Genomic DNA, 57,031 nt, shown 5'->3' with positions numbered 1-57,031 from the left:
CGGCGACAACGACGTCCGCACGATCAAGCTGCAGGTCCCGATCGAGGACTGCGCCGTGCTCGAATCCACCGCCTACGTCCGCCCGCTGCTCACCGCCATGGCCACCAGCGCGCCCGCCGGTCTGGTGCTCGTCTCACGGGACGGCGTACGCCTCATCGACCTCCGGTATGGCGTCGCCGAGGAGATCGAGCACGAGACCTACGAGATCGACACCGAGGACTGGCGCCCCATGCGCGGCCCAGGTCCGGGCGGAACCGCGCAGGCCAGCTCCACCCAGACCGACCGGTTCCAACGCCGCGTCGAAGACCACCTGCGCCGCAACCTCCACGGCAGCGCCCCGGAGATCGCCCGCCAGGCCAGGTCCCGCGGCTGGACGGACGTCCTGCTGATCGGCGACGTGGAGCTGACCGAGGTGCTGGCCGGGGCGGTACACCCGCTGGACGTCGTCCAGGTGGACACCATCGTCGACACGCTCCCGCCCGCCGAGGCGGCCAAGCACGTGGCACCGGAACTGGCCGCCACCCGCGAACGCCGCGACGCCGCCCTGGCGGCCAGGGCCGTGGACGCGGCCAAGTCCGGCGGCCGTGGCTCCCTGGGCCTCAACCAAACCCTCGCCCTGCTCAACGAGGGCCGGGTCGACCACCTGCTGCTGGAGGAATCGGCGAAGTGGTCGGGCTTCAAGGGCCTTGACGGCTACCTGTACGACCACGCACCGGCGGGCGTCCCCTCCGACCCAGAGCCCGACCTGGGTGAACGCATGATCGAGGCCGCCCTGAACACGGGCGTGACCCTGACCATCCTCACAACAACCGGCGCTGAAGCCTTGGCCGACTACAACGGAGTAGCCGCCCTCCTCCGCTGGTGACACCCAACCAGACCAAACAAGCATGCCGGGGGCAACCGGCGGGCCTTCCGTGGGCGGGGGCTCGCGAAAGGCCGTTGCGGTGGGGCGTTTGTCCGACGTGAGAAGCGATCCCCCCGACCTGCGCCCGCCCACGTCGGCGGGTGGCGGGGGCGGGGGCGGGGGCCGGCCGTAACGGAAAAAGCGAAAGGCCCGCACGAGAAGGGCCGCGGAGAAGCGAAAGGCCCGCACGGAGAGGCGGGCGTGGCACTGAACGAAATTGAGGAGAAAAGGTCAGTGGCGGGCGCGTTCCAGGGCGTCCCAGAAGCCGCGGCGGAGTGCGTGGCGGACTTCGTCGTGGAGGAGGAAGTCGATCGGGAGGGAGGAGCCCTGCAGCAGCCGGGCCTCCAGGTCGGACGGCATGCGGGGCTTGCGGGCCAGCACGGCCTCCAGCCACAACGCGGGCGCGTCCCTGGCCACCGACTCGCCGAAGTCGTGTCCCTCGCGGTGCGCGGCCTTCACCGCGTCGGCCAGCGTGGTGGCGCCCCCGGTCGCGGCCGGGGCCGGTGAGACCGGGGCGGGCTGCGGGCCCGTGTAGGGACCGAGCTGGGACGGCTGCTGATACGACGACGGCGCCCCGTACTGGCCGGCGGACGGGGGCTGCGCCTGGATGGGGCCGGTGACGGGGGCCGCGGACGGGGCCGCGGACGGCTGGGGCGGGGTTGGCTGCTGGGGCGGTGACGGGGGTTCGGGCTGGTAGGTGTAGGTGGGCGGCGACGGCGGGCGGTTGCCGGGCGAGGCGGGCGCGGGCGGGCTGGGCTGGGGCGGGGACGACGGCTGCGCGGGGATCTGCGCCGGGGGGAGTGACGGCGGCGGCGAGGGCGGCAGGGAGGCGTGCGCGGCCTGGCCGTTGCTGACCGGCTGGTGACCGTTGGCGGCCTCGGCGGAGCCGGTGACCAGGTTGACGTACGGGCGCAGGTGGCCGCCGCCGATCTCGATGAGGTCGTCGCTCTCCTGGCGCAGTGTCCGGGAGACCGCCCAGCCGCCGTCGGCGGTGATGTGCACGACGGTCACCCGGATGCCCAGGTCCTGGGCGTCGCAGACGACCTGCGCGAGGTCCTCGTCGCCGCTGACCACGACGGCGTCGCAGATCGCGCTGTTGCGGGCCAGCGTCATCAGGTCGCGGTGCACCTGGGCGTCGACGCCCTCGCGGCGGCCCGGCCTGATGCGCGACAGGCGCAGCTTCAGGCCGGGGATGTCGGCGAGCGCGTCGTGCTCGGGCGTGCGGCGGCCTTCGACGGTCGCCTCGTACCAGTAGCAACGCAGCAACGGCAGACCCGTGCGCTCGCGTGACAGGTTCGTCATGAGCTGCAGCAGGCCGGGGTAATCCCAGGAAACCGCTTCGCGATGGCGAGTCCCATGAACGGCCATCGCGCCGTCTGCCAGCAGATAGCCAGCGTCCACGAACAGCGCGCAGCGATCCACGCGACACCGCCCCTTTCTAGGTGGCCCGACCTTCTGGCTCTGCACCGTCAGAGCCGGACTCGGCGGCCCTTTACCAGGGTAATGAAGCCAATGATCGTGCGAGGGTTAATCCCGACGATTCCGCCCTCGCCCGACGTTACGCCAGAGGATTTACGCGAACCGTACCAGTCTGTCCCGTTCACGGTCACGACCGTGCACGGACACTCACCGCCGCGACACCGAACAACACCGCATCCCTTCTGGAGACGATGCTCAGCCGCGGCCGCTCCCCCAGCTCAGCACTGAAGGTATCCACATCGACACCGAACGTGAGCCCGTTCGCCCCGTTCGACGACCCGTCGAACGTGTTGCCCGCGTCCCGCCCGCCCGCCTCCGGCACCATGGCCGCGCCGCCGAGCGAGACCTTGTCGCCCGACAGGTCCGCGTCGCCCTCCCACGTGACCAGTTCCAGCCGCGCGGGCGCCGCCGCCGGGATCAGCCCGCCCAGCGGCACGTCGAGCCGTCCCGCCGCGTCCTTCTCCCCGCCGATCTGCGTGGCCGTGTCGAGCACGACCGCCTGACTGTACGGCTGCGCGGGATCGGTGGCGATCACCACCAGGCTCCACCCGGCATGCTGCGAGATCCCCGGCTTCATGGGTGCGTCCGCCGCCCACCACATCCCCTTCTTCTTGCTGCTGCTGACCAGCCCGGTCACGTCCGCGAACGCCTGGTAGGCGGGCCCCACCGGCAGCTCGCGCGCCATGACTTGGTTCGGCCGGATCTTCACGTACCCGTCCCGCCCGGCCGGCCGGAACTTGATCGGCCCCGCCGTCTTGGTGCTGGCCGACCAGTAGAGCCCGGCCCACACGATCTGCCCGCCCGCCGGCAGGTCGAGCCTGGCCGCGCTGGACGCCTTGGTGCTCGCCACCTGGTCGCGGTCGAGCGGCTGCATGGTCCACAGGTCGTTGTCGCGCCGCTGCCCCTGCCTGCGCAACGCCTCCGGGCAGCCCTGGCGGCTGGGCGGGCAGGTGAGCAGCGCGTTGCCGACCGCCCTGACCACGACCTTGCCGTCGGTGGCGAAGCGCGCGGGCGCGCCGTCCTCGCGGACCCCGATCGGCGAGACCGCCTTCACCTGCACGCCGCCCGCCTTGATCCGGACCGCGGGCCCGGCGCCTTCGGGAGCCGAGGCGGCCACCCGTACGCGCAGGAACACCGCCGTCGCCGACCCGCCCCTGAGCGGCCGCCGTACGCATTGAGCGCCGCGCCGGGCGACCTTGCACGACCAGCCGTCGACCGTGCCGACCGGTTTGACCGCGGTGACGGAGCTGCCCCTGCTCCCGCCGGTGATGAGCGTGACGCCTTCCGGCAGGGCGACGGTGGCGGCGAGTTCGTCGCTGGGTCCCTTGCCGGCGTTGCGCAGGCGGATGCCGATGATGCCGGGCTGGGCGCGTACCAGGGAGCCGAGCGCCCCGATGGTGGCCGACAGCTTGGCCCTGCCGGGCTTGGACGTGGTCGGCGTGGGCGTGTGGGTGGGTTCGGGCTCGGGTTTCCTGGCCGGTTTCTCGCTGGGCGGCTCGACGGCCGGGGACGCCTGGCTGGAGGGGCTCGGCGCGGCGGCCACCGGGGGCTTCTTGATCGGTTCCTCCCCCGAGACCAGGAGGAAGGCGGCGACCGCCACCCCGGCCGCCACGGTTCCCGCGACGGCCGCCTGCTGGCTCTTGGGCGCGCGCCGGATCCAGCCGAGCGCGTGGATGACGCCCGCGCCGGCGCCGCCGGCCGCCGCGCTCGCCTTGGCCAGCGCGGCCAGGTACCCGGCGAAGACCGGGCCGACGAAGAGCGGGCCGACGATGACGCGCAGTCCGCGGTTGACGTCGGTGAGCTCCAGCAGCACCGAGTTGCACTCGGCGCAGCCGCTGACGTGGTCGTCGACCGACTTGGAGTCGCGCCTGGCCAGGCCGCCCCTGACGTAGGCGCCCATCTTGCCGAGCACCGGTCGGCAGGCCTGCTGGGGCGAGGCGGCCAGATGCATCTGCAGGTACGCCTGCCGCAGCCCCTCGCGGGCCCGGTAGGCCAGGGCGGCGACGCCGTTGGCCGACAGCCCGAGCAGCGGGCCGACCTCGGCGGCCTTGGAGTCCTCCACCTCGGTGTGCCACAGGACCGTACGCCAGCGGTCGGGCAGCGACAGGAACGCGCGGGAGATCAGCGACTTCTCCAGCCCGGTGAGGGCGGGGTCGACGAAGGGCACCCCGGGGTCGAACAGCTCGATCTCGCCGGTGCTCACCTGACGGCTCTCGACCCGGCCGCGGTCGTAGACCGTCCGGCGCACGACCGTCAGCAGGTACGGCCGGAACCCGGCGTCGGGACCGCCGCCGCGCCCCACCAAGTCGAGGATCTTGGTGAAGGACTCGGCGACCACGTCCTCGACGTCGGTCTCCCCCCGCACCAGCTGGCGGGCGAGGGCTCGGGCGGCGACGACGTGGCGTTCGTAGAGCACGCCATAGGCGGCGGCGTTGCCGCCTCGTACCGCTTCGAGTAGATCTGCATCGCTTTGCGGCGATTCGACACTCATAGTGACCTCACGATTACGCGGGGTTGCCCCGGCGAATCATTCCGCATTCCGCGTCATGACTAACCCGAAAGCGCGTCTTTGCCTTTGAAACCCTTTCGGAGGACAGATGGACGAGGACATTCCAGGATCACTGCGCTCGCGCTGGCGCAAGAGGAGCCTGGAGGCCGGCTGGTCCCTGCCCGAGGACTGGTGGACGCCGGCGGTCGAACACGCGATCAAGGCCGTGAACAGGGGCCACGACCTGATCCGCGCGTGCGCCGCCCTCGGGGGCGCGCGGGCACGGGCGGGGGTGGGCATCGGCGAGGGCATGAACGACCTCGCCGCGCTCTTCACCGCGCTCGGGCTCGGCGAGCCGCCGTTCACCGCCGCGCGATCCTTCGCCGTGGGCTGGACCGAGGCGAGCTTCGCGCCGGTGAACGGGCTCTGCTGCGAGGACCCGTTCACCGGGCTGGCCACGGTGACCTACCTGCGTACGCGGCTGGCCGAGGTCTACCGGGGCTCGCTCGCCGCGCAGCACCGGCTGGTGGTGGCCGAGCCGTACGAGCGGCCGGGGGACCTGGCGGGACGGCTGGCGGCGATGCTCGCGCTGGCAGGGGCGGCGCGGGAGGCCTTCGCGGGCGACGAGACGCTGGCGCAGCTCGCGCCCGCGCGGGTGGGCGCGCTGGCCAGGGCGGGACCGGCGCTGGTCCCGCGGCTGACCCCGCTGGAGGTGTTCCGGGTCTCGGTCAACCGGCTGCCCGACGGTTACGAGCAGGCTCTCACCCTGCTGCGAACCTTAAGCTTGGACCCATGACGGATCGCGAGAAGCTGCTTGCCGAGATCAAGAACAAGGCCGTGGTGCACGGCAAGGTCATCCTGTCGTCGGGACAGGAGGCCGACAGCTATCTCGACCTGCGCCGGATCACGCTCGACGGCGTCGCTGCGCCGCTGGTCGGCCAGGTGCTGCTGGAGCTGACCGCGGACCTCGGCTACGACGCCGTGGGCGGGCTGACGCTGGGCGCCGACCCGGTGGCCGCCGCGATGCTGCACGCCGCCGCGGCGCGGGGACGCACGCTGGACGCTTTCGTGGTGCGCAAGTCGCAGAAGGTGCACGGGCTGCAGCGCCGCGTCGAGGGGCCGGACGTCAAGGGCCGGCGGGTGCTTGCCCTGGAGGACACCTCGACCACCGGCGGTTCGGTCATGACCGCGGTCGAGGCGCTGCGCGAGGAGGGCGCCGAGGTCGTGGCCGTGGTCACGATCGTCGAGCGCGGCGCGGCCCCCCGGCTGGCCGAGGAGGGCCTGGAGTACCGCTACGCCTACACGGCCGCGGAGTGCGGCATCTGAGTCACGGACCGCCCCGGACCGTGAACGCCTCGCGCTCGCCCGCCTTTCCGGGGGCGCGCGCCTTGCCGTTCTCCGCCACGCGGACGGTGCCCGCGTCGGAGAGCACGACCGACAGCTCAGGCTCGAAGTAGCTGACCTCTTCGCCCCTGCTCATGTCGCGGTACTGGAGCACGTCGCCGCCGGGCACCCGGACCGTGACGAGCGGGCAGGTCTCGGCCACGCACTCGATGCGCACCGTCGGCACCTGCGCGCTCGCGGTGGGCGTGGCCGTTGCGCGGCCGGCCGAGACGGGCTCCGGGGTGTCGAGCGCGCCGAGCAGGGCCCGCGCGCCGATCACGACCAGCGCCACCACGAGCGCGACCGCGAGCACGGCGAGCGCGAGCCTCGCGAGGCCCATCGGGTCTGTCCTGTGGCGTCCCACACACCGGAGCGTACCCGTTGGTAACCTCGCCGTGCCCTGGAGAACCTCTCAGTGCTTGGTGTTGACCCTGTGGTGTTTGCCGTTGGGCGTGGGCAGGGCCTTCGCCGCCCGCCGGCCCTTCACGAACTCGACGATGATCGGGATGAGGGAGATGAACACGATGAGGAAGACGCCGGGCAGGATGTACTTGTCGATCTGCTTGGGGTTGACCTTGCTGCCCAGGAAGTAGCCGAGCAGGATCAGGCCCTCGGTCCAGACGATGCCGCCGATGACGTTCCACATGAAGAACCGCTTGGGGCTCATCTCCAGCACGCCGGCGACCGGGTTCATGAACGTACGCACGATCGGCACGAACCGCGCCAGCACCACGGCCTTCGCCGGGCCGAACTTCTCGAAGAACTCCTCGGCCCTGAGGACGTGCTCCTTCTTGAAGAGCCGCGAGTTGGGTTTGTCGAACATCTTCCTGCCGAACTTCATCCCCAGGAAGTGGCCGAGCTGCGCGCCCGCGATCGCGCACAGCGGCGTCCCGATCAGCAGGACCGGCAGTGAGATCGGCTCGATGCCCATCCCCACGGCCACCGAGGCGGAGCTGAAGATCCCGGCGGCCACCAGCAGAGAGTCGCCCGGCAGGAAGAAGCCGAGCAGCAGGCCGGTCTCGGCGAAAATGATCGCGAGCACGCCGACCGTGGCGAACGCCCCGAGAATGGTCAGCCACCATGTCGGGTCGAGGAGATTGAGAAGCCAGTCCACGCAGTGGAGCTTACCGGGCGGTGTCACTACCACGGGGGTTGGCGAGCCGCGATACTGGGCACCGCGAAGCCGAACGTTCTAGGAGATGAATCATGCCCATCGCCACCCCAGAGGTCTACGCGCAGATGCTCGACCGGGCCAAAGCAGGCGGATTCGCCTACCCGGCGATCAATGTGACCTCTTCCCAGACGTTGAACGCCGCGTTGCGCGGCTTCGCCGAGGCCGAGAGCGACGGCATCGTCCAGGTGTCCACCGGCGGCGCCGAGTTCCTGTCCGGCGCGACCGTGAAGGACATGGTCATCGGCGCGAGCGCCCTGGCCGAGTACGCCCGCGTGGTCGCCGCCAAGTACCCGGTGACCGTGGCGTTGCACACCGACCACTGCCCGAAGGACAAGCTCGACGGCTTCATGCGGCCGCTGGTCGACATCTCGCTGGAGCGCGTGTCCAAGGGCCTGGACCCGCTGTTCCAGTCGCACATGTGGGACGGCTCCGCCGTACCGCTGGAGGAGAATCTGGAGATCGCCAAGGAGCTCCTCGACAAGTGCCACCGCGCCAACATCATCATGGAGATGGAGATCGGCGTGGTCGGCGGCGAGGAGGACGGCGTCGTCGGCGAGATCAACGAGAAGCTCTACACCACGACCGACGACGCGCTGGCCACGGCCGAGGCGGTCGGCATCGGCGAGCAGGGCCGGTACATGCTGGCCGCGACCTTCGGCAACGTCCACGGCGTCTACAAGCCCGGCCACGTGAAGCTGCGCCCGCCGGTGCTGAAGGACATCCAGGACGCGGTCGGCGCGAAGTACGGCAAGGACAAGCCGTTCGACCTGGTCTTCCACGGCGGCTCCGGCTCGGCGCTGGAGGAGATCCACGAGGCGATCACCTACGGCGTGGTGAAGATGAACATCGACACCGACACGCAGTACGCCTTCACCCGCCCGATCGCCGCGCACATGTTCACCAACTACGACGGCGTGCTCAAGGTCGACGGCGACGTCGGCAACAAGAAGGTCTACGACCCGCGCTCCTACGGCAAGTCGGCCGAGGCGGCCATGGCGGCCCGGGTGGCCCAGGCGTGCCAGGACCTGAAGTCCGCCGGCACGAAGATCACCTAGTCACACGAGTGGCCCGGCGGGTATGACTGTTTGTATGGATAACCTTCTCGCCGGGCCGCCCCCGACCCTCCTGCCGGATCTGACCGAGGCCAGGCAGGCGCTCGAGGCCGGTGCCAAGGCCGCCGACGTGGCCGCCCGTTTCCCCGCCTACCCGGCGGCATGGGCGGCGCTCGCGGAGGAGTACTTCGCCAAGGGTCACGCGGTCACCTCATACGCCTTCGCCAGGACCGGCTACCATCGCGGTCTCGACCAGTTGCGCCGCAACGGCTGGAAGGGCCACGGCCCGATTCCGTGGGAGCACGCGCCCAACCAGGGCTTCCTGCGCTGCCTGTACTCGCTCGCACGCGCGGCCCAGTCGATCGGTGAGAAGGACGAGGCCGAGCGGTGCATGCAGTTCCTCAAGGACAGCGACCCCGCGGCTTACGACGCGCTGGCCAAGTGAGCCTTGGGGACGAATAGCCCAATCGGGTAGTCTCTCTACGCAAGAGCCCCTGTCGCGCTTGCGCCAGGGGTTTCCGTGTCTATTGGCGTGCCCGCTCGCAGTCGCTGCGCCGCGGATCCATCGCCGTGTGCTGGGGAGATAGAACCATGCCGGCTGTCGTTGTCTTGGGCGCCCAGTGGGGCGATGAGGGCAAGGGAAAGGCCACTGACCTGCTCGGCGACGCCGTTGAGTATGTCGTCCGCTACCAGGGCGGCAACAACGCGGGCCACACGATCGTCATCGGCGACCAGAAGTACGCGCTCCACCTGGTGCCCACGGGCATCCTGTCGCCGAACGTGGTGCCGGTCATCGGCAACGGCGTGGTGATCGACCCGGGCGTCCTGCTCCAGGAGATCGACGCGCTCGCGGCGCGGGGCGTGTCCGCGGAACGCCTGCTGATCTCGGCGAACGCGCACCTGATCATGCCCCACCACAAGGCCCTGGACAAGGTGAGCGAGCGCTACCTGGGCAAGGCCAAGATCGGCACGACCGGCCGCGGCATCGGGCCCGCGTACGGGGACAAGATCTACCGGGTGGGCATCAGGGTCCAGGACCTGCTCGACCCGGGCATCCTGTCGGCGAAGATCGAGGTCGCGCTCAACGAGAAGAACCAGATCCTCACCAAGATCTACAACCGGCGCGGTCTCGACCACGCCCAGGTGCTGGAGGAGTACCTCGGTTACGCCGAACGCCTCAAGCCGCACATCGCCGACACCTCGCTGGTGTTGTCGAAGGCGCTCGACGAGGGCAAGTTCGTGCTGCTGGAGGGCGGTCAGGGCACGCTCCTGGACATCGACCACGGCACCTACCCGTTCGTGACCTCCTCCTCGCCGACGAGCGGCGGCGCGTGCGCGGGCTCCGGCATCCCGCCGCAGCGCCTGACCAAGGTCATCGCCATCCTCAAGGCGTACACCACGCGCGTCGGCTCCGGGCCCTTCCCGACCGAGCTCGAGGACGCGATGGGCGACTGGCTGCGCACCACCGGCGGCGAGTACGGCGTCACCACCGGCCGCAACCGCCGCACCGGCTGGTTCGACGCGGTCATCGCCCGCTACGCCACCCGCATCAACGGCGTCACCGACTTCTTCCTCACCAAGCTCGACGTGCTGTCGGGCCTGGAGCGCATCCCGGTCTGCGTCGCCTACGACGTGGACGGCGAGCGCCACGACGAGATCCCGATGACGCAGACCGGCTTCCACCACGCCAAGCCGATCTACGAGGAGTTCCCCGGCTGGCAGGAGGACATCACGGGGGCCAAGACGTTCGACGACCTGCCGCCCAACGCGCAGGCGTACGTGCGCACGCTGGAGGAGATGAGCGGCGCGCCCATCTCCGCGATCGGCGTCGGTCCCGGCCGCGACCAGACGATCTCGCTGCGCTCGCTGGTGTGACGTCGGAAGGGGGCGCCACCCGCGCCCCCTTCACCGCCGAGCCCGCGCGGCCTTCCTGATGCGGTCCACGTCGCCGCGCTCGGCCGGTGGGAGCGGAGCGCCGACCGAGGCGCGCAGCTCCGCCGCCTCGTCCAGCAGGTCAAGGGCCCGCGAAGGCTCTCCCTCCAGGACGGTCACTCCGGCCAGCCCTTCCAGCGCGAGCGCCACCGAGCGCGGGTCTCCGAGCGCGCGTGCGGCCCGCAGCCCCTCCTCGTGCAGTTTCCTCGCCGGTACGGCCGCGCCACGCGACTCGGCGGCGAACCCCAGCTCGGCCAGGATCAGCGTCACCCCGTAGAAGGGCACGTCGTAGTCGGCCTCCAGGCGGCGGTTCCATTCCAGCGAGGCCTGGAACAGGCGCTCCGCCTCGTCCAGGTCGCCGGAGCGCCGGGCCACCAGCCCCAGCCCCACCCGCGCGAACTCCTCCGCGAACCGGTTCGACTGCTCGGCCGCCAGCCGCATCCCCCGCTCGTGGAACTCCCTCGACCGCTCCAGCTCCCCCGTCAGCAGCGCGATCCGCCCCAGGCTGGACAGCCGATACGACACGTCCGTCCACAACCGCAGGTCCTCCGCGATCCGCAGACCCTCCCGGTGCAGGGCCGCGGCGCGCTCGTAGTCGCCGCCGATCTCGGCCAGGTAGCCGAGCTGATCGTTGGCCTGAAGCCAGCCCCACTGGTCGCCCAGCTCGGTGAAGATCTCCAGGCTCTCCACGCCGCTGCGCGCGGCCCGCGCGAACTCCCCCTGGAAGATCGCCTGCTTGGCCCGTCCCATCAGCGCCGCCGCCTCACCCCACCGCTCGCCCGAGGCGCGGAAGTCGGCCAGCGCCCCGTCGATCAGCGGCCCGGCCTTGGCGACGTCGCCCAGGTGCAGGTGGGCGTGCGCGGTGAACCACCGCGACCGGGCGCTCGCCGCACCGCCCCCTTCCCGGTACGGCAGGCCGAGCAACATGGCGAACCCCGGCTCCCAGGCGGTCCCCCTGGTCAGGCGGTAGGCCTCGGTGTGCCGCCCGCGCAGGTACAGGTACCACGCCAGCCGCTCGCCCGTGTCCACGGCGCGCAGGTTGGTCATCTCCTCGTCGAGCCTGGCCAGCCATTCCCGCTGGGCGTGGCCGTACAGGTGGGGGCGGGCGCGGTCGGCGAGGTCGGTGTAGTACGCGTCGCGCCGCGCGAACAGCGGGTCGTCCGGCGCCAGGCGCTCCAGGCAGTAGGCGGCGATGCTCTCCAGCAGCCGGTAGCGCGGCGGCTCGGCGACGACCATCGACCGGTTGACGAGCTGGTCGACGAGGTCGGCGTCGATCCCGGCGGCCTCCAGCGTGCAGCCGCCCGGGTGGACGGCCAGGGCGCTCAGCGCCTCCCGCTGCGGCGCGGTGAGCTGCTCCCAGCTCCAGTCGATCACCGCGCGCAGGGTCCGCTGACGGGCCGGCAGGCCGCGGGTGGTCCCCGACAGCAGCCGGAAGCGGTCGTCGAGATGTTCGGCCACCCCCCGCACGCCGAGCGCGCGCACGCGGGCCGCGGCCAGTTCGAGCGCCAGCGGCAGGCCGTCCAGACGGCGGCAGATCGCCTCGGCCCACGGCGTCGTGTCCGCGTTGAGCACCACGCCCGCGCGGGCGGCGAACAGGCTCAGGGCGTCGGGCGCGGCCAGCGGGGACACCGGGTACACGGCCTCGCCGGGGATGGCCAGCGGCTCCTGGCTGGTGGCCAGCACCCGGAGACCCGGAGCGGTACGCAGCAGCAGGTTCACCAGCTCGGCCACCGGCTCGACGAGGTGCTCGCAGTTGTCCAGGACCAGCAGGAGCTCACGGCCGCTCAGGGCGTCGGCCAGGCGCTCGGGCAGCGCGGCCCTGCCGGATCGGGCCACCGCCTCGTCCCGCACGTCCAGGACGTCGGCCACCACCTCGGCGACGGCCGCCGGGTCATCGGCGCTCAGCCCGGCGAGCTCCACCAGCCAGGCGTTCTCGCGGGAGGCGGCGGCGGCCAGCGCGAGCCGCGTCTTACCCACCCCGCCGGGCCCCGTCAGCGTGACCAGCCGTGACCCACCGACACCCCCAGAGGACCCCGCACCCCCGGAAGACCCCACGCCCCCGGAAGACTCCACACCCCTGGAAGGCCCGGCATCCCCGGAAGACCCCGCATCTCCAAAGGACTCCGCATCCCCGGAAGACCCGGCGTCCACGTCGCCGAGGAGAGTGCGGACCTCGGTCACGGCGGCCTCGCGGCCGATCAGGGCGGTGAGGGGGGTGGGGAGATTGGTGCGGGGGCGGGCGGACGAGGTGGCCGGGGTGGGCGCGGGGGCCAGGGCCGGGTCCTGGCGGAGGATGGACTGGTAGAGCTCCACCAGCTCCGGGCCGGGGTCCACGCCCAGCTCGTCGGCCAGCCGCTCGCGCAGCGCCGTGTAACCGGCCAGCGCCTCGGTCTGGCGGCCGGCCCGGTACAGGGCACGCAGGTGTACGGCACGCAGCCGCTCGCGCAGCGGGTGGCCGGCGACCGGCTCGGACAGCTCGTCGGCCAGCCGGGTGTGCTCGCCCAGCGCCAGCCGTACCTCGGCGTGCTCCTCCAGGGCCGTCAGGCGCTGCTCGTCGAGGCGGGCGGCGGCGGTGCGGGCGAACTCCTCGTCGCGGAAGTCGGCGTAGGCGGGACCGCGCCACAGGGACAGGGCGTCGGCCAGCAGGGCGGCGCGGGCGCGCGGGTCGTCCTCGGCGCGGGCGCGCGTGAGCAGGCGGGCGAAGGCGAGGGCGTCCACGTCCGGGGCGCGCAGGACGTAGCCGGCGGGCTCGTACTGGACGAGGTCGCGGCCCACGACGCGGCGCAGCTGGGAGATCTTGGTCTGCAGGGTGTTGGCCGGGTTGCCGGGCAGGTCCTCGCCCCACAGATCGTCGGCCAGGCGGTCGGCGGGGACCGGGCGGCCCTCGTGGACCAGCAGGTCGGCCAGGAGCGCGCGCACCTTCAGCTCGGGCACGCGGACCGGTTCACCGTCGTCGGCCCACACCGAGAGCGGGCCAAGCACACCAAATCGCACCAGGTCACGCTACCCCCAGCGAACCCCCAGCCGTCCGTGCGGGCCCCGGCGCACAGTGGACCCACAGCGACACGGGAGAGGAGGCGGACATGCGGGTCGCGATCATCATCGGGAGCGTACGGCAGGGCCGGTTCGGGCCCACGGCGGCGAAGTGGATCCAGGAGCGCGCCGGCCGGCGGTCCGGCCTGGAGGTCGACGTGATCGACCTGGCCGAGGCGTGGCTGCCCACGGTGCTGCCCGAGCCCGGGGGGCCGGAGCCGCCGGCCGTACGGGATCTGCGGCCTTGGCTCGCCCGGGCGGAGGCGTTCGTGATCGTCACGCCCGAGTACAACCACAGCTATCCCGCCTCGCTCAAGAACGCCATCGACTGGTACCGCGAGGAGTGGCGGGGCAAGCCCGTCGCGTTCGTGGCCTACGGCGGCGAGTCGGGCGGACGGCGGGCCGTCGAGCACCTGGAGCCGGTCTTCGCCTGCCTCGGCGCCGTCCGCGCCGGCGAGCCGGTGCTCTTCCGCAACCACGAGAACCCCGAAGACAGCGAAGCCGAGCGACTGCTCGACACCCTTGAGGAGAATGTCATGAACCGCGAGATCCGCCTGGCCGTCCGTCCCTCCGGAGAGCCGGAGCTGCGTGACTTCGAACTGGCCACGACCGACGTCCCGCAGATCGGCGAGGGCCAGGTCCTGGTGCGCAACACGTGGATGTCCGTCGACCCCTACATGCGGGGCCGCATGGACGACGTGGAGTCCTACATCCCGCCGTTCCAGATCGGGCGGCCGCTGGACGGCTCGGCCGTGGGCGAGGTCGTGGACTCACGCGCCCCGGAGATCCCGGTGGGCGCCACCGTGGTGCACTTCCTGGGCTGGCGTGAATACGCCGTGGTCGACGCCGCGCAGGCGACGGTCGTGGACCCGTACCTGGCACCCGAGGAGGCCTACCTGGGCGTGCTGGGCACCACGGGCCTGACCGCCTACGTCTCCCTCACCGAGGTCGCCCCGGTACGGCCGGGCGACACCGTCTTCATCTCCTCGGCCGCCGGGGCCGTGGGCAGCGTCGCCGGCCAGCTCGCCCGCAAGCTGGGCGCGGCCAGGGTGATCGGCTCGGCGGGCGGGCCGTTCAAGGCCAAGCGGCTGGTGACCGACTTCGGCTACGACGTCGGCATCGACTACCGGGCCGGCTCGGTGGCGGAACAGCTGGCGCAGGCCGCGCCGGACGGCATCGACGTCTACCTCGACAACGTCGGCGGCGACCACCTCGTGGCCGCGATCGACGCGCTCAAGGTCGGCGGCCGCATCGCGATGGTGGGCGCCATCAGCGCCTACAACGCGACCGAGCCGGTGCCAGGCCCGGCGAACCTGTTCAGCCTGGCGCACAAGAGCGCGACGCTGCGCGGCATGCTGGTCAGCCACTACCTCGACCGCTTCCCCGAGTGGATCGGCAAGGCGGCGGGCTGGCTGGCCGACGGCTCGCTGCGTACCGAGTCGACGGTGGCCGAGGGCATCGAGCGGGCGCCGCAGGCGTTCCTGGACGTGCTGGCCGGCGGGAACGTCGGCAAGATGCTGGTCAGGCTGTGACCACGGCGGCGGTGACCACGGTGTGAAGACGCCAGCCGAGTGTGGAGTAGAGGGCCCTGCCGTCGGCGGTGGCCAGCAGGACGCCCGTCGCGGCGCCCCGCTCGGCCCCCGCGGACGACAGGGCCTTCATCACGACGCTGCCGAGCCCGCGGCGGCGGTGGCCGGCGGCGGTCTCCACCTGGTCGACGACGCCGGTGGCGCCGGTGAGCGCGAGCTGGCCGCGGGCGGCGACCTCGCCGTCGCCGGTCAGCAGCCGGGCGGTGACGACCTGGCCGCGCTGGACGACGGCGAGCGTGTAGCCACCGGGCGCGGCCACCTCGGTACGGCGCAGCCGCGCGGTCATCATGAACTCCGGCACCTGGACCGACCAGGCAGGGGTGAGCGAGGGCGCCACCTGTTCGGCGGGCGCGCACACCTTGAGCCACGTGCCGGGCGCGTCGAGTGTGCCCGCCAGGTGGCGCAGAACCGCTGGTGAGGCCTTCGGGAGGATGTGGCGTACGAGGTGTCCCGGCAGGCCGACGTCGACGCGGAGTCCCCAGAGCTCCTCGACCGGCTGCTTGGTGGCGCGTGAGACGGCCCAGCCCCGTGCCCAGGCCCGTACGATGTCTACGCTCATGACAGACCAGCTTAGGTTGATATATCCGCTTTTCTGGCTCGGAAGTTCCTGGTGCGAGCAATCTCACCAGCGCGGCGTGGCACCTCCTGCCCGGCACGGGCGAACGGTATGGTCCCCGGTGTGCGCGTCGAGATTCATGGACACAGGGGAGCCAGGGGACTCTGGCCCGAGAACACCCTGCCGGGGCTGAGCCGCACGATGGAGCTCGGGGTCCATGCCCTGGAGCTCGACGTGGCGCTCACCTCCGACCGGCGGCTGGTGCTCACCCACGATCTCACCGTCTCCGCCGTGACCAGCGCCGACACCCGGCCGCTGACGGCCGGCGACCCCGACTTCCCGTACGTGGGCAAGCCCATCAACGGCCTGAACCTGGCCCAGCTGCGCATGCTCGACGTCGGCGTACGGCTGCCGCGCCACCCCGACGACCCCTTCGCCCTGACCCAGGTGGCCGTCCCCGACACCAGGATGCCCACGCTCGGCGCGGTCCTCGGCCTGGTCAACGCCTACGAGGCCGACGGCGTCCGGCTGCACGTGGAGCTGAAGTCCGACCCGACGCGCCCCGAGCTGACCCCCGACCCCGAGTTGTTCACCGACCTGGTCCTGGACGAGCTCGACCGGCACGGCCGCCTGGGCAACGCGGCGATCCTGAGCTTCGACTGGCGCATCATCGCCCACGCCGCGAAGAAGGCGCGGGACACCAGGCGCTTCGCGCTGATCGAGCTCGACACGCTCCACTGGCACGGCTGCCTGGGCGACGACCTCCCCGCCGCGGCGGCCGCGGCCGGCGCGACGACGCTCTCGCCCGAGCACGTGATGGTGGACGAGGCGCTGATGGCCCAGTGCGCCGGCGCCGGGCTCGACGTGGCCGTCTGGACCGTCAACGACACCGACCTGGCCGCGCGCATGCTCGACCTGGGGGTGGCCGGCGTGGTGACCGACTACCCCGACAGGATGCGGAAGCTGTGGGCCGAGCGTGGCCTGGACCTGCCGAAGCCGGTCACCCCGCTCAAGCCCGTCGCCGTCTGACCCACTGCTCACCGGCCGATGGCCAGGTAGACCGCGCGTACCGCCAGCGCCCGCTCGATCTTGTCGATGATCGGCGCGAAGAACTGCCGGCGATGGTCGCTGTCGCTCATCGAGGTGACGACGAAGTACATGCTGCCGAACCCGGCGAACAACGTCGCGATACGCAGCAGCGCCACCGGCAGCACGGGAATCAGGGGCGAGGGGACGGGCCGCGAGCCGATCCACTGCTCGGCCGTCTCCGGCGTGACCATGAGCAGGCCGAGGATGAGGAAGAAGCCGAACAGCACCGCGCCCAGCACCGCCGCCTGCACGAGCTGGCGGACGGCGAGCATCAGCAGCACGTTGCGCACCTGACGGCCGCTGAGCGGCACCGCGCGCAGCAGGCCGTCGCGCGTCAGCTCCTCGAACGGCGCCCCGGCGAGCGGCGTGTTCCTGCAGGCCGACTCCAGCCTGGACGCGCTGAAGTCCTGCTCGACCCGGCCGATCTCCTCCCGCAGCCGTGAGGCCGAGGCGAGCACGGCGACCGAGGCGAACAGGACGACGACCAGGGCGATGCGCCACCACTCCAGGCGGTTGACGGCCTGCCACAGCTCACCGGTGAAGAACAGGAACAACGTGACGAACAACAGCGCGGGCAGCGCCCGTCCCAGCAGATGGACGCTGTTGCCCAGGTCGGAGAGGGTACGCCGGACCGTCCTGCCCAGCAGCGCGCCGAAGCCGTACGTCGTGCCCAGCACGGTCGCGGCGAAGGCGGCGGCGAAGAAGAGCACGAACCCGAGCACGCCGAGCCACCGCCCGGCCGGCGGTGTGACGTCGCCGTCCACGGCCACCTGAAGCAGCGGCACGGCCACGGGCATCAGCGCGTAGACGACCAGGACCACGACCGTGATCCTGGGCGAGAAGCGCGTCAGCCGCCTGGCCGAGACCACCCCGGCCAGGCGTACGGCCACCGCCACGACGATCACCCAGCCGAGCAGCAGCCACAGGCCCGACCCCATGCTCTTGAGCGGCACCAGCCACAGCAACGAGACCAGGGCGACGAACACCAGCGGCGGCACCATCCTGGGCAGCACGTCACGCCGGAAGGCGTAGCCCTCGATCATCGTGGGGAAACCGTGGCGGACGAACCAGCGCTCGGTCTGGACTCGCTGCACTGACACCGGCAACAGGGTAGCTCTACAACCAGCCGTTACGCCGGAAGCCGCGGTAGAGCAGAGTACAGACGGTGATCATGAGGGTCACGATCGCCGGATAGCCCCAGATCTGGTCCGAGCCCGGCAGGAAGTCGAAGTTCATGCCGTAGATCCCGGCGATCATCGTGGGCACGGTCAGTATGGCCACCCACGAGGAGATCTTGCGCATGTCCTCGTTGGCGAGGGTGTTCGAGCGGGCCAGGGCGGCCTGGAGGATCGAGTTGGCGAGCTCGTTGGAGGACTCCACCTGCTCGCACACGCGGGCGAGGTGGTCGCTGACGTCGCGGAAGTACTCGCGCATCTCCGAGGGGATCACCCGCCGCTGGGGCAGCGCCGCCATGGGCGACTGCAGCGGGGTGACCGCCCGCTTCATCTCCAGCATCTCCCGCTTGAGCTGGTAGATCCTGTTGATGTCGCGGGAGCTGACGTCGGCGAAGACCGTGGCCTCGACCTCTTCGAGCTCCAGCTGCATCAGGTCGGCCACCTGCAGGTAGCGGTCCACGACATGGTCGGAGATGGCGTGCACCACACCGGCCGGGCCGCGGTCGAGGAGGTCGGGGCGGCTCTCCAGCTTGTCGCGTACCTCGGTCAGTGGGCAGTGCTCGCCGTGCCGCACGGTGACCACGAAGTCGGTGCCGAGGAAGACCATGATCTCGCCGGTGGCGATGATCTCGCTGGTCGCGGTCAGCTCGTCGTGGTCGAGGTAGGCGATGGTCTTGAGCACCAGGAACAGCGAGTCGCCGTAGCGCTCGACCTTGGGCCGCTGGTGCGCCTTGACGGCGTCCTCGACGGCCAGGGGGTGCAGGCCGAAGACCTCGGCCAGCCACTCCACCTCGGGAGCCTCCGGCTCGTGCAGGCCCACCCAGACGAACGCCCTGGACCCGGTCTTGTTGTGCTCGCGCACCAGCTCAAGGGACTCGACGATGCCCGGGGCGATGACCTTCTCGCCGCCTATGTAGGCGCCGTACTCGACGATGGAGTCGACCGGTGGCACACAGGCCTCACGCACGGGCTTGGTGAGCTGGCGCGCTACGTGGGGCTTCTTGACGGGGTGGCGGTTGATACGACGGAAAAGGGTGGACGAGCGCATGGCAGTCCCTTTCCGCCCGACCTGGGCCTGCCCACGCGTAGTGAAGAGTCACCTCAATCAAGGAAATGGCGTGGTGGCACGATCAGGCTGCCGGATTGGAGTGGTCGGGGGTATGCACGGCGTACGTGGACGAGCACGTACTGCTGGGATCACCAGGATTCATCCCGGACCACCTCCAATCACAAGAGACACCGCAAAGCCGCCCTAACTTACCACAGGGTGGTCAACTCAGCCGACCATACTCGCCAACGACCCAGGGGAACCGGCAGAACTCCACAAAACTTCCCCATGCTGCCGCCTAAGTCTGCCCTCGGCGGTCAGGACGGCGTGGGCCTGGGACAATGGGGTTCGTGCGCGTTCTAGTCATCGGCTCCGGCGGGCGTGAGCACGCCCTGTGCCGTTCTCTCAGCCTCGATCCCCAGGTCAGCGACCTTCACTGTGCCCCCGGCAACGCGGGCGTCCGGCAGGTCGCCACCACCCATCCCGTCGCCGCGACCGATCCGGCGGCGGTCACCGCGCTGGCGGTCGGCCTCGGCGCCGACCTCGTCGTGATCGGGCCGGAGGCGCCGCTCGTCGCGGGCGTCGGCGACGCCGTCAGGGCGGCCGGCATCCCCGTCTTCGGGCCCTCCGGCGAGGCGGCGATGATCGAGGGGTCGAAGGCGTTCGCCAAGGAGATCATGGCCGCGGCGGGGGTGCCCACCGCCCGCTCGCGCACCTGCGCCACGCCGGAGGAGGCCGCCGCCGCCCTGGCCGAGTACGGCGCGCCGTACGTGGTCAAGGACGACGGGCTGGCCGCGGGCAAGGGCGTCGTGGTGACCGGCTCGCTGGAGGCGGCTCTGGAGCACGCGGCCTCGTGCGGGCGGGTGGTGATCGAGGAGTTCCTCGACGGGCCCGAGGTCTCGCTGTTCGCGCTGTGCGACGGCCGCGACGCGGTGGCGTTGCGGCCGGCCCAGGACTTCAAGCGCGCCTACGACGGCGACGCCGGGCCCAACACCGGCGGCATGGGCGCCTACACGCCGCTGCCCTGGGCGCCCGACGACCTCACCGAGCAGGTCATGCGGGAGGTGGTGCACCCGACGATCGCGGAGCTGGGGCGGCGCGGCCTGCCGTACAACGGAGTGCTTTATGTGGGCCTGGCCCTGACGGCCAAGGGGCCGAAGGTGATCGAGTTCAACGCGCGCTTCGGCGACCCCGAGACCCAGGTGATCCTCGACCGGCTGGCCACGCCGCTGGGCGGGCTGCTGCTCAGCTGCGCCACCGGCGCGCTCGGCGCGGCCGGCGCGCTCGCGTGGCGCGAGGGCGCGGCGGTGACCGTGGTCGTCGCCGCCGAGAACTACCCCGCCGATCCGGTCAAGGGCGACGTGATCACCGGGCTGGAGCCGACGGCGGACGCCTACGTGATCCACGCCGGCACCGAGCTCGTCGACGGCCAGGTGGTCTCCTCCGGCGGCCGGGTGCTGAGCGTGGTCGGCACCGGCCCCGACCAGGCGAGCGCCAGAGCCAACGCCTACGACCTGGTCGCGCGGGTGAACCTGCGCGGCTCGCACTACAGGACGGACATCGCCCGATGAAGCACGTGCACTCCGGCAAGGTACGCGACCTCTACGTCACCGACGAAGGCCTGCTGATGATGGTCGCCTCCGACCGCATCTCCGCCTACGACCACATGCTCGAACCCGAGATCCCGGACAAGGGCGCGATCCTGACCCAGCTGTCGCTGTGGTGGTTCGACCAGCTCAAGGACGTCGTGCCCAACCACCTGGTGACCCACGGCCCCGACGCGCGCAGCGTGGTGTGCAGGCCGCTGGAGATGGTGCCGGTCGAGTGCGTGGCGCGCGGCTACCTGACGGGCTCGGGCCTGATCGACTATCGGCGCACGGGCGAGGTCTCCGGCGTACGGCTGCCGCCCGGCCTGGAGGACGGCTCCAAGCTCCCCGAGCCCATCTTCACCCCCACCACGAAGGCGGCGGTCGGCGAGCACGACGAGCCGATGACCTTCGAGCAGGTCGTGGAGACGGTCGGCGAGGAGACCGCGCACGCGTTGCGCCGGATCACGCTGGACGTCTACACCCGCGGCGCCGAGATCGCCCGTGAGCGCGGCATCATCGTGGCCGACACCAAGATCGAGCTCGGCCGCGACCACGACGGTGTTCTCACGCTCGCCGACGAGGTCCTGACACCCGATTCCTCGCGATTTTGGCCGGCCTCTGAATGGAAGCCCGGTGGTCCTCAACCGTCCTTTGACAAGCAGTATGTCCGTGATTGGTTGACGTCACCCGATTCAAGCTGGGACAAATCCTCTGGAAACCCTCCCCCCGCATTGCCGGACGAAGTAGTCAATCGCACCAGAGCGCGTTATCTCGAGGCATACGAGCGGCTCACTGGTACGCCATTTAGCGGGTGATTCGGCCGGGGCAGGCGTGGCGAGCGGCTACTGTTGGCCCGTTCAAGCCCGACCCATAACTTCCCGAGGAGCCGCACGGATGGTCCGATACCGCGTGCGCGGTGGCAACGCTTTGCGTGGAACCGCCTTCATCCAGGGCGCGAAGAACGCCGTGCTGCCGATGATCGGTGCGGCTCTTCTCGCCCCCAAGGGCCGTACGGTCCTGCGCAACGTGCCGATCATCGAGGACGTACGCCGGGCCGTGGAGCTCGCGGAGGCCATCGGCGCCTACGTCGAGCTGCACGAGTCCGAGCGGACCCTTGTCATCGACGCCTCCAGCCTGGCCAGCCCGGTGCTCCCCGCGGAGATCGCGCGGCGCTTCCGAGGCTCGGTGCTGTTCACCCCGGCCCTGCTCCACCGGCTGGGCGAGGCCATCGTGGAGGGCGTCGGCGGCTGCAACCTGGGCAGCCGCAACCTCGACTTCCACTACCTCGGCTACAAGCGCCTCGGCGCCATCGTGGACGAGGGCGAGACCGTCATCCACGTCAAGGCCTCCGGCCTGACCGGCGCCACCCTCTACCTCGACACGCCCTCGCACACCGGCACCGAGAACCTCATCATGGCCGCCGCCCTGGCCAAGGGCACCACCGTGATCGAGAACGCGGCGCTGGAGCCCGAGGTGCTCGACGTCATCGACATGCTCACCAAGATGGGCGCGAAGATCAGCGGCGGCGGCACCGGCTTCATCACCGTCGAAGGCGTCGAAGAGCTCCACGCCGTCGAGCACACCGTCATGCCCGACCGGCTCGACGCGGGCGTGTTCGCCATGGCCGCCGCGCTCACCGGCGGCGACGTCAGCCTCGTCGGCACCGGCCTCGACCTGGGTGTCGTGCGCCACAAGCTGGAGCAGATGGGCGTCGAGTTCGCCACGCAGGGCGCCGTGCTGCACGTGCGCTGCGACCGCCAGCCACTGCGGCCGATCAACATCATCACCGACACCTACCCGGGCTTCGCGACCGACCTGCAGTCGCCGATGATGACCGTCGCCTGCCTGGCCGAGGGCGTCAGCTACATCCACGAGCGCATCTTCGACGGCCGCTTCGCCCTGGCCGGCGAGCTCAACAAGATGGGCGCCGACGTCGAGGTCGAGGGCAGCAGAGCCATCGTGCGCGGCGCCACCCCGCTGACCGGCGCACAGGTGACCGCCCATGACTTGCGCTCCGGTATCGCCCTGGTTCTCGCCGGACTGGCCGCGAAGGGCGAGACGGTCATCGAGTCCGGATACCTCATCGACCGCGGCCACGCTCATCTCGCCGAGCGAATGCGGGCTCTGGGAGCGGACATTACGCGAGAGATTTCAGGACGCTGAAAAAGCCTGTGAAATACGCTGTGAGCTGCTAAAACAGCTCACCGGGCGGTCAACCAGAACGGCTTTCCGGAAAAGTCGGGCGTGACATTACGGCCCCCGCGAGCGATCGTTCCAAAAGAGAGCACTGCAACGGACGGCAGGATGGGACGAACATTGGTCGAGAGGGCCGAAGAAACTCCCCGAGTGTCACGCCCGGGCGCCATGACACCGGATCTGACCATTGGCGTGGTCGGCCCGCACGATCTGGTCGAGCGGGTCATGCTGATGGGTCACGCAGCCGCGCCCTTGCCGTGCCGCCTTGTGGCCGCCGCCTATCGAGATGAGCAGGAGGCGCCCGACAAGGTGACACGGCTGGGTCCCGGTGTGGACGCCTGCCTGTTCGCCAGCCCGGTCCCATACGACCTGGCCCGGCGATCAGGCGTGCTGACCATGCCGGCGACCTACGTGCAGCTTGGCGGCAGCGCGTTGGTGGCTGCGTTGGCCAAGGCGGCGCTGGACACTCGGATCGACCCCAAACGGGTCAGCATCGACGTGGTCTCACGGGCCGAGGTCGAAGAGGCCTACACCGACCTCGGCATCGCAGCCACAGATGTGCACAGCCGCGACGAACCCGGAGCCACCGGGACGATCGCGGCCTACCACGAGCGTCTGCTGCGGCAGGGCGCCACCACAGGCGCCCTGACCTGCCTGCCCACAGTGGCCGAACGCCTGCAGACAGCAGGCGTCCCGGTCATCAGGATCAGGCCCACCTCGGGCGCGGTGCGCACAGCGTTGCACACCGCCGCACTCCTCGGCGCGCACCACCGCCTCGAGGAGTCGCAACTGACCGTGGTGCTGGTGGAGGTGCCCACGCTGCGCGAACCCGTGCGGCGCGCGGCACCCCGCTACTGGCGCGACGAGCTACGCCTGTCACTGCACCGGCTGCTGGTCCAGGAAGCGAACCGGATCAACGCCACCGTCTGGCCGATCGACGATCACGCCTACCTGGTGACCGCCACCAGAGGCTCGATCACGGCCGCGACAGACGGATTCAGGGTGCTGCCGTTCGCCTCCAGGATCCGCGAGGAACTGGGGCTGGCGGTAGAGGTGGGCGTCGGGATGGGGCGTACCACGCATGACGCCGAGTCGCACGCCAGGGCAGCCCTGGCGCGCACGCAGGCGGGCAAACAGGCACAGGGATTCGCCGTGGACCGCGAGGGCCGCGCGCTGATCCCGGCGCCCAGGATGCCGCCGCAGGGATCCACCACGCTCAAACCCAAGGGCGTGGAGGTCTTGGCGCGGCTGGCGGCCAAGCTGGAGGGCGGGGACACAGTGGTGGACGCGGAGGGGGCCGGGCGCATGCTCGGCGTCACGCCGCGTACCGCCCGGCGGTTGCTGCGCACGTTGGTTGACGAGGGGCTTGCGTGGCCGCTCCCGCCCAACCGCACTCCACAGCCTGGCCGTCCCCGCCAGCTTTACCGGCTGATCGTGGAAAAGCTCGGTCCCCGCTGAACGGTCCGCCGTCCCCCCTTCCCCTTTCGCGGACGGCGAACCCCGACGATCTCCTGGAGGTGTCTTTCTTCCTTCTCTTGAGGTGTGTCGCTTGGGTGATCTGCTCGTAACACGCTCCTTCCGTTACGGCGCCGCCACCGCCCACGCCACCCGCCGACGTCGGCGGGCGCCGATCGGGGGGATCGCTTCTCACGTCGGACGTGGTCCCCACCGCAACGGCCCCCCGTCACCAGCGGACCGGCCCTGACCCGATCCCGCCTCCCGGCCCATCTGCCAGGAGGCGGGATCGGCCTTTCCAGGGGAACTCCGACTCCCTCACCCAGAGGCAGCCCCATGTCCGCTGCCAGGAGACAAGGCTCGGGAACCAGGCCCATGCTCGGGCGTGGCGGAGCCCGGCGCACGGGCCTGGCAGGAGGCAGGGCGGGAAGCGAGCCCCGGTCCACGGGTCTGGCGGGGTGCGAAGCCCGTCCACGGGGCCGGTCAGGGGTTTCGGGGTGGGCCGGTTTGGGGGTCTTGCCTGGTGGTGGGGTTTCAGGGGTTTGAGGTGAGGGTTTTGGCGACTCGCCGAGGGGATGATCGGGGTTGATTGCGGCCGGGTGGGGTATGTTTTCTTCGCCCCCGATCGACTGATTCGGACGGGGGCACCAAATCCTTCTCCGCCCGTCTCAGCAGGCGCAGGCGATGCCCGAGACCGGTGCGGTCAGCGCGTCCACGGGGTTGCGGACCACCCCGCCGGACGTCTCCACCGGAAAGCCCTCCCGGGACCAGTACTCGAAGCCGCCGATCATCTCCTTGACCCGGTAGCCGAGCTTGGCGAACTCCAGCGCGGCCCGGGTGGCGCCGTTGCAGCCCGGTCCCCAGCAGTAGGTCACGACCGTCACGTCCTCCGGGACCAGGGTGCGGGCGCGGGTGGCGATCTCGGCGGTCGGCAGGTGGAGGGCGCCGGAGACGTGGCCCTGGTCCCAGCTCTCCCCGCTGCGGGAGTCGATCACGACCACGCCCGGGGCGCCGGACTCCAGGTCCGCGGCCACGTCGGAGACGTCGGTCTCGAAGGCCAGGCGGGCGGCGAAGTGGGCGAGGGCGACGGCGTTCGGGGCGGGGGCGACGCTGGTGACGGCGGACATCTCCGGGGTTCCTTTCTCGGGGCGATGTCCGAAATCCTGCCGGTCCGTGGGCGGCCCCACGAGTGGCGCAGATGCCTCTTACCGCTAATATCCCGCCAAGGCCGAAAATGTCGTTCGGCGGCGCTATTGTCATGAGCTATGCAAGCAAACGCCACTGACCGGCGTGCCTCGCTCCTGGTGTGGGGCGCACTCGCGATTGTCTACGTGGTGTGGGGATCCACCTACCTGGGCATCGGCATCGCGGTCGAGTCCCTTCCGCCCATGCTGAGCGGCTCCATGCGGTTCATCACCGCGGCGGTGCTGCTGGGCGGGTTCCTGCTTCTGCGCAAGGGCAGGAGCGCGTTCCGGATGACCGGGCGCGAGTTCACCGGCGCCGCGGTCGCGGGCCTGCTGCTGCTCACGCTGGGCAACGGCATGCTGGCCGTGGCCGAGCAGTACATCTCGACCGGACTCGCGGCGCTGCTCGTCGCCTCCGTGCCGTTGTGGCTGGTGGTGTTCAGGTTCGTGGTGCGCGACCGGCCCAAGGCCCTGACGCTCGCGGGCGTGCTGGTGGGCCTCGGTGGCGTGGCGGCGCTCTCGCTGACCGGCGGCGAGGCGGCCGCCACGGGCGGCATCGTGATCGTGCTGCTGGCCTCCGTGTCGTGGGCCATCGGGTCGTTCCTGTCCAGCCGGATCGCCATGCCCGCCAACGCCTTCGCCACCTCCACCGTGGAGATGCTCGTGGGCGGGATCGGGCTGGCGATCCTCGGCACCGGGCTCGGCGAGCGGCTCGACGTGACCGCGGTCAGCTCCCGGTCGTGGCTGGCGCTGCTCTACCTGATCCTCGTGGGGTCGCTGATCGGGTTCACGGCGTTCTCGTGGTTGCTGGGCAACGCGCCGATCTCGCTCGTCGCCACCTACGCCTACGTCAACCCGGCCGTCGCCGTCGCGCTCGGCGCGATTGTCCTGGGCGAGGTGATCACGCCCCAGATCATGGTCGGCGGCCTCGTCATCCTGGTCGGCGTCGCGCTGGTGATCTCAACCGAGCGGAAGCGACCGCAGCGCGCCGTCGAAGGCCTCGACGGTGACGGCGAGGTCGGCCTCGGTGTGCGCGGTGGACAGGAACCACAACCCCCTGGGGACCATGTTGACCCCCCGCTCGAGCAGCGCCGCGTGTAGGAGCGCCATTCTGGCGCGGTCCGTGCGGGCGAAATCCCGATAGTCCCGTACGGCCGGCGCGTCCGTGAAGTACGTCTGGAAGACCGGGCCGGGGCCGTCCACCAGCAACGGCACGCCCGCCTTCTCCGCGACCTCGCGGATGCCCTCCATCAACGCCCGCCCCCTCGCGTACAGGGTGCCGTAGACCTCCTCGCGCCGTTCGTCAAGGATGCGCAGGGTCGCCTCGGCGGCGGCGATGCCGACGGGCTGGGAGTTGAACGTGCCGGCGTGCGCGACCTTGCCGCCGGAGATGGAGTCCATGACGAAGGCGCGCCCGGCCAGCGCGGAGACCTGCATGCCGCCGGCCATCGCCTTGCCGAAGACCGACAGGTCGGGGGTGACGCCCAGGTACTCCTGCGCGCCGCCGGGCGCCAGGCGGAAGCCGGTGATGATCTCGTCGAAGATGAGCAGGCTGCCGTGCCGGTCGCACAGCTCGCGTACGGCCTCCAGGTAGCCGGGCTCCGGCGTGATCGCGCCGGTGTTGCAGAGCACGGGCTCGCAGACCACGGCGGCGATCTGGCCGGCGTGCGCGTCCATGATCCTGGTCAGGGTCGCCAGGTCGTTCCAGGGGGCGATGACCAGGTCGGCGGCTTCGGGCTGGCCTGCCGTACCGGAGACAGGGACGGGCGCGTCGGCGGGGCCGGCGAGATCCACGGCGGGGTGCACGCTGTAGAGGACCGGGTCCAGCCAGCCGTGGTAGTGGCCCTCGAACTTGAGGATCTTCCGGCGGCCGGTGTGGCCGCGCGCCAGGCGCCAGGCGGCGTGCGCGGCCTCCGAGCCCACGGTGTTGAAGCGGACGCGCTCGGCCGAGGGGATCATCGCGCACAGGCGCTCGGCCACGCGGACCTCGGCGGCGTGCTGCGCGGAGTAGACGATGCCGCGGGCGACCTGGGCGCCGACGGCCTCGACGACCTCCGGCGGGCAGTGGCCGAGCAGGGCGGGGCCCTGGCCGAGGACGTAGTCGACGTACTCGTTGCCGTCCACGTCCCACAGCCGCGAGCCGGCCGCGCGCTCGACGTAAAGGGGCACTCCCGAGGTACGGCGGGCGTCGCTGGAGACACCTCCGGCGATGTACTGCCGGGCGGTGGCGTAGAGGTCGCGGCTGGCGTCCAGGGTGCGGCTCATGCCGACCATCAAAGGGGATGCTCCGCCAGACCACCAGCAAGAGGGCAAGAAGCGGGTCGTCACCGCAAATTTCGGTTCTTGTGGGCGACCGGCGGGCTTGATGGGGTGAGAACCATGTTCCTTGGACGCATCCGGCGGACCACCTCCGCCCCCGTCGAGCTGGTCGCCCAGCGCGACGGCGCCCTGATCAGCCTGGCCGACCTCGGCACCGACGACCCCGTCGCGCTCCTGGACTCCTACGGCCTCGACCGCCTCACCGAGGAGGTGGCACGGCGCCGGCCGGTCCTGGACGAGGCCGGCGTGCTGTTCGAGCCGCCCGTGGCCACCTGCACCAAGATCTGCTGCCTGGCGCTCAACTACGCGGCGCACGCCGAGGAGAGCAACATGGAGGTGCCGCCGGAGCCGGTGCTGTTCCTGAAGCCGCCCTCCGCGCTGACCGGGCACAACCAGCCGGTGATCGCGCCCGCCCGCACCCGGCACCTCGAACACGAGGTGGAGCTGGCGGTGGTCATCGGCCGCCGGACCCGCGACCTGCCCGCCGAACGCTGGAAGGAGGCGGTCGCCGGATACACCGTGATCAACGACATGACCGCGCGCGACCTCCAGCTGGCCAACATCTCCAGGAACGTCCCCTGGGACCAGTCCAAGGGGTTCGACACGTTCGCGCCGGCGGGGCCGTACCTCGCGACCGTGGACGAAGTGCCGGACCCGCAGGCGCTGGAACTGACGCTTGAGGTGGACGGCGAGGTCAGGCAGCGGGCCAACACCAAGCAGATGGTCTTCGGCATCCCGCGGCTCATCGCCGACCTGTCGGACGGGATGACGCTCATGCCCGGCGACCTCATCGCCACCGGGACGATCGCCGGCATCGCCCCGCTCAAGGACGGCGACACCATGCGGGCCACGGTCGAGGGCGTCGGAACGCTTGTCAATACGGTCAAATTTCGGTCCGCCTAAAGTAGGGGCATGACCTACGCCGTCGCAGCCCTGGTGGACATCGACGACTTCATCGCCTCCGAGCAGGCCCAGGGCCGGCCATGGGCGCAGGGCCAGCTCAGGCGGGCCTCGCGGGCCGTGGCCGAGGCGGCGACCTGCCGTCCGGGCGTCACGTGGCGCCCGGAACCGCCGGAGGAGTGGCTGGTGCTGCTGACCGGCGCGGACCCCGACGCGCTGATGTCCGAGGCGGCGACACTCGCCGAGGAGGTACGCGCGCGGATCGTCCGCGAAACGGCCTGGACCGCCACGGTGAGCATCGGGCCGCCCCGATCGGGTCCGCTGGAGGCCGAGCGTGAGGCCCGGCGGGCCAACGACTACAAGCTCGTGCTCGGCGGCGACCGCGTGATCACACTGCCCGCCGTCGACGGCGACCATCCCTCGCCGCCGGTGCGCATCGAGCAGGAACTGACCCGCCGGGTGCGGGCCGGCGACCGCGACGGCGCCGCCGGGCTGCTGGCCGGATGGATCGACCGGTGCGCCCGCGAACCCGGTGTGGACCCGCGCATTCTGCGCAACTGGCTCATCGGCCAGCTGCTGTTCGTGGTGGACGTGGCGGGACCGGCGCGGCTGGCCGACGGCTCGACCGACTGGGTGGAGGCCAGCGCGCGACTGCCGATCGAGGACATCGTGACGGTCGGCGACATCCACGAGCGCTCCTACCTGCACATCTGGTTGAAGGAACGGCTCGGCAGGCTGCTGCCCGCCACCCCGAGGCGCGACATCCTCGGGCTGGCCGAGGCCTACCTCGCCGATCATTACACCGATCCGGGGCTGCGGCTGGCCGATGTCGCGGCCGCTGTTTGCGCGAGCCCGTTCTATATCTCGCATCTGTTCGCGGAGGAGCGGCAGACCACGTTTCTGCGGCATCTGACCGGATTGCGGCTACGGCATGCGCGGCGGTTGCTGACCAGTTCGGGGCTGCCTGTCGATGTCATCGCCGCGCATACCGGGTATCCGAGTACGAAGGCATTGCGGAGCGCGTTTCGGCGGCATGTGGGGTGTTCGCCCACGGAGTATCGCAGGGCTAGATTTCGGCCCGGACCGTAACTAGGGTGGGGTGTCATGGACTTGGCGATCGACGGCGGACAGACCGGGCTGCGGGTGGCCCTGGCCTCGCGCGGGCAGGTGCGCGAGGTCAGAGAGCTGGCCGGGCTGTCCTATGCCGAGGGGTCGCCTGTCGACGCCGTGCTCGCGCGGGTGGAGGTGCCCGAGGGGGTGGACACCGTCTGCCTTGGGCTGACCACCCTGCTTGACGCGCCCGAGGTGCTGGCTCGGCGGTTGCTGGAGCGGGCGCGGCGGGTGATCGTCACCACCGATGTGGTGACCTCGCACGCTGGGGCTTTTCCTTCCGGGGCCGGTGTCGTGCTGGCCGCGGGAACCGGCGCGATCGCCCTCGGCATCCCGCCCGGCCCTCGGAGGTCTGGGGCTGTGCAGGTGGACGGCTGGGGGTTTCTGTTCGGTGACGCGGGGAGCGGGTTCTGGATCGGGCGGCTCGGGCTCGATGCCGCGTACCGGGGCTTTGACGGGCGGGGACCGGCGGGGGCGCTGACGGTGCGGGCGCGGGAGGTCTTCGGGGAACTTGCCACGCTGCCCCACCGGCTCTACCTCGCCCAAGACGCGGTGGCGCGGATCGCCCGCTTCGCCCCGCATGTTTTCGAACTGGCCACCACCGACACGGCGGCCGGCGAGATCGTAGACGCGGCGGCCACGGAGCTGGCGGGCACCGTGGCCGCCGCCGCACGGCACTTCCCCGGAGAGGTGCCCGTCGCCTGGACCGGGCGGCTGCTGCGTGACGACCGGTTGCGCGCGGGGTTCGAGTCGGCGCTGGCGGCACGTCTGCCGCCGGCCCGGATCCGGCCGGCGGCGGGCGACAGCCTCACCGGGGCCGCCCGCCTGGCCGCCGCCGCCGACCTGGGGCCCTACGCGGAGCTGGCCACCGAGGCGGCCCGGTGAGAGTGGGATACGGCTGCGCCGAACTGCCCGTCCCCGACGGCACCCCGCTGGGCGGCTACATCGACCGGCCCGGCCACTCGGCCGGAACCCTCGACCCGCTCCGGGTCAGCGCCGTCACCTGGTTCGACGGCGAACGCCGCTTCGCGCTGGCGGTGGCCGACGTGATCTGTGTCAACACCGACCTGGCCGAGCACGCCCGCCGCGCCGTACAGCAGGACATGCTCGCGACCCCGCAGAAGGCGCACCCGGCCTCGCCACGCGCGGTGGGGTGTGAGGTTTGGGTGGCGGCCAGTCATACCCATGCGGGTCCCGAGACCGGGTGTGTGCCCGGGGGCGGGGCCACGCCGTTGCCCTGGTTGGAGGGGATTTCGGGGGCGGTACGCGCGGCCGTACGCGGGGCTGTGGAGGGTGAGCGGGCGGCGGACGGGACGGCTCATCGCGGTGAGCTGCACGGCGTCGGCGCGGACCGCAGCGACCCGGACGCGGCGCGGACGGTGCCGCTGGACGTGATCGCGGTGTGGGGCGACGACGGGCCGGCCGGGGTGGTCGTGGTGCTGCCGGTGCATCCGACGGTGCTGCCCGCGGGCAACCTCCTGGTCAGCGCGGATCTGACGGGGGCGGTGCGTACGGCGTTGCGGGCCCGGCTCGGGGACGGTACGTGGGTGGTGGTGGCCACCGGCGCGGCCGGAAACGTCAGCACGCGCTTCACCCGCCTCGGCCAGGACGCCGCCGAACTGGACCGGCTCGGCGGCCTGGTCGCCGACCGCTGCTTCGGACTGCTGGCCCAGCCCGGCTCACTCGCCTGGACCGGCGCCGACCGGATCAGGACAGTCCGGGCACGACGCGACCTACGCCGAGCCCAGACGGACGCCGACCTCGGCTCACTCGCCGCCGACTACGAGCACGCCACCGCCGCGGGCGACCCGGTGGCCGCCCGGCTGGCGCGCAGCAGGCTGGAAGGCGTACGCGCCAGAGCCCTCGGCACCCCGCCATTCACCGACACCATCGCCGTGGACGTGAGCGTGGCCAGAGTGGGGGCGCTGGGCCTGGTAGGGCTACCCGGCGAGCCGTACCTCGGAGTGGCGGAGAGCATCACGAACCGGCCTGACCCCATCGCCGTGCTGGGCTACGTCAACGGCTACCCCGGCTACCTGCCCACCGCCGAGGCGTACCAGCGTTCGGACTACGAGGTGCTGGCCAGCGCCGTCGCCCCCGGCAGCGCCGAGACATTGGCCGACACCGCACGACAGCTTTTGGAGGAAGCGTGATCGATCAGGACGCGTACGCGGAGATCGCCAGGTCGGCGATCGAACGACTGGTGACCAAGGAACGGGACGCCATCGCCCGCGCCGGAACCCTGATCTTCGAGTCGCTGAGGGCGGGCGGCGTGCTACAGGCGTTCGGAACGGGCCACTCCCGCTCCATCGCCCTCGAACTCGTCGGCCGGGCCGGCGGCCTGGTCCCCGCCAACCAGCTCGGCATCCGCGACGTGGCCTATTACGGCGACGCCTCCCCCGCCGACATCCTCGACCCGAAAATCGAACGCGAAAGCGGCCTCGCCGCCCGCATCTGGGCCCTCGCCCCCATCCATCCCGAGGACGTCTTCGTCATCATCTCCAACTCCGGCGGCAACGCGGCCATCGTCGAAATGGCCCAGCTGGCCTTGGACCAAGGGCACCAGGTGATCGCGATCACCTCCCACGCGCACACGTCCCGCGTGCCGTCCGGCCCCCGCCTCGCCGACCTGGCACACGTCACCATCGACAACGGCGCCCCCTACGGCGACGCCGCCCTCCCCCTGCCCGACGGCACCACAATCTGCCCGATCTCCAACCTCACCGGCGTAGTGGCAGCCCAGCTGCTGGTAGCCGAGGTCGTCGGCCACCACCTGGCCGCCGGAATCGTTCCCCCGATCTTCCGCTCCGCCAACACCCCGGGCGGCGACGAGCACAACGCGGCGCTCCTGCAGAAATACGGCCCCCGCGTCCGCCTCGGCGACGCCTGACACCTGCCTCAAGAACGCGAAGACGTGCGGGCTTGATGTTCGGCGAGGCGTTCCAGCATGGGGATGGTGGGCATCGCGCCTCCCGCCTCGAAGCGAGCGACCGCAGGCTGCTTGAGACCGGCTCGCTCCGCCAGTTCAGCCTGAGTTCCTCGCGGCGCGGCCGGACTGCCTCGCCCAACTCGAACCGAAGGTGCAAGGCCCCATATGCGGTGCCTGCGGCTCGGCGATTCATCGCTCCATAGCCCGCACCGCCCGCCCGGACTCACCGGCCTCACGCATCCGCTGCTTCCTGAACACCGTGAGCAGGATGATCCTCCTGCCCGAGGCGATCCAGTGACCCGACTCGTGCGTAAGCCCCGGCTCAAAGATCTGAACCTTCGACCGGGTAACGCACCCGGGTCCGCCGAAGACCATCAGCTCCCACGGCGAATACAAAGGGTTCAGTTACCCTCTGCGCCATGTGGGTGATCTTCGCTTCGTTGGCGAGAAGGATACTGGCCATCGCCTTTCCGACAACGCCGGCATTGGAGAGGGCAAAGATTCGAGCGCCACTCATATAGATCACCCGCGCTTCGACGAGGTTACGCGTGATAGCCAAGTCCTTGCACAGGAGGATGTCTCCGCGCAGCGTGGCTTCCTCGATCCACCGCACGTCCTCGATCAGCTGAGACTCATCCTTCCCGTACCGCTCGTCCATGGTCTCCAGGACCCACCCGGCGGCGCGAAGGGCGTTCGGCACAATCCGTGAACCTAAGCCTCGATCGAGAAAGAAGGTCAGCCCAGACTCCCTCGCCTCGCCCGCCATTCGTCTCCTAAGCGGCTCGGGGAAGCAGCGCGTTGACCTCGTTCAGACGCAGGTCATAGTCCTCGGCGACCTCTCGGCTGTCCTCTCCGGCCTCCAAGCGGCTAAGTACGTCGGCAACGCGAATTCCGCGCCGCGCCAGAGTGGGCTGACCTCCGTTGACCCAGGGGTCGACGGTCACATCGACACGCTCGTACGCGGGGAGATGGATCACCCGCATCCATCCGTCCTGATACGTGACCCGACGCAGATAATCTCGTACGACCGGCCGGAACACCCCCTGGCCGCTGCGGATGACCACAAGCCCGTCGATCGCTTCCCGCTCGGCGGGATCATCCGTTTGCTCCCGGAAGTCCCACAGCACTTCGGCGCCGTCGGTCATCAGCCTCTCGCTCGCCAGCGCCTGCCCGAGGCCGATGTTCTCCTCCAGCCAGCGGATGGCCGGACGGATCCGCTGCATGGGCACCTTGGCACTGCGGAACGCAGCGAGCATGTACGCCTCGGCGAGGCCAACGAAGGGGACGGTCGGCCCTTTCGCGGCCGCGGTCGTCACGAGCGGATCGGCCGCCACGACCAGGCCGTCCACATGCTTGTAGGCATATCCCACCGCCCAGTTGCGGAACGACTGCCGAGGCACGCCGATAAGGTCAGCTGCCTGCCCTTTGGTGTACAGGGGAGTGACATAGCGGAAGTCATTGATCAGGTCAGCACCAGGCCTGCCATCGCGTACGACCATCGTTGCCACCTCCCTTCAAGCCACAGCCTAGAGAACGATGTGCGGGGACGCATGCGATCTCTACCCGATGATCTGACTACCCATGTGAATCCACGACATCGACCAGCCGAGAAGCCGCACAGCTCGGTTTCAGGTCGCATGCCGCACAGACCTCGACACCGTCGGCGCTGACGTGGTCAGTCGAGGTACGGCTCGCGCCGCCAGCCGACGCGTCGAAGTCACCCCTCGACGACTCGATGTGGCAAAGTCGGCCGGCTCCGATGAACCTGCGGTGCCTCACCACGCGGCGCAAGCCGCGCGCCGAAGGCGTGCTCGATCAAGGCGCCCGAGCGGAGCGAGGACCACCAGCCGGGGTGGGATCCAGCTGGCTGACCACCCAAACGGGCAACGGGTGGGTCCAGGCAGGACGCCCGAGCGGAGCGAGGACCTTTATGGGCGGACCAACCGGTACGGCTGGCGGGGGCGGCCGGCCTGGGAGCCCTTTACCGGCGGCATCGGCCAAGCCAGCCCCTCCTCCGCCAGACTCTGCAGAACCCGGCGAGCCGACCGGGGCGCCACCGCCAGCACATCGGCCACGATCTCGGCGTCCACCACCAGCGCCTCCGGCCCGTCACCCAGCCCGGCGACCAGGCGTTCCAGGAGCTTGGCCCCCTTGGTGGCGGTGACCGGCTCGCTCTCGGCCCGTCGACGCTGCCGCAGCGGCAGGGAGAGGACGGTCCCGTCCCCGCTGACCATGTAGGCCGCCGCCGCCCCGGCGTTCCGGGCTTTCTCGACGGCGACCAGCGCGTTGGCGTCGGCGTCCCGCGCGGTGGTGCCGAGCCCGATTCCCACCTCGACCGGCACCCCCGCCTCCGACCGCACCCGGTCCATGAACGGCGCGACCCGGAACCCGTCGGTGGCCTGCGCGAGCGCACCGACCGTGGCGGTGACGACATAGCTGTTCTCGTCGCGTGGCACCACGGTGGCCCCCATCACCCGGGCGTCGGCCAGTAGCGACTGGTGAAGGGAGAGCTTCAGTTCCTGCTGCCAATAATTGCCGGGCCCCGAATAGCTGGGCCGGGCAGAGGCGGCCAGTTCGACCACGGCAATGGCGATCTGCCCCTCTTCCAGCCGGCTCCCCGTGCCAAGAAGAGCGGCGGTGTTCAGCGCCAGCCGCAGAGTGTGAGAGGTGGGCAGCATCCGCAGCACCGGCACCCCGGCGGCGGTGAGCGCCTTGGCCACACTCCTTATCGTGGTGAGCGCGGCGGTGGTCGCCCCTTGCCGGTAGAGCTGCTCGTGAAAGCCGATGAAGCCGCGGGCGGACTCCGGCTGGTCGTACTCGGAAAGGTGCACCCCCGCGGTGCTGACCCCGATCTCCCCATAGGCCTCTTCGACATCGACCGCGGGCAACGAGTCGATGCTGACCCTGGCCGGTTCGATCCCGTCGGCGAGCACCCCGCGCAGCAGCGCGGCATAGAGACTGGCCCCGCTCATGGGCACGAACGTGGCCGGCATGGGCAGTTCGCCGCCCTGCCGGGCGAGGTCGTATTGGAGCGGCCCGGTGAACAGAGCCACGTCGATGCTGTCGGCGATCTTGGAGAACTTCTCGTAGGTCTCGTGCTCACCGGCCAGCGGCGCGCCCACCAGCCGCCAGTCGGCGGCGGCGGGCAGGTCGGCGCCGATCATCATGATCTGCTCGACCAGGTCGGGCGGCCCGACGACCCCGATGGCCACCCTCGACCGTGTCTCGGATCGCAACCGATCCATGATCGTTATCTCTCCAGTCCGGATCGCCACTGCAGGAGTCGCGTCATCGTCCCGCCGAGGACCGCCGCACGGTCCTCCTCGGCGAGGCCACTGAAGATTACCCGGCCGAGCGACATGCGAAGATCGATGAACGGGAAGTCGGAGCCGTAGACCACCCGGCCCGCTCCGACCTCCGACACCATTCTGACGATGTCGGGCCCGCTGTTGAAGGAGCCGCAGACCTCCAGGACGAGTCCGGGCTGTCGCTGCGCCGCCTCGATCGCGAGGTCGAAGCCGAGCGGCGTGGCCCCGGCGTGCCCGGCCAGGATGGTCGCCCCGGGATGCCGGGCGGCCACCTCCTCCACCTGCCCGAGATCGTTGTACGGCGAGCCGTCATAGCTGTGCGTCAGCACGGGGCATCCGGTCCGCTGCGCGAACTCCCACACCGGCGCGTACCGCCGCCCGGTGAGCGGATAGTCGTGCAGGTCGGGATGGAGCTTGATCCCCCCGAAGCACGGATCGTCCCCCCAACGCCCCAGTTCCCCCACGGGATCCTGCCAGGGGTTGACGGTCAGGTACCCGGTGAACCGGTCGGGCGCGCCCCGGACGATCTCGGCGGTCTGCGCGTTGCCCTCGGTGGCGTCGAGCTGGATGGCGAGATGGCTGGACAGGACCGCGTGCGCCACCCCGCACCGGTCCATGACCCGTACCATCGCCTCGGGTCCGGCTTCGGGAATGAAGAACAGGCTGTACGGCCCGGCGTGCGCGTGGGCGTCCACGATCCGTACCCCGGTCTGGGGACGGCGGCTCCACACGGCGGTCTCGATGCTCACGCGGCCCTCGCTTCCTGACGCAGCAGGCCCAGCACGTTGCCGGAGCCGATGGCGGCCACGCTCTCGTCGTCCAGCTCCGACCAGAGAAGCCGGGTGAGCGCTTCGGCCGGGTCTCTGGCGGGGGCGCCGGTGCCGAAGACGAGGCGGCGCGGGCCGTACCTCTCGACGAGCCATTCGAGGCCGCAGTGGGAGGAGAGGTTGGCCAGCCCGAGATGGACGTTGGGGGTGCGGGCGAGCACGCCCGCCGCCTGCCTGAGCAGGCGGTACCCGAGGCCGCCGACGACGACGGCGAGGCCGGGGCGGGCGGCGGCGACGGCCTCGACGGTGGGCCAGCCGGCCTGCGGCGCGTCGAGCAGCAGCGGCAGCCCGGCCTCGGCGACGGCGTCGAGCACGCGCGCGGTGTCCTTGCCCGCGAGGTCGTAGCCGTGGTCGGCGGGGTAGGCGCGGACGGCGGCGACGCCGTTGTCCAGGGCGGAGGTGACGAAGTTCGCGGTCTCGTCGCAGGTGTCGGGCAGCATCACCCAGCAGGGGCGCAGCCTGGGCTGTCCCTCCGTCAGCTTGGCGATCTTGAGGTTGCCCTGGTGCGGGTCGTGCAGCCACGACCAGCTGTGGCTCACGAGCGCCTCGGCGATGCCGAAGCGGTCCATTCTGGCCAGCGCCTGCGTGACCGTGCCCTGGCCGACGTCCCTGCGGGGGTGCCGGCCGAGCATCGCGTCAGCGTCGATCAGCATGAACCGTCCATCCGTCGGGGATCGTGGGGGGCTGGTCGCGGAAGGGGAAGAGCCCGACGGTGAACCGGCCGTCGGCGCGGCGCAGTCCGAGGGTGTGGATCTCGCCGTACTCGGCGGTCCTGGCCTCGGGGTCGGGGATGCGCGCGGGACCGTTCCCGTGCAGGACCTCGTCGGGCGCCTCCAGGGGTACGGCCAGCAGTCCGGGCCCCTTCTCCGTCACGAACCCGAGCCCGTCCCCGTGGCGGCGCCAGGGTGACAGGCCGTGAAGCTGCCAGATCGCCTCGGCGTCGATGCGGTCGGAGACCACCCAGTAGCCGGGGTCGGGCACGAAGACGATCCGCCGGTCGTGGCGCTGTTCGTAGCCGTGATGATGTCCCTCGAAGACCTGCTTATCGGGAAAAATCCGGAACAAGTCGCATGAAGCCCTTCGATCCTCCTCATACTCCTGCCCCGGCACCAGCAACGTGTTGTGCGCCCTGGTCGCCTGGTACCAGTCGTAGTAGCCCGGGTCGTCATACGACGGCGGCCCGCCGCCCTCCCACGCCAGCGGCACGCCCCAGCCTTCGATCACGAAGTCGAGCGCCGCGTGGTGGCTGTGCGGCTCCAGCTCATGCCCGACATACGGCCCATAGTTGATCACCGTGTGGAAGCCGCCGCCCCGCAGCACCGCGTACCCGCTGGCCTCAAGGTTGACCGGACCGGACGGCGGCTCGATGCCCACCGGCCAGACCACACCGCTGTCCTGCAGGTGCGGCACCCAGCCGCCCGACGTGGTCAGCGCGGCCAGCCAGTCGTGCATGAGCGGGTAGCGGGGATGGGCGGCCAGCGACGGCTCGACGGCGGCGGCCCGCTTGAGCGCGTCCAGGCACATGCCGTGGTAGCCGGGCGAGCGCTCGTGGTGGCCGCCGTCGGCGCGTACGTCACGCTCCAGATGTTCGTGGATGCGGGCCAGCGCCACCTCCGCCCACGACTCGGCCTCGGGCAGGTCGGCGAAGACGCGGGCCAGGTGCAGGAGCTCGCAGACGGTGGCGAACTGCCAGTTGCCGTGGCGGAACTCGTCGTGCTCCTCGGCCGACCAGCGCGCGCCGCCGACGACGGTCTTCAGCATCTCCCTCCGGCACCGCTCGCCCAGGGCCGTGCCGAAGGCGTGCAGGGCGTGGGTGACGTACATGCCGCGGGCGCACACGCCGAGCGAGTACCAGATCACGTCGAGGCCGGGCCAGTCGCCCTCCACCCGGTCGCGGTCGGCGTACCACTGCAGGAACAGGCGCTCCCAGGTGTCGGCGTAGCGCTGGTCGCCGGTCTCGGAGTAGGCGGCGATCAGCGGGGTCATCCAGCGCAGGTAGTGGAAACCGTACAGGCGGGAACGGCCGTGGCCCTTGTCCAGGAAGTCGACCTCGATGCCGATCAGGTCGTCGGCGGCTTCCGCCGGCATGCCCGCGGGTACGGGCGCCCGCCACCTCCAGGTACGGCCCAGCTCCGGCAGATCCTCGTCGGGAATGTGGCGCATCCGGGTCGGGTGCACGTGCGGCGGCTTCTCGACATAGGCGGTCATGCGAGCCTCACCGGGAGCCCGGTGCGGGCGGACTCGTGCGCGGCTGCCAGCACGGCGGTCACATCGCGCGAGCTCTCGACGCTGATCAGCGGCTCGGTCCCGGTGCGCGCGCAGTCGACGAAGTGGTGGATGGCGTCGCGGTAGGCTCCGGCGGGCACGCCGTGCACGACGCGCTGGAGCATGTTGCGCGGGTAGGCGTAGGCCTTGGCGGTGGCCACCTGGATGTTCTCCTTCTGGCGGTCGAGCTGGATGACGCCGTCCTCGCCGACCACGGTGACGTAGCTGTCGACCATGGTGGGGAAGGTGTTCGGGTAGATCCAGGCCGACTCGAAGGTGGCGACGGCGCCCCGGCTGAAGCGGGCCTGGATCTGCATCGCGTCGGGGGTCTCGATGCCCATGCCGCGCAGCTTGCCGTGGCGGGCGGTGGCGAAGACCTCCACCACGCGGTCGTCGTAGAGCCAGCTGAGCAGGTCGATGTCGTGGCTGGACAGGAACCAGGCGCAGCTGGTCTGGTCGGCCCAGCGGATCATCTCGGTGGGCACGTGGATGGTGTCGTCCTTGCGGGCGTACCCCACGACCGGCTCACCGACCAGCTCCATCTGCTGCTTGGCCTGCGCGTACGCGGGCACCCAGCGGTGGTTGAACAGGCACATCGCGATCACGCCCGCCTCGCGGATGGCGGCGACCGCGCGGTCGGCGTCGGCGACCGTCGTCGTGAACGGCTTCTCGACCAGGATGTGCAGCCCGGCCCGCGCGGCGGCGACCATCATGTCGGCGTGCAGGTGGTCGGGCGTGGTGATCGAGACGGCGTCGACCGTGCCGGAGGCGATCAGGTCGCGGTAGTCGGAGTAGACGGCCGCCTCTCCCAGGGGGCTGCGGGAGACCGCGGTGAGCTCGACGTCGGGGTGGGCGGTGAGCACCTCGGCGTGCCCGCGGCCCATGATCCCGGCACCGATGATCCCTACTCTGAGCTTAGGCAAGTGCGTCATTCCATCGCTTCTCTGCAGTGTCGAGCGCTTCCTTCGCGCTCTTGGTACCCGTGAGGAAGGCCCTCACCTCTTCGGAGAGCAGCTCGCCCAGCTCCGCGTCCTTGTTGGTGCCGATCGGGGTGTACTTCAGCTGGGGCAGCCCCTTCACGATCACGCTCCTGGCCGCGGCCATCGGGTCGTCGCCGGAGACGGCGGTGAAGAACGTGTCCTTGGTCGAGGAGACCGTCGAGGGGTAGATCGGCACGATCTTGCAGAAGGCCAGCTGGTTGGCGCCGTTGGTGAAGTACTTGATGAACTCCGCGGCGGCCTTCTTGTTCTTGGACGCCTTGGGGATGGAGAAGGCCTGCTGCGCCAGCAGCAGGTTGCCGCCGGTGCTCATCTGGACCGGCGCGGTGACGAGCAGGTCCTTGTAGACGTCGGGCGCGTTCTTCTGCACGTTGAGCAGCTCGGCGGCGTTCGCGTGCGCCTTGAAGGCGACCTGGCCGTTCTCCAGCGTCTGCGGGAGGTTGCGGATGTCCTTGGACACGGCGCCGGGCGCGATGCCCTTGGCCGCGTAGCTCTTCTTGAACTTCTCCAGCACCTCGGCGGCCTGCGGCGTGTTGAACACGGCCTTCTTCTTGTCGGGGCTGAGCAGTTCGACGCCGTAGTAGCGCAGCGTGTTGTGGTCGGGGATCGCGTTGAACCCGTTGACCTTGGTCTTGCCGAAGACCTTGTCGGCCAGCGCGAGCGCCTCGTCGTAGCTGACCGGAGGCTTGGCGGGGTCGAAGCCGACCTTGTCCATCACCGACCTGCGGTACATGGCGACGGGCGAGCCGCCGTTGTACCAGGGCACGGCGTAGAGCTTTCCTGCGGTACGCAGCGGCTCGACCAGGTTCGGCTGGAAGTCGGCGAGGTCTCCCTGGGTGAAGTAGGCGTCGAGCGGTTCGAGCGACGGCGTGAACCGGCCCAGCTCGATCGAGCTGACGTTGACCGCGTCGGGCACCTCGCCACTGGCCACGGCGGCCAGCAGCTTCGTGGCGCTCTCCTGGCCGGGCACGTCGACCCACTTGACCGTGACCTGGGGGTGCTGCTTCTGGTAGTCGGCGATCAGACCGTTGATGTAGTCGCTGTAGTTCTTCTTCAGGTTGATCGTCCAGAACTCGACCTCGCCCTCGAAGGGCTGGTCGTTACCGCCTTCCGCGGCTCCGGAGGTGCCGGCGACGCAGCCGGTCGCGAAGAGGGAGAACGCGAGAGCCGCTACTAAGAAGCTTCTGCTTGACATGTGGCCGTCCTTAATCGCTACTTTCGGCACAATGACAGGACGTGCTCTTGCCGTCAATCCCCGGGCTATGTACGCTGCAGAAAATTCTGGCCCGCCGTTATCCATCTTTAGGACTACCAATGCCCGGACAGCGGTGGTACACCCCCTACCTCTTCGCCCTCCCGGCCCTGGCCTTGTTCGGGGTCTTCTTCGTCTGGCCGGCCGTCACCGCGATCCAGCTGTCGTTCATGAAGTACGACGTGGTCTCGCCGCCGGCCTTCGTCGGGATGGACAACTTCGTACGCCTCCTGGGCGACGAGAAATTCTGGACCGCGACGCTCAACTCGGTGCTGTTCCTGATCGGGCTGTTCCCGCTGCTGGTCGTGCTGCCGCTTTTGCTGGCCGTACTCGTGAACCAGAAGCTGCCGGGGATCAGGACCTTCCGGATGCTCTACTACCTGCCGGTGGTCACCTCGATGGTCGCGGTGGCCGTGGCCTGGGAGTACGTCTTCAACCAGCAGGGCGTGCTCAATTGGATCCTCACCGGCGCCGGCCTGCTCGACCAGCCGATCCAGTACCTGCTCGACCCGTTCTGGGCGCTGCCCGCGCTCATCGTGGTCGAGGGCTGGAAGAGCATGGGCTTCTACATGATGATCTACCTCGCGGGGCTGCAGACCATCGACACCTCGCTCTACGAGGCGGCCCGCGTCGACGGCGCCACCGCCTGGGACCGGCTGCGGCGCATCACCGTGCCACTCATGATCCCGTACATCGCCGTCGCGTTCACGATGGAGATGCTCGACGCGATGCAGGCCTTCACCTCGGTGTACGTCATGACCCGGGGCGGACCGCAGGACGCGACGCTGACCCTCGGCTACTACATCTGGTCGGCCGGCTTCGAGCACTACGAGATGGGCTACGCCAGCGCCATCGGGCTCGTGCTCTGGGTGGTCATGATCGCGCTGGCGATACTCAACCACCGCCTCACCAGGGGGAAGTCGTGAGAACACGCAACATCGGGATGTACGTCCTGCTCACGGCGATCGCCCTGGTCTTCGTCGGCCCGTTCCTCATCCTGCTGTCGTCGGGGCTGAAGCCGTCCGACCAGGCGGTCTTCGCCTTCCCGCCCGACATCATCCCCCGGCCGCCGGTCCTGGACTGGGTGAAGGAGGCGTGGACGGCGATCCCGTTCCCCCGCTATCTGCTCAACTCGGTCCTCTACGTGGGCGCGATGGTCCCGGCGTACGTGCTGGTCTCGGCGCTGTGCGCGTACCCGCTGGCGCGGCTGCGCTTCCGCGGCCGGAACCTGATCTTCCTGGCGATCCTGTCCACGATGTTCCTGCCGGGCGAGGTCATGCTCATCCCGCGTTTCCTCGTGGTCTCGCAGCTCGGCATGGCCGACACCTATGCCGGGGTGATCCTGCCCGGCCTGCTGTCGGCGTTCGGGATCTTCCTGCTCCGGCAGACCTTCGCCGGGGTGCCGCGCGAGATCGTGGACGCCGCCCGCACCGACGGCTGTCACGAGCTGCGCATCTTCTGGCACGTGATGCTGCCCGCCGCCCGGCCCACGCTGGCCATCCTCGCCATCTTCGGCTTCATCTCGGTCTGGAACAGCTTCATCTGGCCGCTGGTCGTGCTCAAGGACTCGGCCAAGTACCCGATCGCGCTCGGGATCGCCTATCTGGCCGGGATCACCGGCACCGACGTCAGGACCCTCGCCGCCGGGACGATCATCTCGATCATCCCGGTGGTCGTCGTTTTCATGCTCATGCAACGCCATGTCCTCGAAGGCATGCGAGGCGCAGTGAAAGGCTGACCGCGATGTTGACCCGCAGGCAGTTCGGTTTGGGCGCGATGGCGCTGGGGTTACCCCTCACCGCGAGCCCGGCAGGCCACGACTACACGACCCGGGAGACGTTCGACCTGTTCGACAAGGTCTTCCACGACAGCGGGCTGACCGGGCAGCCCACGCACACCAACGAACTGGGCGCCCTCGGCTGGGGCCAGTCCTACGTGTTGTGCGCGTTCGTCCGGATGTACGAGGCCTACAAGGACACCCACTACCTCGACCGGCTCATCCACAACGCCGACCTGGTGCTGGCCGGGCGCGACTCGGTCCGCGGCGTGACGGACTACCGGGGGCTGTCGCTACCGGGCTGGCGTAACACCAGCTACACCGCGGGCGGGGTCATCCTGCTCGACGCCGCCGGCACGCCGGTCCTGGAGGTGCGCAGCGCGCTCACCAACGTCAGCGACGCCGTCGTCACGGTGAAGGCGGGCAGCTCGGCCGAACGCTTCACGATCGTGGTGGACAACCCGAAGAAGAAGCGCGTCTCCACCTTCACCGACCTGACAGTGGACGACACCGTGGACAACGCCGTCGAGCGCGTCCTGGCCGCCTACCCCACCCCCAACATGGTCACCGCCAAACGGCTCGCCGCGGGCGCGCCCGCGCACGGCACGTTCCCGATGGCGGCGGCGCCCGTGCACTTCTCCGTGCACACCGGCATGATCACGTATCCGATGGCAGCCTTCGTCCGGCTGGTCCGTCAGAGCCCCAGACTCCAACGCATCCCGAAATATCGGGACAAGGCGCGGGAGTACCTCCAAGCCGTCCGCGAGGCCGCGGCCATCCACGACCGCGAGTGGCACGACGGCGGCTACTTCATCTGGCCCAAGCACATGCCGGTCCCCTACGACGGCACCGAGCAGCCCCACAACCAGTCGCTCGGCCTCGGCCAGACCTACGCGGAGCTCGCCGCCGCCACCGGCGAGCCCCGCTACCGCGAGCGCACCCGGGCCATGGCCCGCACGTTCGGCCGCGACCTGCGGGCCAACGACAAGGACGCCTACGTCTGGCCCTACTGGCCGGCGTCCGGGGTGATGTACCGCGGATACACCCGGGCCGACGACGTCTCGGAATGGACGCCGTCGTACGGCAGGCCGCCCGTGGGCGCGCAGCAGATGGAGGACCTCAGCCACGCCGGGATCGACGTCGAGTTCGCCGCCGCCGCCCACCGCGCCGGCCTCGGCTTCCGCGGCCACGACATGGCCCGCCTCGCCCGCACCTACACCCGCAACCTGGCCACCTTCGACAACGGCGTGGCCACCACCTTCCTCTACGTCGACGGCGGCGGCGGCCTCGCCCCGGCCGGGCAGTACCTACAGGCGCCCCGCTTCATGCCCGTCGCGCAGTGGGACCCCGGCCTCTTCACGCACGCCCGCAAGGTCTACGACGACCACGCCGTGGAGTCCCAGGCGGGTTCCACGCTGCTGAGCGTCGCCTATCTCAACTGGTTCGCCCGGAGGTCCTGATGCGTCTGTCCCGCCGCCGGTTCACGCTCGGCGCCCTCGCTCTCTCCAGCACTGCTGTTCTCCCCGGTACGGCTCGCGCCGCCGCCGCCCACGACTACACCGCCCGCGAGACCTTCGACCTGTTCGACCGGACCTTCCACAGCAGCGGCAGCGCCGGCCAGCCGTCCGACACCAACGAGCACGGCGGCCTGGCCTGGGGCCAGTCGTACGTGCTGCTGGGCTTCGTCCGGATGTACGAGGCCTACCAGGACACCCACTACCTCGACCGGCTCATCCACAACATCGACCTGGTGCTGGCCGGGCGCGACTCGGTCCGCGGCGTCACCGACCACCGGGGCCGCTCGCTGCCCGGCTGGCGGGCCATGGCGCCCTACACGGTCGGCCTGGTGACGCTGAAGGACGCGGACGGGCGGGCGCTGGTCGAGATCCGCACCGCCCTGACCTACGCCGACAACGCGGTGGCGACCGTGCGGGCGGGCAGCTCCGCCGACCGGTTCACGCTGGAAGTGCGCAACAACCGGACGAACCTGGTGGCGACCTTCACCGACCTGTCGCTGGATCCGGCGGCGCCCGACTACGCGGTCCAGCGGATCCTCGACGCCTATCCGACGCCGACGCTGGTGACGGCGCGGGAGCTGCGGGCCGCGCCCGCGGGGAACGCGGTGCCCGCGCTCGGGGCCACGCCGTTCGTGTCCCAGCCGGTGATCTTCACGGTGCACACTGGCATGATCACGTATCCGATGGCGTCGTTCGCCAAGCTCGTGCTGCGGAGTCCGCGGCTGCGGGCCGTACCGAAATATCGGCACAAGGCGGTGGAGTACCTGAAGGCGGCGCGGGACGCGGCGGCCATCCACGACGACGAGTGGCGGCAGACCGAGGACGGCCGAGGGTATTTCGTGTGGAACAAGGGCACTCCGCTCGCCTACGACGGCACCGAGCAGCCCACGAACCAGAGTCTCGCGCTCGGCCAGACCTACGCCGAACTCGCCGCCGCCACCGGCGACCCCTTCTACGCAGGCCGGGCGCGGCGGATGGCCGCGACCTTCCTGCGCGAGGTCAAGGCCGACGCCGACGACGCCTACGTGTGGTCGTACTGGCCGGCGTTCGGGCGGACCTACAACGGGTTCGCCAAGGCCGACGGCGTCTCGGAGTTCACGCCTTCCGGCGGCCCGGCGCGGCAGATCGAGGACCTCAGCCATGGGGCGATCGACGTGGAGTTCGCCGCCGCGGTCTTCCGCAACCGGCTGTTCTACAAGGGCGCGGACATGGCGCGCTTCGCGCGTACCTACAGCAAGAACCTCGTGGCGCCGCCCGGCGCGGACGGCATCGCCACCGCCTACCAGCGCGTCGACGGCACCGGCAGCACGACCTCCGCCGGGCAGTATTTGCAGGCGCCGCGGTGGATGGCGGTGGCGCAGTGGGACGAGGCCGTGTTCACGCACTCGCGGGCCATCTATGACGGCCGCGCCGTACAGCCGCAGCTCGGTTCCTATCTGGGCTGTGTGGCCTACCTCAACTGGCACGCCCGAAGGGGGTCGTAGTGTTGCTCAACCTGGTCGTCGCCGGGGCGCTGGCGCTTGGCGGCGCGCCCTCTCTGGAGAGCGTCTGGCTCACCAAGTACAAGGCGCTCGAGGCGCAGATCGGCGCCTCCGTCTACAACGACCGCAGCAGCGCGACCCTGGCCTGGGGCGAGAGCTACATCATGCGCAGCTACCTCGACGTCTACCAGGTCACCCAGGACACCGGCTGGCTGGACAAGCTCGTCAGCCACGCCGACACGGTGATCGCCAACGCCGACGACGTGGACGGCGACGGGTTCCTGGGGTGGAGCACCGAGCGGTACTCGCCGGTCGAGATCGCCAACACGGGCTTCGAGAGCGGTGACGGTGCGCTTCCCACGTCATGGACCCGCTTTCAGGACACCGGCAGCCATGTCCATCGCACGACCGACGCGGTCGAGGGCACCCAGTCGGTGCGGGTGGTCTCCGATCAGACCAAGTGGAAGAAGCTCTACCAGAACGTCAACAGCGCCTACGAGGGTGGATCCACCTACGTTCTGCGCGGATGGGGCAAGAAGGCCGGGTCGGTGACCGGGCGGATCGTGCTGCGCAACGGGTCCACGACGATCTGCGCGCTCGACTACACCTCGACGAGCTGGACGTTCAAGCAGGTCGAGTGCAAGCTACCCACCGGCGGGCCGCAGCTTCGGGTGTGGCTGGAGCACGCCTCCTACACGGTGGCCGGATCGGCGTCCTTCGACGACGTGAAGCTGAGCGGCCGCTTCCCGTACATGGTGCACGACGCCATGATCGGCATTCCCATGGCCGAGTTCTCCAGGCTTGTCGCCCAGACCCCCGCCCTATCCGGATACAGCGCGAAAGCGGCGGCGTATCGCGGCTTTCTGGAGACCGAGATCGTGCCCCGCTGGGAACAGAGCGCCTACCTCGGCAACACGTGGAACGGCACCACCTGGCGCCAGCCCCCGAACGTCGACACCCTCTCCCACACCGGCACCGGCAACGACCTGCCCTTCAACATGGCCCTCGGCTTCGCCAACCTGCTGACGGTCCTGCACAGCCTCAACGGCGACCCCGCCTACCTCCAGAAGGCCAACTCCACCGTCCAGTGGGCCAAGTCGAACCTGGTCAACTCCGGTGGCGCGTACATCTGGAACTACGGCACCTACACCACCATGAAAGAGGACCTCTCACACGCGAACGTGGACCTGTCGGCGTTCCTGGAGTCGTACCGGCGCGGGCAGGTGATGACCACCGCCGACATGATCGCCCTCAAGAACACCCTCAAACTCAAGATGTGGAACGGCTCCGCCACCGCACCCGTCTTCAGCCTGCGGGTGGACGGCACAGGAGCGGCCAACGGAACCGACTACTTCCTGCACTCGTGGATCGAACTCACGGAGTGGGACACGCAGGTGAAGGCGCTGGTGGCCGCCAAGTACACCAACTTCACCCCTGCCAACTCCTCCCACCTGATCACGTTGTCCCGCCTGCTTGCCCGAGGGTAGGGAGTCGGGTGGAGCCCCTCGGTGCAGGGCGGGGCCAACGACTGTTCCTGGATTCCTCAACTCGATGGCGTACGGATGGTCGCCTGGGCTGAGTGCGGGCGGCGCAGCCCGTCCAGTACGAGGGTGATGAGACCGTCGGCCTCGGCTCGCCAGCCGGGGCGGTCATGGGCCGCGCCGATGCCGTGCAGGGCCATCATCACGGCACCGGCGTCCACGTCGTCGCGAACGGCGCCATCCCGTACGGCGGCGGCCACCAGGTCGGCGACAGCCTGCTCCAGCGCGCGGCCGCCGTCGGCGAGGGCACCCGAGCGATCGGCCATGAGCGTGGCCAAGGTCCGGGCCAGGCCCTCGTGGGCGCCGATGTGGTCGACCATGCCGCGCAGGAAGGTGGCCAGGGCCTCCGAGGCGGGGAGTGTGGCCTGCAGCCGGTGGGCTCGGTCGCACAGCGCGGCGACCTCCCCGTGGTAGACCGCCTCGGCCAGCGCCTCCCGGGTGGGGAAGTTGCGGTACAGCGTGCCGGTGCCCACCCCGGCCAGCTGGGCGAAGTCGTCGAAGCGCAGGTCGAAGAAGTTCCCGGCGTCGAAGACCTCTCGTGCCTTGGCGATCAGGACATCGCGGTTGCGCTGGGCGTCGGCCCGCAGCGGCTTGTCGGCGGTCATGGGCTTCCCTCACGTTGACAAATGGAGATGATCTCCATATCTTCAAAGAAGTGGAGATTGCCTCCACATTGATCGTACCCCACGAGGTGCAGCGTGAAGATCCTCATGTTCGGCCGAGGCGTGATCGCCACCATCTACGGCTGGGCCCTGCAACACGCGGGACACGACGTCGAGTTCTACGTCCGGCCCGGCCGCGCGGCGACGTACGGGGACGCGGTGGACCTCGACCTGTTCGATATGCGGCGCCGGGTGTGGGGGCAGCGCGTCGCCGAGACGTGGCCGGTGCGCTACCGCGAGGAACTGGCGCCGGACCACGGCTTCGACCTGATCGTGCTCAGCGTGCCCCACCACCGCCTCGCGGAGGCGACGGCCTTCCTGGCCCCGCGCGCCGGCCAGGCCACGGTACTGATCTTCGGCAACCTCTGGGCAGAGCCGCTCGCCGCCATCGGCGCACTCCCCGCCGATCAGATCGCCTGGGGCTTTCCCCAGGCCGGCGGCGGCTTCGGCGCCGACGGCGTCCTCCACGCGGCGCTGCTGCCGTCGGTCATCTTCGGCACCCTCGGCCAGCCCCCGACCCACCGGGAACAGGCCGTGCGCCAGGCGTTTCGCGAGGCCGGCCTCCGGATCAAGGAACGGCCCGACTTCCGCGGCTGGCTGTGGGTCCACTTCGCGTCGGATGCCGGCATGTTCGCACAGGGCCTGCGACGGGGATCGCTGTCCCAGCTGGCCGGGGCAACCGGCGACCTGCGCCAGGCGCTGCTGACCGCCCGCGAACTCCTGCCACTCCTCCAGGCACGCGGCCTCGACCTGCGACGACACCGCGGCGCGGTGCTGCCCTTCCGGGCACCCACCTGGCTGACGGCACCCATACTCGCCTGGCTGACCACTCACGTCCCGCCCGCGCGCGTCAGCCTCACCGCGCACAACGACCCCGACGCCGAGGAACCGCGCGAGGTCTGCCGGGACACCCTGGCCGAAGCACGACGGCTGGGCATCTCGGCACCACGACTGGAAGCGGCGGAACCACACTTCGCCCGCGAGGGGACAGGTCGAGTCTGAATCCACCGATGCCGTCGGTCCCGGTGATTCATCGCAGCTCCTTGGTCCGCCGCGTCCCAGAACCAAACCCGGTCGAGCAACTGCCGTTCACACACGGTTTTCGCTGTCCAGCCTCCATCGCCTGTCCGTGACGTCGTAGAAGGAAATGTCATGACTACAACCGAGAAACACGCGTTCCCCATGGCCCGTACGTGCCCGTTCGCGCCGCCACCGGCGTACGAAGAGATCCGTGAAGGAGAGCAGGTCTCGCGGGTCCGTCTGCCCGACGGCGGATGGGCCTGGGTGATCAGCCGCCACGACGACGTGCGAACCGTGTTGAACGACCGGAGGTTCAGCGCCGACCGGCAGCATCCGGACTTCCCAGCGCTGGTCGAGGGCGAGGCGGCGTCCCGGCGGCCGGACGAGGAGCGCTTCCTGATCTCGATGGACGCGCCCGAGCACGGGCCGGCGCGCAAGGCCGTACTGGGCGAGTTCACGGTGCGCCGGCTGGAGGCGCTGCGTCCGCGAATCCAGGAGATCGTCGACGGGCGGATCGACGCGCTCCTGGCCGGGCCGCGGCCCGGTGACCTGGTGGACTCGCTGTCGCTGCCGGTTCCGTCACTGGTGATCTGCGAGATGCTGGGCGTGCCGTACGCCGACCATGAGTTCTTCCAGGAGCACACGGTGGCGGTGATCAAGCAGTCGACGCCGCCCGAGGAGCGGTGGGCGTCCATGAGTGCCATCCAGGGCTACATGGCCGACCTCGTCGCGGAGAAGGAAAAGAACCCAACGGACGACCTGCTCGGGCGCCAGATCGTCAAGCTGCGCGCGGACGGCGCCTACCGGCGGACGGCACTGGCCCGCATGGGCTTGCTGCTGCTCGTGGCCGGCCACGAGACGACGGCGAACATGATCTCGCTGTCGACCGTGGCGTTCCTGCGCAACCCGGAGCAGCTCGCGATGATCAAGTCCGACCCGGGCAAGACGCTCAACGCGGTCGAGGAGATGCTGCGGTACTTCACGATCATCGACGTGGCGGCGGCCCGGCTGTGCGTCGAGGACATCGAGGTCGGCGGGCAGCTGATCCGCGCCGGAGAAGGAGTGCTGGCACTCGGCCATTCGGCCAACCGGGACCCGCGAGCGTTCGAGAACCCGGACAAGCTCGACATCGAACGCGGCGCGCGCCACCACGTCGCGTTCGGGTTCGGGCCGCACCAGTGCCTGGGCCAGAACTTGGCTCGGATGGAGCTACAGATCGTGTTCGACACGCTGTTCCGCCGCGTCCCCACGCTGGAGCTGGCGGTGGATGTCGACGAGCTGCCGTTCAAGGACGACGCGAACATCTATGGCCTGTACCAGCTCCCGGTGACCTGGTAGCGCATCCCACCTCGGGAGGAGAAGGCCATGAAAATCATCGCGGACACCGGTAAGTGCGTCGGTGCCGGACAGTGCGTGCTCACTGAGCCCGCGCTGTTCGACCAGAGCGAGGACGACGCCACCATCATCGTGCTGAACGAGACACCGGACGGCGAACTGGCCGAGAAGGCCCGCCAAGCGGTGCACCTGTGCCCTAGCCAGGCCATCTCACTCGAAGAGTGAGTGGATGGCCGCACAAGCCTGAAAGGCCTTTGTCAGCGGAACGCGGCCGCCGCCTTGAGGAAGGTGTCGTTGGCCTCCGGGTCTCCGATGGATACCCGGGCTCCCTCTCCCGCGAACGGCCGGACGGCCACGCCCTCGATCCCACAAGCGGAGGCGAACTCCATCGTCCGCTCCCCCAACCGCAGCCACACGAAGTTCGCCTCGGTGGGCGGCACTTCCCATCCCTGGGCGATGAGCGCCTCCCGCACCCGCGTACGTTCCTTGACCACCACATCCACCCTGGCCAGCAGTTCGTCCTCCGCCTCCAGCGAGGCGAGGGCGGCGATCTGGGCGAGGCTGTTGACGGCGAAGGGGATGGTGACCTTGCGTACGGCCGCGGCCACCGGCTCATGTCCGATCAGGTAGCCGACCCGCAGCCCGGCCAGGCCGTACGCCTTGGAGAAGGTGCGCAGCACGCAGACGTTGGGCCGCTCTCGGTAGATGTCGAGCCCGTCGGGGACGTCCTCGTCGCGCACGTACTCGCGGTACGCCTCGTCCAGAACCACGAGCACGTTCGAGGGCACCCGGTCGAGGAACGCCGTGAGCCGGGCCCGTCCGATGGGTACGCCGGTCGGGTTGTTCGGGGTGCAGACGAAGATCATCCGAGTCCGGTCGGTGATGGCGTCGGCCATGGCGTCCAGGTCGTGTTCCTCGTTCACCAGCGGCACCCGTACCGAGACCGCTCCGGCGAGGTCGGCCAGCAGCGGATAGGCCTCGAACGAACGCCAGGCGTAGATCACCTCGGCGCCGGGTTCGCTCACGGTCTCGAACAGCTGCTGCGCCACGGTCACCGAGCCGGGCCCGAGCGCCACGTGCTCGGCCGACACGCCGAAGCGCCCGGCGAGCGCCTCGGTCAGCCGTACCGACGCGGGGTCGGGGTAGCGGTTGATCTGCCGCGCGCCTTCCGCGATCGCCTCGACGACCGAAGGCAGCGGGTCATAGGGGGATTCGTTCGAGGACAGCTTGTGGGACCGGCCGTCGGCGCTGACGACGGCCTTGCCCGCCTTGTACGCGGGCATGGTGTCCAGAATGGCGCGGAAACGAGGCATGGCCACACTGTAATCCCCGGTCCGCGCCTCTTGCGCTACGCCTGCCCGTCTCCTAAGTTATGGGCCATAACTAAGGTTAGCCTTACCTATAGGAGTGAGCGGTGCGGACTGGTGGGCGGACAGCCACGTTCAGCCACGAGGACGTGGTCGCCGCGGGCGTGCGCATCGGGCTGCACGAGCTGACGGTCCAGGCGGTCGCGGAGGCGCTCGGCGTCACCCCCACCGCCGTCTACCGGCACGTGCCGAGCCGCGCGGCGCTGGAGACCCTGGTCGGCGAGGCCATCCTGAACGAGCTCACGCTCCACGACGACCCGGAGCGCCCCACCGCCGCGCATCTGGTGGCGTTCGGCCGCCAGTTGCGGCGGTTCACGCTCGCCCACCCGGGCACCGCCCAGTACCTGCAGCGGCTGTTCCCACGCGGCCCGTCCGGCGTCCGGCTGCTCGAAACGCAGATCAGAGCCCTGGCCGGGCGCGGGTACGCCCCCGCCGCCGCCACCGTCCTCAGCTCCGCCGTGGCCACGGTCACCATCGGGATCGTCGCGGCCGAACAGGCCCAGGACGCCCAAGCCCGGCTCGACCCTCCCGGCACCGAGGAGAACACCCGCGAGGCCCTGGCCGCGATGGCCGGTTCGCCGCTGGTGCGGGCCGCCTCCCTGGGCATCCCCGCCCACACCGCCGACGACTACTTCGAGCTGGTCCTGACCTCGCTCGCCGAAGGGCTGGTGGCCAAGCTCCCACCCGGGCGCGACGTGGCCGACCTCGCCGCCGCACTACGAGAGGAACACTGAGATGGCCCGCGGCTACGGCGGGGTGGTGATGAAGGCGTTCGGCGCCGACGAGCACACGCTCACCGTCGTGTCGTACACCGACATCACCCCGCACTTCCGGCGCATCACCTTCCACGCGCCGACGCTGTTCGACGGCCCGCCTATCGAGCCGGCGAGCTGGGTACGCATGTGGGCCCCCGACCCGGAGCGCCGGGGCCGCGAGCACCAGCGCGGCTACACCCTGGTCGCCCCCGACGCCGACACGTGCGAGGTCAGCCTGGAGTTCGTCCTGCACGAGCCGGCCGGCCCCGCCTGCGTCTGGGCACGCGAGGTGAAGGTCGGCGACACCGTGCAGGTGAGCCGGTGGTCCTCCGGCCAGTTCACCGCGCCCACGCCGGAGCCCGACGGCTACCTCCTGATCGGCGACGCGGCTGCGCTGCCCGGGATCAACGCGATCCTGGCGGCGGTGCCCGAGACGACCCCGGTCGAGGTCATCCTGGAGCGCTTCCACGACGACGACCTGGACATCCCGCTCACCGCCCACCCCCGCGCCCGGGTCACGTGGGTGCCGGCGACCGGCGACGATTCCGTGCTCGCCCGCGCCGTGGAGGATCGCGACTGGTCCGACTGGTACGCGTGGGTGACCGCCGAGTCGGCCGCCACCAAGCGCGTGCGCGAGCGGCTGAAAGAGCTCGGCTTCCCGAAGGCCGAGGTGAAGTCGCGGGCGTACTGGATCAAGGGCAAGGCCATGGGCGTGGACCGCCCCACCGAGAGCGAGGAGCGGCCGCAGACGCCGCCCACCCCCAAGCAGACCGGGCAGTGGCGTTCGCGGGCCGGCGCCCGGCTGCTGGCACCGCTGAAGTCGCGGCTCATGCTGGCCGGTGTCTTCCAGGCCGTCGTCTCGCTGCTGCAGCTCGCGCCGTACCTCATCCTGGCCGAGCTCTGCCGCCGCCTGCTGGCCGGCGGCGCCGTGGCCGCGGGCGTGACGGAGCTCGGGCTGCTCGCGGTGGTACTGCTCGGCGTGGGCACGACGCTGGCCGGCCTGCTGGTGCTGGCCATGCACGCGCTCGACGCCGGGTTCGGCCACCACGTCAGGGCGAGCGTGGTGCGCAAGCTCGCACGGGTGCCGCTCGGCTGGTTCACCGACCGCACCTCCGGCAAGATCAAGCAGGCCGTGCAGGACGACGCGGCCACCGTGCACTACCTGGTCACGCACGCGGTGCTCGACATCGTGGCGGCGGTGGTCACGCCACTGGCCGTGCTGGGCTACCTGTTCTCCGTCTCGGCGGGCCTGGCCGCGATCCTGCTGGTGCCGCTGGTCTTCTACGGCGTCCTGACCGGGCGCATGGTGGCGGCCTCCAGCGCGGCGCTGCCCCGGTTCTCGGTCTGGGAGACGCGGGTCGCCTCGGAGGCGGTCGCGTACGTGGACGGGCTGGCCGTCGTGCGCGCCTACGACGCCGGACCCGCCGGCGGGTTCCGCGCCACGCTGGAGGAGCGAGCCCGCTTCCTCGACGCGTGGCAGCGCCCGCTCGGCGGCCGCAAGACCGTGGTCGACCTGGTCACGCGGCCGCTGACCTCGCTGCTGCTGATCATCGTGACCGGCGGCCTGATGGTGGCCGGCGGGGTGCTGAGCGCCGCGGATCTGCTGCCGTTCCTGCTGCTGGGGGTCACGTTCGGGGCACAGCTCCTCGCCGCGGGGTACGGGCTCGGCTCGGCCCGCGAGGGCCTCGGCGCCGCCCAGCGGATCGGACTGCTCCTCGACGAGCCCGAACTCCCGGAACCCGACGTGCCCCGGCCCCTCCCTGCCGGCGAAGGACGCCCGGTGCGCTTCTCCGGCGTCTCGTTCGGCTACACCCCGGAGCACGAGGTCCTGTCCGGCATCGACCTCGAACTGCGGCCGGGCACCGTCACCGCCCTCGTCGGCCCGAGCGGCGCCGGGAAGTCCACGCTCGCCGCGCTGCTGGCCCGCTTCCACGACGTCACGGCCGGCCGTATCACCATCGACGGCGTCGACCTGCGCGAACTCCCTCTCACCGACCTGTACCGGACGGTCGGCTTCGTCTTCCAGGACGTCGCGCTGATCCGCGGCAGCGTCCACGACAACATCGCGCTCGCCCGTCCCGACGCCACCCGCGAGGAGGTGGAGCGGGTGGCCCGCGCCGCCCAGATCCACGAGCGGATCGCCCGGCTGCCCGGCGGGTACGACACCGTGCTCGGCGACGAGGCCCGGCTGTCCGGCGGCGAGGCGCAGCGCCTCACGATCGCGCGGGCGCTGCTGGCCGACCCGGGCGTGCTGGTGCTCGACGAGGCCACCGCCTACGCCGACCCGGAATCGGAGCACCAGGTTCAGGAGGCGCTGAGTCACCTGGTGGCCGGCCGTACCGTGCTGGTGATCGCGCACCGGCTGCACACCGTGGCCGGCGCCGACACCATCGTCGTGCTGGACGGCGGGCGGATCGTCCAGCAGGGCGCCCACGCGCGCCTCGTCGCAGAACCCGGCCTCTACCGCGAGCTGTGGCAGGCCACCTCCATCATCGAGCAGCCGAAGGCCTCCGCATGATCCTCCAGACCCTCCGCCTGGCCGGCGACCGCGGCGCCGCCGTGCGCTACGCCTGCCTGCTCACGCTGAGCACCCTCCTGCGGGCGGGCGCCATGCTGAGCCTGGTGCCTCTGCTGTCGGCCCTCTTCTCCGCGGCCCCCGCCGGCGCGCTCCCGTGGATCGCCGTCCTGGCCGCGCTCGTGGCCGCCGGATGGGCCAGCGACTACGCCGTCACCGGGGCCGGTTTCGCCATCGGCTTCGGCCTGCTCAACAACCTGGAAACGCAGATCGTGGACCGGCTCCAGCGCATCCCGCTGGGCTGGTTCACCAGCGAGCGCCGCTCCGGCGCGCAGCGCGCCCTCACCTCCTCGGGCCGCGAACTCTGCCAGGGCATCACGCACCTGCTCACCCCGACCGTCAACGCCCTCGCCCTGCCGGCGCTGATCGGGGCCGGGCTGCTGTTCGTCGCGTGGCCGCTGGGCCTGGTCGCGCTGGCCGCCGTCCCGCTGCTGCTGGGAGCGCTGTGGCTGAGCGGGCGCTGGCTGCGCGCCGCCGACTCCTCCTATGACGCCGCCTCCGGTGAGCTCGCTCAGCGCATCATCGAGCTGGCGCAGTCACAACCGGCATTGCGTACGGCCGGCCGTACCGGCGTGGAAGGCACCGCGATCGGACGGGCACTCACCCGCCAGCGCAAGGCCGCACTGCGGCTGATCGGGCTGGGCATCCCCGGCCAGCTGGTCTTCGGATTCGCCACGCAGGCGGCGCTCCTGGGGCTGGCCGCCACCGCCGTCACCCTGGGCGTCTCCGGCGAGCTGAACGCGGCCGAGGTGGTCGCGGTGATCATCGTCATCGTCCGGTTCATCGAACCGTTCACGACGCTGGCCGATCTGTCCCCCGCGTTGCAGAACATGCGCGGCACCCTCACCCGCGTCCACGCCATCCTCGACGCCCCCGCCCTGGACCCACTCCAGGGCGACGCCGAGATCCTGCCCCGCCACGACGCCGCCGCCCTGGAGCTGCGCGACATCCACTTCGGCTACGAGCCGGGCCACGACACGATCGCCGGCGTCTCCTTCACCGTCGAACGCGGCACCACCACCGCGGTGGTCGGCCCCTCCGGCGCCGGCAAGAGCACCCTGCTGGCGCTGATCGCCCGCTTCCACGACGTGGGCGCCGGCTCCGTCCACGTCCGCGGGCACGACGTCCGCCACTACGACCCCGCCGTCCTGATGGGCCAGCTCGGCATCGTCTTCCAGGACGTGTACCTGTTCGACGCGAGCCTGTACGACAACGTCCGCCTCGGCAACCCCGCCGCCACCGAGGACGAGATCCGCGCCGCCGCCACCGCCGCCCAGCTCGACGAGGTCATCGCCCGCCTCCCGGACGGCTGGGAAACCCGCGTGGGCGAACGCGGCACCTCCCTGTCCGGCGGCGAACGCCAGCGCGTCAGCATCGCCCGCGCCCTGCTCAAGAACGCGCCCCTGCTCCTGCTCGACGAGGCAACCGCCGCGCTCGACACCAACAACGAACGCGCCATCATCGGCGCCCTGGAATCCACCGGCCGGGACCGGGCCACGCTCATCATCGCCCACCGCCTCAGCACCATCGCCCGCGCCGACCAGATCGTGTTCCTGGAGGACGGCCGCGTGGTGGAGTCAGGCACCCTGCCCGAACTCCTCGCCCTGGACGGCCGCTTCGCCGGCTACTGGCGGCAACGCGAACAGGCGGCCGGCTGGACCCTCGTCCCCCGCTAGTGGTCGCGCCCGTTAATTCGTCGGGGGTCATGCGGCTTGTGGGTGTGGTGCGTGTCGATCGTGCTTCCTGATGCGCGTCAGGAGGAGGTTG

The 57,031-nt window shown here is 70.6% G+C and carries 49 protein-coding genes and 2 pseudogenes (1 of these 51 cut by a window edge); 30 read left to right on the top strand and 21 right to left on the bottom strand.

Annotated elements, in window-relative coordinates; genetic code table 11:
• Nucleotides 1–865: the 3' portion of a VLRF1 family aeRF1-type release factor gene (locus ACIBHY_RS22865; RefSeq protein ID WP_397307664.1), read on the top strand. 284 nt of this gene lie to the left of the window's left edge; only the last 865 of its 1,149 coding nucleotides appear in the window; its start codon lies beyond the left edge, outside the window; it ends in the stop codon at nt 863–865.
• A gap of 270 nt (nt 866–1,135) precedes the next feature.
• Here the strand turns inward: ACIBHY_RS22865 and ACIBHY_RS22860 are convergent, their stop codons facing one another.
• Both ACIBHY_RS22860 and ACIBHY_RS22855 read right to left on the bottom strand, forming a co-directional pair.
• Entirely contained in the window at nt 1,136–2,326 is a 1,191-nt protein-coding gene (locus ACIBHY_RS22860) for an NYN domain-containing protein (protein ID WP_397247388.1), read from the bottom strand.
• A 184-nt stretch (nt 2,327–2,510) separates the two neighbouring features.
• Nucleotides 2,511–4,874, bottom strand: coding sequence for a sigma-70 family RNA polymerase sigma factor (locus tag ACIBHY_RS22855; protein WP_397307663.1), 2,364 nt, complete (start codon nt 4,872–4,874; stop codon nt 2,511–2,513).
• Nucleotides 4,875–4,980: 106 nt separating this feature from the next.
• On the opposite strand from ACIBHY_RS22855, the gene ACIBHY_RS22850 reads away from it, so the two are divergent.
• The gene (locus tag ACIBHY_RS22850) at nt 4,981–5,667 is read left to right on the top strand and encodes a hypothetical protein (RefSeq protein WP_397103682.1); all 687 of its coding nucleotides are present in this window, start codon (nt 4,981–4,983) and stop codon (nt 5,665–5,667) included.
• Complete coding sequence (locus tag ACIBHY_RS22845; RefSeq protein ID WP_397247384.1) at nt 5,664–6,197, top strand: orotate phosphoribosyltransferase; 534 nt, start codon at nt 5,664–5,666, stop codon at nt 6,195–6,197. Before ACIBHY_RS22850 ends, ACIBHY_RS22845 begins: the two co-directional genes overlap by 4 nt.
• Nucleotide 6,198: 1 nt before the next feature.
• On the opposite strand, the gene ACIBHY_RS22840 is transcribed toward ACIBHY_RS22845, so the two are convergent.
• Nucleotides 6,199–6,594: a hypothetical protein gene (locus ACIBHY_RS22840; RefSeq protein ID WP_397247382.1), complete on the bottom strand. Its 396-nt coding sequence runs from the start codon at nt 6,592–6,594 to the stop codon at nt 6,199–6,201.
• A gap of 72 nt (nt 6,595–6,666) precedes the next feature.
• The gene (locus ACIBHY_RS22835; RefSeq protein WP_397247380.1) at nt 6,667–7,368 is read right to left on the bottom strand and encodes a DedA family protein; all 702 of its coding nucleotides are present in this window, start codon (nt 7,366–7,368) and stop codon (nt 6,667–6,669) included.
• Between the two features lie 92 nt (nt 7,369–7,460).
• Between ACIBHY_RS22835 and fbaA the strand changes: the two genes are divergently transcribed.
• The 3 genes from fbaA (at nt 7,461) to ACIBHY_RS22820 (ending at nt 10,355) form a co-directional block, all read left to right on the top strand.
• A complete protein-coding gene (gene fbaA / locus ACIBHY_RS22830; protein WP_397247378.1) occupies nt 7,461–8,483 on the top strand; it encodes a class II fructose-bisphosphate aldolase in 1,023 nt (340 codons plus the stop codon).
• 34 nt (nt 8,484–8,517) lie between these two features.
• Nucleotides 8,518–8,925 (top strand): DUF3151 domain-containing protein, encoded by a 408-nt coding sequence (locus ACIBHY_RS22825; protein WP_397247376.1) that lies wholly within the window; start codon nt 8,518–8,520, stop codon nt 8,923–8,925.
• Between the two features lie 146 nt (nt 8,926–9,071).
• Nucleotides 9,072–10,355, top strand: coding sequence for an adenylosuccinate synthase (locus ACIBHY_RS22820; protein ID WP_397103672.1), 1,284 nt, complete (start codon nt 9,072–9,074; stop codon nt 10,353–10,355).
• 30 nt (nt 10,356–10,385) lie between these two features.
• Here ACIBHY_RS22820 and ACIBHY_RS22815 read toward each other — a convergent pair whose 3' ends face one another.
• Entirely contained in the window at nt 10,386–13,406 is a 3,021-nt protein-coding gene (locus ACIBHY_RS22815) for an AfsR/SARP family transcriptional regulator (RefSeq protein ID WP_397307662.1), read from the bottom strand.
• An 89-nt stretch (nt 13,407–13,495) separates the two neighbouring features.
• Between ACIBHY_RS22815 and ACIBHY_RS22810 the strand changes: the two are divergent.
• Together ACIBHY_RS22810 and ACIBHY_RS22805 are read left to right on the top strand one after the other, a co-directional pair.
• Nucleotides 13,496–13,900: pseudogene (locus tag ACIBHY_RS22810) on the top strand (NADPH-dependent FMN reductase); the annotation flags it as partial.
• A gap of 81 nt (nt 13,901–13,981) precedes the next feature.
• Entirely contained in the window at nt 13,982–14,977 is a 996-nt protein-coding gene (locus tag ACIBHY_RS22805) for an NADP-dependent oxidoreductase (protein WP_397248026.1), read from the top strand.
• Here ACIBHY_RS22805 and ACIBHY_RS22800 read toward each other — a convergent pair.
• Entirely contained in the window at nt 14,967–15,593 is a 627-nt protein-coding gene (locus tag ACIBHY_RS22800) for a GNAT family N-acetyltransferase (RefSeq protein WP_397247372.1), read from the bottom strand. The genes ACIBHY_RS22805 and ACIBHY_RS22800 overlap by 11 nt on opposite strands.
• Nucleotides 15,594–15,713: 120 nt before the next feature.
• Between ACIBHY_RS22800 and ACIBHY_RS22795 the strand changes: the two genes are divergently transcribed.
• Nucleotides 15,714–16,619, top strand: coding sequence for a glycerophosphodiester phosphodiesterase family protein (locus tag ACIBHY_RS22795; protein WP_397307661.1), 906 nt, complete (start codon nt 15,714–15,716; stop codon nt 16,617–16,619).
• Between the two features lie 8 nt (nt 16,620–16,627).
• On the opposite strand, the gene ACIBHY_RS22790 is transcribed toward ACIBHY_RS22795, so the two are convergent.
• Together ACIBHY_RS22790 and corA are read right to left on the bottom strand one after the other, a co-directional pair.
• On the bottom strand, nt 16,628–17,779 hold the full coding sequence (locus tag ACIBHY_RS22790; protein ID WP_397247368.1) for a hypothetical protein: 1,152 nt from the start codon (nt 17,777–17,779) through the stop codon (nt 16,628–16,630).
• A 16-nt stretch (nt 17,780–17,795) separates the two neighbouring features.
• Nucleotides 17,796–18,902 (bottom strand): magnesium/cobalt transporter CorA, encoded by a 1,107-nt coding sequence (corA, locus tag ACIBHY_RS22785; protein ID WP_397247366.1) that lies wholly within the window; start codon nt 18,900–18,902, stop codon nt 17,796–17,798.
• Between the two features lie 350 nt (nt 18,903–19,252).
• Here corA and purD point away from each other — a divergent pair, with 350 nt between their 5' ends.
• From purD to ACIBHY_RS22765, 4 genes are all read left to right on the top strand, one after another.
• Nucleotides 19,253–20,473 (top strand): phosphoribosylamine--glycine ligase, encoded by a 1,221-nt coding sequence (gene purD / locus ACIBHY_RS22780; protein WP_397307660.1) that lies wholly within the window; start codon nt 19,253–19,255, stop codon nt 20,471–20,473.
• Nucleotides 20,470–21,306 carry a phosphoribosylaminoimidazolesuccinocarboxamide synthase gene (locus tag ACIBHY_RS22775; protein ID WP_397247362.1) on the top strand — a complete coding sequence of 279 codons (837 nt, stop codon included), beginning with the start codon at nt 20,470–20,472 and terminating at the stop codon, nt 21,304–21,306. Before purD ends, ACIBHY_RS22775 begins: the two co-directional genes overlap by 4 nt.
• A gap of 79 nt (nt 21,307–21,385) precedes the next feature.
• Nucleotides 21,386–22,654, top strand: coding sequence for a UDP-N-acetylglucosamine 1-carboxyvinyltransferase (gene murA, locus ACIBHY_RS22770; RefSeq protein WP_397247360.1), 1,269 nt, complete (start codon nt 21,386–21,388; stop codon nt 22,652–22,654).
• A gap of 201 nt (nt 22,655–22,855) precedes the next feature.
• On the top strand, nt 22,856–24,145 hold the full coding sequence (locus tag ACIBHY_RS22765) for a transcriptional regulator (protein ID WP_184958865.1): 1,290 nt from the start codon (nt 22,856–22,858) through the stop codon (nt 24,143–24,145).
• 665 nt (nt 24,146–24,810) lie between these two features.
• Here ACIBHY_RS22765 and ACIBHY_RS22760 read toward each other — a convergent pair.
• Nucleotides 24,811–25,269: a rhodanese-like domain-containing protein gene (locus ACIBHY_RS22760; RefSeq protein WP_397247358.1), complete on the bottom strand. Its 459-nt coding sequence runs from the start codon at nt 25,267–25,269 to the stop codon at nt 24,811–24,813.
• 138 nt (nt 25,270–25,407) lie between these two features.
• Here ACIBHY_RS22760 and ACIBHY_RS22755 point away from each other — a divergent pair, with 138 nt between their 5' ends.
• A complete protein-coding gene (locus ACIBHY_RS22755; RefSeq protein ID WP_397247356.1) occupies nt 25,408–26,427 on the top strand; it encodes an EamA family transporter in 1,020 nt (339 codons plus the stop codon).
• Nucleotides 26,428–26,439: 12 nt separating this feature from the next.
• Here the strand turns inward: ACIBHY_RS22755 and ACIBHY_RS22750 are convergent.
• Nucleotides 26,440–27,591 (bottom strand): annotated as a pseudogene (locus ACIBHY_RS22750) (aspartate aminotransferase family protein); the annotation flags it as partial.
• A 114-nt stretch (nt 27,592–27,705) separates the two neighbouring features.
• Between ACIBHY_RS22750 and ACIBHY_RS22745 the strand changes: the two are divergent.
• Genes ACIBHY_RS22745 through ACIBHY_RS22725 form a run of 5 tightly spaced genes read left to right on the top strand, consistent with a single transcriptional unit; the run spans nt 27,706 to nt 32,545 of the window.
• A complete protein-coding gene (locus ACIBHY_RS22745; protein WP_397247354.1) occupies nt 27,706–28,548 on the top strand; it encodes a fumarylacetoacetate hydrolase family protein in 843 nt (280 codons plus the stop codon).
• Nucleotides 28,549–28,557: 9 nt separating this feature from the next.
• Complete coding sequence (locus tag ACIBHY_RS22740; RefSeq protein WP_397247352.1) at nt 28,558–29,634, top strand: helix-turn-helix transcriptional regulator; 1,077 nt, start codon at nt 28,558–28,560, stop codon at nt 29,632–29,634.
• Nucleotides 29,635–29,649: 15 nt separating this feature from the next.
• Nucleotides 29,650–30,540, top strand: coding sequence for an N-acetylglucosamine kinase (locus tag ACIBHY_RS22735; RefSeq protein WP_397307659.1), 891 nt, complete (start codon nt 29,650–29,652; stop codon nt 30,538–30,540).
• On the top strand, nt 30,537–31,808 hold the full coding sequence (locus ACIBHY_RS22730; protein WP_397307658.1) for a hypothetical protein: 1,272 nt from the start codon (nt 30,537–30,539) through the stop codon (nt 31,806–31,808). The genes ACIBHY_RS22735 and ACIBHY_RS22730 overlap by 4 nt, the downstream gene beginning before the upstream one ends.
• Nucleotides 31,805–32,545 (top strand): sugar isomerase domain-containing protein, encoded by a 741-nt coding sequence (locus ACIBHY_RS22725; protein WP_397307657.1) that lies wholly within the window; start codon nt 31,805–31,807, stop codon nt 32,543–32,545. The genes ACIBHY_RS22730 and ACIBHY_RS22725 overlap by 4 nt, the downstream gene beginning before the upstream one ends.
• An 8-nt stretch (nt 32,546–32,553) precedes the next feature.
• Here the strand turns inward: ACIBHY_RS22725 and ACIBHY_RS22720 are convergent, their stop codons facing one another.
• From ACIBHY_RS22720 to ACIBHY_RS22680, 9 genes are all read right to left on the bottom strand, one after another.
• On the bottom strand, nt 32,554–32,811 hold the full coding sequence (locus ACIBHY_RS22720) for a helix-turn-helix domain-containing protein (RefSeq protein ID WP_397307796.1): 258 nt from the start codon (nt 32,809–32,811) through the stop codon (nt 32,554–32,556).
• A gap of 95 nt (nt 32,812–32,906) precedes the next feature.
• Nucleotides 32,907–33,350 (bottom strand): hypothetical protein, encoded by a 444-nt coding sequence (locus ACIBHY_RS22715; RefSeq protein ID WP_397307656.1) that lies wholly within the window; start codon nt 33,348–33,350, stop codon nt 32,907–32,909.
• 7 nt (nt 33,351–33,357) lie between these two features.
• Entirely contained in the window at nt 33,358–34,083 is a 726-nt protein-coding gene (locus tag ACIBHY_RS22710) for a DUF433 domain-containing protein (RefSeq protein WP_397307655.1), read from the bottom strand.
• 429 nt (nt 34,084–34,512) lie between these two features.
• A complete protein-coding gene (locus ACIBHY_RS22705) occupies nt 34,513–35,820 on the bottom strand; it encodes a GTP cyclohydrolase IIa (RefSeq protein ID WP_397307654.1) in 1,308 nt (435 codons plus the stop codon).
• Nucleotides 35,821–35,834: 14 nt separating this feature from the next.
• A complete protein-coding gene (locus ACIBHY_RS22700; protein ID WP_397247340.1) occupies nt 35,835–36,641 on the bottom strand; it encodes an amidohydrolase family protein in 807 nt (268 codons plus the stop codon).
• Nucleotides 36,638–37,372 carry an amidohydrolase family protein gene (locus ACIBHY_RS22695; protein ID WP_397307653.1) on the bottom strand — a complete coding sequence of 245 codons (735 nt, stop codon included), beginning with the start codon at nt 37,370–37,372 and terminating at the stop codon, nt 36,638–36,640. The genes ACIBHY_RS22700 and ACIBHY_RS22695 overlap by 4 nt, the downstream gene beginning before the upstream one ends.
• The gene (locus ACIBHY_RS22690) at nt 37,356–38,927 is read right to left on the bottom strand and encodes a heparinase II/III family protein (RefSeq protein WP_397307652.1); all 1,572 of its coding nucleotides are present in this window, start codon (nt 38,925–38,927) and stop codon (nt 37,356–37,358) included. Before ACIBHY_RS22690 ends, ACIBHY_RS22695 begins: the two co-directional genes overlap by 17 nt.
• A complete protein-coding gene (locus ACIBHY_RS22685; RefSeq protein ID WP_397247334.1) occupies nt 38,924–39,916 on the bottom strand; it encodes a Gfo/Idh/MocA family protein in 993 nt (330 codons plus the stop codon). The genes ACIBHY_RS22690 and ACIBHY_RS22685 overlap by 4 nt, the downstream gene beginning before the upstream one ends.
• Entirely contained in the window at nt 39,900–41,177 is a 1,278-nt protein-coding gene (locus ACIBHY_RS22680; protein ID WP_397307651.1) for an ABC transporter substrate-binding protein, read from the bottom strand. The genes ACIBHY_RS22685 and ACIBHY_RS22680 overlap by 17 nt, the downstream gene beginning before the upstream one ends.
• A gap of 119 nt (nt 41,178–41,296) precedes the next feature.
• On the opposite strand from ACIBHY_RS22680, the gene ACIBHY_RS22675 reads away from it, so the two are divergent.
• From ACIBHY_RS22675 to ACIBHY_RS22655, 5 genes are read left to right on the top strand one after another with little or no spacing between them, the layout of a single operon-like run.
• On the top strand, nt 41,297–42,160 hold the full coding sequence (locus ACIBHY_RS22675) for a carbohydrate ABC transporter permease (RefSeq protein WP_397270593.1): 864 nt from the start codon (nt 41,297–41,299) through the stop codon (nt 42,158–42,160).
• Complete coding sequence (locus ACIBHY_RS22670) at nt 42,157–42,972, top strand: carbohydrate ABC transporter permease (RefSeq protein ID WP_397247328.1); 816 nt, start codon at nt 42,157–42,159, stop codon at nt 42,970–42,972. The genes ACIBHY_RS22675 and ACIBHY_RS22670 overlap by 4 nt, the downstream gene beginning before the upstream one ends.
• A 5-nt stretch (nt 42,973–42,977) precedes the next feature.
• Nucleotides 42,978–44,471, top strand: coding sequence for a hypothetical protein (locus tag ACIBHY_RS22665; RefSeq protein ID WP_397307650.1), 1,494 nt, complete (start codon nt 42,978–42,980; stop codon nt 44,469–44,471).
• Complete coding sequence (locus ACIBHY_RS22660) at nt 44,471–46,012, top strand: hypothetical protein (RefSeq protein ID WP_397307649.1); 1,542 nt, start codon at nt 44,471–44,473, stop codon at nt 46,010–46,012. The genes ACIBHY_RS22665 and ACIBHY_RS22660 overlap by 1 nt, the downstream gene beginning before the upstream one ends.
• Complete coding sequence (locus tag ACIBHY_RS22655) at nt 46,012–47,496, top strand: hypothetical protein (protein ID WP_397307647.1); 1,485 nt, start codon at nt 46,012–46,014, stop codon at nt 47,494–47,496. The genes ACIBHY_RS22660 and ACIBHY_RS22655 overlap by 1 nt, the downstream gene beginning before the upstream one ends.
• A 56-nt stretch (nt 47,497–47,552) precedes the next feature.
• Here the strand turns inward: ACIBHY_RS22655 and ACIBHY_RS22650 are convergent, their stop codons facing one another.
• On the bottom strand, nt 47,553–48,155 hold the full coding sequence (locus ACIBHY_RS22650) for a TetR/AcrR family transcriptional regulator (protein WP_397247320.1): 603 nt from the start codon (nt 48,153–48,155) through the stop codon (nt 47,553–47,555).
• Between the two features lie 93 nt (nt 48,156–48,248).
• Here ACIBHY_RS22650 and ACIBHY_RS22645 point away from each other — a divergent pair, with 93 nt between their 5' ends.
• The 3 genes from ACIBHY_RS22645 (at nt 48,249) to ACIBHY_RS22635 (ending at nt 50,792) form a co-directional block, all read left to right on the top strand.
• Nucleotides 48,249–49,214: a ketopantoate reductase family protein gene (locus ACIBHY_RS22645; RefSeq protein WP_397247318.1), complete on the top strand. Its 966-nt coding sequence runs from the start codon at nt 48,249–48,251 to the stop codon at nt 49,212–49,214.
• A 150-nt stretch (nt 49,215–49,364) separates the two neighbouring features.
• Entirely contained in the window at nt 49,365–50,570 is a 1,206-nt protein-coding gene (locus ACIBHY_RS22640; RefSeq protein WP_397247316.1) for a cytochrome P450, read from the top strand.
• Nucleotides 50,571–50,597: 27 nt separating this feature from the next.
• Nucleotides 50,598–50,792, top strand: coding sequence for a ferredoxin (locus tag ACIBHY_RS22635; protein WP_397247314.1), 195 nt, complete (start codon nt 50,598–50,600; stop codon nt 50,790–50,792).
• Between the two features lie 32 nt (nt 50,793–50,824).
• Here ACIBHY_RS22635 and hisC read toward each other — a convergent pair whose 3' ends face one another.
• Nucleotides 50,825–51,880 (bottom strand): histidinol-phosphate transaminase, encoded by a 1,056-nt coding sequence (hisC, locus tag ACIBHY_RS22630; protein WP_397307646.1) that lies wholly within the window; start codon nt 51,878–51,880, stop codon nt 50,825–50,827.
• A 101-nt stretch (nt 51,881–51,981) separates the two neighbouring features.
• On the opposite strand from hisC, the gene ACIBHY_RS22625 reads away from it, so the two are divergent.
• Genes ACIBHY_RS22625 through ACIBHY_RS22615 form a run of 3 tightly spaced genes read left to right on the top strand, consistent with a single transcriptional unit; the run spans nt 51,982 to nt 56,940 of the window.
• The gene (locus ACIBHY_RS22625; protein ID WP_397307645.1) at nt 51,982–52,668 is read left to right on the top strand and encodes a TetR/AcrR family transcriptional regulator; all 687 of its coding nucleotides are present in this window, start codon (nt 51,982–51,984) and stop codon (nt 52,666–52,668) included.
• 1 nt (nt 52,669) lies between these two features.
• Complete coding sequence (locus ACIBHY_RS22620) at nt 52,670–55,207, top strand: ABC transporter ATP-binding protein/permease (protein ID WP_397247308.1); 2,538 nt, start codon at nt 52,670–52,672, stop codon at nt 55,205–55,207.
• Nucleotides 55,204–56,940 (top strand): ABC transporter ATP-binding protein, encoded by a 1,737-nt coding sequence (locus tag ACIBHY_RS22615; protein WP_397307644.1) that lies wholly within the window; start codon nt 55,204–55,206, stop codon nt 56,938–56,940. Before ACIBHY_RS22620 ends, ACIBHY_RS22615 begins: the two co-directional genes overlap by 4 nt.
• Nucleotides 56,941–57,031 lie beyond the last annotated feature (91 nt).

Origin of the sequence: Nonomuraea sp. NPDC050547 (genome assembly GCF_044457345.1) — a bacterium.
Classification (GTDB): domain Bacteria; phylum Actinomycetota; class Actinomycetes; order Streptosporangiales; family Streptosporangiaceae; genus Nonomuraea.
Note: the sequence above shows the minus strand (reverse complement) of the source record. Positions and strands in the feature narration are given on the sequence as shown.

Coding starts and splice junctions, on each gene's coding strand:
- ACIBHY_RS22855 (WP_397307663.1), bottom strand. CDS start 4,874: ATGAGTGTCGAATCGCCGCAAAGCGATGCAGATCTACTCGAAGCGGTA.
- ACIBHY_RS22850 (WP_397103682.1), top strand. CDS start 4,981: ATGGACGAGGACATTCCAGGATCACTGCGCTCGCGCTGGCGCAAGAGG.
- ACIBHY_RS22845 (WP_397247384.1), top strand. CDS start 5,664: ATGACGGATCGCGAGAAGCTGCTTGCCGAGATCAAGAACAAGGCCGTG.
- ACIBHY_RS22840 (WP_397247382.1), bottom strand. CDS start 6,594: ATGGGCCTCGCGAGGCTCGCGCTCGCCGTGCTCGCGGTCGCGCTCGTG.
- fbaA (WP_397247378.1), top strand. CDS start 7,461: ATGCCCATCGCCACCCCAGAGGTCTACGCGCAGATGCTCGACCGGGCC.
- ACIBHY_RS22825 (WP_397247376.1), top strand. CDS start 8,518: ATGGATAACCTTCTCGCCGGGCCGCCCCCGACCCTCCTGCCGGATCTG.
- ACIBHY_RS22820 (WP_397103672.1), top strand. CDS start 9,072: ATGCCGGCTGTCGTTGTCTTGGGCGCCCAGTGGGGCGATGAGGGCAAG.
- ACIBHY_RS22805 (WP_397248026.1), top strand. CDS start 13,982: ATGAACCGCGAGATCCGCCTGGCCGTCCGTCCCTCCGGAGAGCCGGAG.
- ACIBHY_RS22800 (WP_397247372.1), bottom strand. CDS start 15,593: ATGAGCGTAGACATCGTACGGGCCTGGGCACGGGGCTGGGCCGTCTCA.
- corA (WP_397247366.1), bottom strand. CDS start 18,902: ATGCGCTCGTCCACCCTTTTCCGTCGTATCAACCGCCACCCCGTCAAG.
- ACIBHY_RS22775 (WP_397247362.1), top strand. CDS start 20,470: ATGAAGCACGTGCACTCCGGCAAGGTACGCGACCTCTACGTCACCGAC.
- murA (WP_397247360.1), top strand. CDS start 21,386: ATGGTCCGATACCGCGTGCGCGGTGGCAACGCTTTGCGTGGAACCGCC.
- ACIBHY_RS22765 (WP_184958865.1), top strand. CDS start 22,856: ATGACACCGGATCTGACCATTGGCGTGGTCGGCCCGCACGATCTGGTC.
- ACIBHY_RS22760 (WP_397247358.1), bottom strand. CDS start 25,269: ATGTCCGCCGTCACCAGCGTCGCCCCCGCCCCGAACGCCGTCGCCCTC.
- ACIBHY_RS22755 (WP_397247356.1), top strand. CDS start 25,408: ATGCAAGCAAACGCCACTGACCGGCGTGCCTCGCTCCTGGTGTGGGGC.
- ACIBHY_RS22745 (WP_397247354.1), top strand. CDS start 27,706: ATGTTCCTTGGACGCATCCGGCGGACCACCTCCGCCCCCGTCGAGCTG.
- ACIBHY_RS22740 (WP_397247352.1), top strand. CDS start 28,558: ATGACCTACGCCGTCGCAGCCCTGGTGGACATCGACGACTTCATCGCC.
- ACIBHY_RS22735 (WP_397307659.1), top strand. CDS start 29,650: ATGGACTTGGCGATCGACGGCGGACAGACCGGGCTGCGGGTGGCCCTG.
- ACIBHY_RS22715 (WP_397307656.1), bottom strand. CDS start 33,350: ATGGCGGGCGAGGCGAGGGAGTCTGGGCTGACCTTCTTTCTCGATCGA.
- ACIBHY_RS22710 (WP_397307655.1), bottom strand. CDS start 34,083: ATGGTCGTACGCGATGGCAGGCCTGGTGCTGACCTGATCAATGACTTC.
- ACIBHY_RS22695 (WP_397307653.1), bottom strand. CDS start 37,372: ATGCTGATCGACGCTGACGCGATGCTCGGCCGGCACCCCCGCAGGGAC.
- ACIBHY_RS22690 (WP_397307652.1), bottom strand. CDS start 38,927: ATGACCGCCTATGTCGAGAAGCCGCCGCACGTGCACCCGACCCGGATG.
- ACIBHY_RS22685 (WP_397247334.1), bottom strand. CDS start 39,916: ATGACGCACTTGCCTAAGCTCAGAGTAGGGATCATCGGTGCCGGGATC.
- ACIBHY_RS22680 (WP_397307651.1), bottom strand. CDS start 41,177: ATGTCAAGCAGAAGCTTCTTAGTAGCGGCTCTCGCGTTCTCCCTCTTC.
- ACIBHY_RS22675 (WP_397270593.1), top strand. CDS start 41,297: ATGCCCGGACAGCGGTGGTACACCCCCTACCTCTTCGCCCTCCCGGCC.
- ACIBHY_RS22665 (WP_397307650.1), top strand. CDS start 42,978: ATGTTGACCCGCAGGCAGTTCGGTTTGGGCGCGATGGCGCTGGGGTTA.
- ACIBHY_RS22660 (WP_397307649.1), top strand. CDS start 44,471: ATGCGTCTGTCCCGCCGCCGGTTCACGCTCGGCGCCCTCGCTCTCTCC.
- ACIBHY_RS22650 (WP_397247320.1), bottom strand. CDS start 48,155: ATGACCGCCGACAAGCCGCTGCGGGCCGACGCCCAGCGCAACCGCGAT.
- ACIBHY_RS22640 (WP_397247316.1), top strand. CDS start 49,365: ATGACTACAACCGAGAAACACGCGTTCCCCATGGCCCGTACGTGCCCG.
- ACIBHY_RS22635 (WP_397247314.1), top strand. CDS start 50,598: ATGAAAATCATCGCGGACACCGGTAAGTGCGTCGGTGCCGGACAGTGC.
- hisC (WP_397307646.1), bottom strand. CDS start 51,880: ATGCCTCGTTTCCGCGCCATTCTGGACACCATGCCCGCGTACAAGGCG.
- ACIBHY_RS22620 (WP_397247308.1), top strand. CDS start 52,670: ATGGCCCGCGGCTACGGCGGGGTGGTGATGAAGGCGTTCGGCGCCGAC.
- ACIBHY_RS22615 (WP_397307644.1), top strand. CDS start 55,204: ATGATCCTCCAGACCCTCCGCCTGGCCGGCGACCGCGGCGCCGCCGTG.